The following is a 56,805-nucleotide window of genomic DNA, read 5'->3' as shown; positions in this document are numbered from 1 at the left end:
GGGAATCCGCCGCCGAGGCCCGGCAGCTTCATGCCACCACCCAGACCCGGAAGACCGCCAGGTAGTCCGCCGCCCTTGCCGAGACCGGCGGCCTCCGCCTGCTTCTGCAGGGCTTCGAGCTGCTTGGGGTCCATCTTCGACAGGTCGGGCATGCCGCCCATTCCACCCATGCCACCAAGACCCATCTTTCCGGCAAGGCCGCCCATCATCTGCTTCATCATGCCGCCCTTGCCCTTGCCGCCCATCATTTTCATCATGTCGGCCATGGAGCGGTGCATTTTCAAAAGCTTGTTGATTTCGGCAGCATCGGTGCCGGAACCGGCCGCGATGCGCTTCTTGCGGGAATGTTTCAGGATATCCGGATTGGCGCGCTCGGCCTTGGTCATCGAGGAGATGATGGCGATCTGGCGGCCGAACATCCTGTCGTCGAGACCGGCCGAAGCCATCTTGTCCTTCATGCCGGCCATGCCGGGCATCAGTCCCATGATGCCGCCCATGCCGCCCATCTTCTGCATCTGACGCAGCTGATCGGCGAGGTCGTTCAGGTCGAACTTGCCGGTCTTCATCTTGGCGGCCATGGCCGCCGCCTTTTCGGCATCGATGTTTTCGGCGGCCTTCTCGACCAGCGAGACGATGTCGCCCATGCCGAGAATACGGTCGGCGACACGGCGCGGATGGAACTCTTCGAGCTCCGACATCTTTTCGCCGACGCCGATCAGCTTGATCGGCTTGCCGGTGACGGCGCGCATCGAGAGCGCCGCACCGCCACGACCATCGCCGTCCATGCGGGTCAGAACGAGGCCGGTGATCCCGACACGCTCATCGAAATTGCGGGCGAGATTGACGGCGTCCTGACCGGTCAGCGCATCGGCGACCAGCAGGATTTCATGGGGGTTCGAGCGGCGCTTGATCTCGGCCATCTCGATCATCAGCGGCTCGTCGATATGGGTACGGCCGGCGGTATCGAGAATGACGATGTCATGGCCGCCGAGCTTGGCAGCCTGCACGGCGCGCGCGGCAATATCGGTCGGCGACTGGCCGGCGATGATCGGCAGCGTATCGACGCTGGTCTGGGCGCCGAGTTGGCGAAGCTGCTCCTGCGCTGCCGGACGGCGCGTGTCGAGCGACGCCATCAGGACCTTCTTCTTGTCCCGCGTCTTCAAGCGAAGGGCGATCTTGCCGGTGGTCGTCGTTTTACCCGAGCCCTGCAGACCGACCATCATGATGACGACGGGGGCAGCGGCATTGAGATCGATCGACACACCATCGGCGCCGAGCATCTCGACCAGCTCGTCATGGACGATCTTGACGACCATCTGGCCGGGCTTGATCGACTTCAGCACCTCAGCGCCGACAGCCTTTTCCCGCACCCTGTCGGTGAAGGAGCGAACGACTTCCAGCGCGACGTCGGCTTCCAGAAGCGCACGGCGAACCTCGCGCAGGGCAGCCGAAACATCGGCTTCCGACAGCGCGCCACGGCCGGTCAATCCATTCAGGATTGACCCAAGGCGGTCCTGGAGACTTTCAAACATCGCTTCATCCTTGTCGTTTCAAACATTTTCGTGGTTCGAAACGTTGTGCTTTTCCATGACGAAAACAAGACGCAAAGCCAAAAAGCACCCGAGGGCGCATCGCGCTGTCGGGTGTTGACCTCCGGGATCTCTTTATACCTTTTCGGGTCCCGGTCGGTGGCTACAAGTCTTGTTCTTGTCGCAGATTGCGGGCGGTAAACACGATATGGGGCAGAAAGTCAAGGATATCGGCTTATTTTGCCGGAATAGCGGCCCGGCACCCCTTACAAAGACGGCCGAAACACACCAGATCACCCCCGACAGCTTCCATCGATCGGTTTCCCATGCCCCAGACGCCGCCAGCCCGCAAGCCGCGCAATCCCTATTACACCGGCCCCGTCTCCGATCATTTCGACGGCACGTATTTCTTCAATCCGAATGGCATCGTGCCGGCCGGCTTTCGCGATCTGCTGCGCTGGCAGTTCGGCGGCGGGCGGGTTGCCTGGCCGAAGCGGGCGCCGAGCCCGTTTCCAGCGGCAAAGCCCGATAATCGGGTCGATGGCGACGGGCTACGGGTCACCATGGTCGGCCACGCCTCGTTGCTCATCCAGGTCGCGGGCCTCAACATCCTGACAGACCCCGTCTGGTCGCCGCGCACCAGCCCGTTTTCCTTTGCCGGGCCGAAACGCGTGGTCGGGCCGGGCATCGCCTTCGACGACCTGCCGCCGATCGATATCGTGCTCGTCACCCACAATCATTACGACCACCTCGATCTCGCGACGCTGAAGCGCCTGCACGAGGAACACGGTCCCCATTTCGTCACACCGCTCGGCAACGACACGATCATCCACCGCGCTATCCCCGAAGCCAAGATTTCCGACATGGACTGGGGTGACCAGATCGCCTTCTGGGACGATATCACCATCGATTGCGAACCCTGCCATCACTGGTCGGCGCGCGGCACGCGGGACCGCCGCATGGCGCTCTGGTCCGCCTTCGTCATCACCACGCCCGCCGGCAAGATCTACCATATCGGCGATACCGGCTTTCACGACGGCATCAACTACCGCGCCGCCGGCGAAAAACACGGCGCCTTCCGCCTCGCCTGCCTGCCGATCGGCGCTTATGAGCCGCGCTGGTTCATGAAGGGGCAGCACCAGAACCCGGAGGAAGCGGTCAAGGGCATGCAGCTCTGCAACGCAGCCTACGTCGCCGGCCACCATTTCGCGACGGTGCAATTGACCAACGAGGGGATCGAGGACCCCGTGCGAGCACTGGCGCTGGCACTGGAGCAGGAAGGCGTCGATCCCCATCGTTTCAACGCGCTCAGGGCCGGCGAGGTTTTCGACGTGCCATCAATTTAGCCGGCTACCTACTCTCGCGAGGCAAGGCACGGATCGAGAACCGCATGTTTTCGATCCTGCACCTCCAGCGCGCCCGCCAGCACCACGCGATCGCCGATCTTCATGCCATTGTCGGAATAGGTAACGCACATGACGCGAATGCCCGTGTCCGGACAGACCGCAAGATACCAGAGAACCTTGTCGGTATGGACCAGGGTGAGCGGCCCGGAAATCCAGAGATCGACCCGGTCGCGCGCGGGTTTGAATCCATCCAAAGTCTTGCCAATGGTCTCGCAGGTCGCGATTTCCGGCGGCGTCCCCTCAGGCCCGGCAAGCCCCGGCCGGCCGGGATAAAGGTCGTCCTGCGAAAAGGCCGGGCTGCCGAGCGCGGCCATGGCAACGCCTGCAACAAGGGCGATCGCAGCCCACCGGCGCCCCGCTTTCTCACATCGATCATTCATCAATGATTCTCTTCCCGGAAAACTACTCCGCTCGCGTCTTTAGGAAATCAACGTGGCAAGATTATCCCGCAGTTTCTGACGGTCGGGCATGAATGGCGGCGCATCCTTCTTCCTTCTTCGCCAGGTAGAAGAGCATCCTCACCCCTCCGGAAACTCCCGATACTGCGGCAGACCATCGGTAATCTCATACCATGGCGCCTTCGAGCCGACGAAGATATGCGCCGTCGGCCGGATGGTCGGCGCATCCATCAGCGTCCCCATCGGCACATGCACATAGGCGCCTTCGCGCACCACCGAATGAACCAGCGACCCGCAGGTGGCGCAATGCACATCATGCGCTGCGTCGGGATTACCGTAGATCAACAGGGCATCGTTTCCACCGGCACGCCGGAACCGCTCGCTCCGGATTCCGGCAATCGGCTTGAATGCCGATCCGGTCGTCCGCCGGCAATTCGAGCAATGGCAGTTCATCGCATATTCGAAGGCATCATCGACCTGATATTCCACGGCACCGCACAGGCATTTCCCGGTCAGCAAGCGGTATTCGGGCATTTCAAGTCTCCGGACAATGTCATGGCGAGCCATCAGCATGACCCGTGCCCGGCAGGATCGCAACCTGCTCGGCAACAGCGTTCAGCCAAAAAAATCATCCCCGCTTATCCCCGCCCCGCAAACCCGTGCCATGATCATCCCGTTCCGCCAATGGATACGCTGCCAGGCGTGGCAGTGAGGCGGGGCCGGTGCCGGATGGGGGACAGACGTAAGCCCTTGTCCGGTGGATTGGCAGAAAGCAGACCCTGGTGGTCCCCCGAAAGGGGTGCCGTTCTGGCAGAGAAACCGGAGTTGCCCGTCGACCAACACTGAACGGGGCGCTGGAAGGCGTCATATACAATTACTTAGTCAGCGGCACTTTCCAGCGCCCCGGCCAAGGAGAACAGCTTAACCACGACGGATTTCCGGGCGTGGGTGATGGTGTTGTGGCCTCCCACCTCCGCCTCGATGGGGGAGGTCGCCGCTCGCGGCGGGTGGGGGTGACGACCGCGAACAACAGGACAAATGGCAATATGCCGCAGATCACCCCACCCCGGAGCTTCGCTCCGACCCTCCCCCTCAAGGGGAAGGTGAACCCCACTGGTAATTTCCCCCCGCTTCCGCCATATACAGCCCAACAAACGATGGAATGGACGTCATGAGCAATACGGTCGAATTCGCTGTCATGAACGGGCTTGGCAACAAGATCTTGGTCGTCGACATGCGCGGCCGTGCCGATAAGGTGACGCCGCAGGCCGCGATTGCGCTGAATGCGCATCCCGATACCGCCTTCGACCAGATCATGGCGATCCATGATCCGAAGGCTGCAGGCACCGACGCCTGGATCGATATCCTCAACTGCGACGGCACCAAGGCGCAGGCCTGCGGCAACGGCACGCGCTGCGTCGTGCAGGCACTGGCCGCCGAAACCGGCAGACGAGCTTTCACCTTCCAGACCGTCGCGGGCATCCTGAATGCGCAGGAAAATGCCGATGGCACGATCTCCGTCGACATGGGCAAGCCGGTGTTCGAATGGGACAAGATCCCGCTGTCGGAAGAATTCTACGACACCAGCCGCATCGAGCTGCAGATCGGCCCGATCGATGCGCCGATCCTGCATTCGCCTTCCGTGATGTCGATGGGCAATCCGCATGCGATCTTCTGGGTCGACCGCGACGTCATGTCCTTCGATCTCGAACGCTTCGGCCCGCTGCTGGAAAACCACCCGATGTTTCCCGAGCGCGCCAATATCACGCTGGCGCAGGTCACTTCGCCGACATCGCTGCGCACCCGCACCTGGGAGCGCGGCGCCGGCCTGACGCTGGCCTGCGGTTCCGCCGCCTGCGCTGCCGCCGTTTCAGCCGCCCGCACGGGCCGGACCGGCCGCACCGTGACCATCAATGTCGCCAGCGCCACGCCGCCGGGCATCCTCACCATCGAATGGCGCGAGCGGGACGATCACGTCGTCATGACCGGACCGGCCGAATGGGAATGGTCCGGCAGCGTCGATCCGTCGACCGGCCTTTGGTCGCGCGACCCCGACAGCCAGCAGGCGGGAAGCGCCGCGCTTTGAGCGGCGTCGACGTCATAACCTTCGGCTGTCGCCTCAACACCTATGAATCCGAAGTGATGCGGGCAGAAGCCGAGAAGGCGGGGTTGAACAACGCCATTCTCGTCAACACCTGCGCGGTAACGGCTGAGGCCGTGCGCCAGGCCCGCCAGGCCATTCGCCGCGCCCGACGCGACAATCCGCATGCTCGCATCATCGTCACCGGCTGCGCCGCGCAAACCGAAAAACAGATCTTTGCCGCCATGCCGGAAGTCGATGCCGTGCTCGGCAACGAGGAAAAGCTGAAGAGCGCCTCCTACCGGTCGCTGCCGGATTTCGGTGTTTCGGCGGAAGAAAAGCTGCGCGTCAACGACATCATGAGCATACGCGGCACCGCACCGCAGATGGTCAGGCATATCGACGGCTATGTGCGCGCTTTCATCCAGGTGCAGAACGGCTGCGACCACCGCTGCACCTTTTGCATCATCCCCTATGGCCGGGGGAATTCCCGCTCCGTGCCGATGGGCGCCGTTGTCGACCAGGCGCGAAAGCTCGTGGAAGGCGGTTACCGCGAGATCGTGCTGACCGGCGTCGATGCGACCAGCTATGGCGCCGACCTGCCCGGCACGCCCACCCTCGGACTTCTGGCAAAAACCCTTCTCAAGCAAATCCCCGAAATCCGGCGCCTGCGGCTGTCATCGATCGACAGCATCGAGGCGGACAGCCATCTGATGGACCTGATCGCTGACGAGCCACGCTTCATGCCGCATCTGCACCTGTCGCTGCAGCATGGCGACGACATGATCCTGAAGCGGATGAAACGCCGGCATTCGCGTGCCGATGCCTTGGCCTTCATCGCGGATGTCCGCCGCCTGCGGCCGGAAACGAGCTTCGGTGCCGACATGATCGCCGGCTTTCCGACCGAGACAGAAGCCATGTTCGCCAATGCGATGAGCCTCGCGGAAGAGGCCAATATCGCCCATCTGCATGTCTTTCCCTATTCGCCGCGCGAGGGCACGCCCGCCGCCCGCATGCCGCCGATCGACCGGGCGCTGGTGAAGGAACGCGCCGCCCGTCTGCGCGCCACTGGACTTCGGCTGCACCAGGCCCATCTTGACAGTATGGTCGGCACCCGGCAAAGCCTGCTCGTCGAGAACAACGGTCTGGCGCACACGGAAAATTTCACGCTTGCTGCGGTCCCCGGCCTCACGCCGCGCGATATGATCGAGGCGGTCGTTACCGGCCACAACGGCAAGCATCTCACTCTTCAACTGACGGCTGCCAAAGCGGCCTGAGTTTTACGGATACCCAATGGCGCTCAGCTTTCTGAAAAAGGTCTTCACCTTCGGCAAGGACAAGCCGGTGGAAGATGCGCCCGCCGCGACCCCTGCAGCCGATGCCGTCATGGATCAGGCCGAAGCGACCTTCACCCCAGCTGAAACCCGCGCGATCGAAGCCGAACTCGAGCCGCATTCGCGCAGCGAAGACCTGCCGCTGGCCAACGATCCGGTCCTGCCCGAAGGCATGGACACTGCCGGCGGCCCGTCCGCCGATACCGCCGATACGCTGGAATTCGAGACGGAAACCAAGGCAGAGGAGGACGAGCCCTCGGCCATCCTGCCCGCCGTCGAGGAAATCGGGGATATCGGCCTGGTGCCGCTGTCGCTGCTGGAGGCGGAGGCCGAAGCGTCAGAAGTCGAAACATCCGAAGTCGCTGACGCTGAAATACCCCCCTCTGTCCCGGAGCCTGTCCTCGGGCTTGCCGAAGGCAAGACCCGAGGGGGACATCTCCCCCTCAAGGGGGGAGATCAGTTGAAAGTTGACGAACCTCTCGTCGAAGAGGAATTAACGGCTGAAACTGCGGAGGCAACCGCGGATCTGATCTCCCCCCTTGAGGGGGAGATGCCCGGCAGGGCAGAGGGGGGTGAGCCAGCCACGCTCGCTGAGGCGACTGATCTCGACAAAGGTCATCGACCGACATTTTCTGCCGAAACTGATACCCCCATCGACGAAGTCCCGGCCACACCCGCCCTCCCCAAAGGCTTCGCCACCGGCCGCGCCGTCGCCGAACCCGTACCGGAAGCACCCAAACAGAAGCTCACTTGGTTCCAGCGCCTGCGCCAGGGCCTTGCCCGCACATCCTCGCAACTGACCGGCCAGATCACCGCGCTCTTCACCAAGCGCAAGCTGGACGACGAGACGCTGCAGGATTTGGAAGACCTGCTGATCCAGGCCGATCTCGGCGTCGAGACGGCGCTGCGCGTCACCGATACGCTGGCCTCAGAGCGCTATGGAAAGGACGTGACCGGCGAGGACGTGACCCGCATCATGGCGACCGAGATCACCAAGGTTCTGGCGCCGGTCGCCAAGCCCCTGCAGCTCGATCTGTCCCACAAGCCGCATGTCATCCTTGTCGTCGGTGTCAACGGTACCGGCAAGACGACGACGATCGGCAAGCTTGCGGCAAAACTGTCGGGCGCCGGCCTCAAGGTCATGCTCGCCGCCGGCGACACGTTTCGCGCAGCCGCGATCGAGCAGCTGAAGATCTGGGCCGAGCGGACGAAATCCGACATCGTCTCCTCCAAGCTCGGCGCCGACGCTGCGGGTTTGGCTTATGAGGCCTTCGAGCAGGCGAGGCTGAAGAAGAGCGACGTGCTGATCATCGACACCGCCGGCCGCCTGCAGAACCGCACGGAACTGATGGCGGAACTGGAAAAGATCGTCCGCGTGCTCGGCAAGCTCGATCCCGATGCACCGCACACCGTGCTGCAGACGCTCGACGCGACGACGGGACAAAACGCGCTGAACCAGGTGGAAATTTTCCGCAACGTCGCCGGTGTCAACGGCCTGATCATGACCAAGCTCGACGGCACCGCGCGCGGCGGCATCCTTGTCGCGATCTCGGCCAAGCACAAGCTGCCGGTCTATTTCATCGGCGTCGGCGAGGGCGTCGACGATCTCGAGCCGTTCGAGGCCAAGGACTTCGCCGAGGCCATCGCCGGCATTGCCCATTGACCCCGTAGTTTTGCCGTTTTGCTGATGTTATAGAGGCAAAAGGACTGCCATTGCCTCCGTCATCCTCGCCCTTCTGGCGGGGATCCAGTGCGGCGCGTCCGCGCCGCGGAAGACTCTCTTTGACGCGGCAGACGCCGCGTCGCTGGATTCCTGTGACAAGCACAGGAATGACGGCGTCGTTGGCAACACGACAACATTGGTGCCAGGCACTTTAGGAACGACAGAATGTCATCGATCGAGGCGGTCAAGCCGCGCAAGGAAATCAGCCCGCTACTCAAGATGGCGCTGGAATTCGGGCCACTGGTGGTCTTCTTCTTCGCCAATTCGCGCGGCGAATGGCTGGGCCAGCATTTTCCGGCGCTGACGGAACTCGGCGGACCGATCTTCATCGCCACCGGCCTGTTCATGGCCGCGACGGCGATCGCGCTGACGGCCTCCTGGCTTCTCACCCGCACCCTGCCGATGATGCCGCTGATCTCCGGCATTGTCGTCTTTGTCATGGGCGCGTTCACGCTGTGGCTGCAGAACGACACCTTCATCAAGATCAAGCCGACCATCATCAACTCGCTGTTCGGCGTTATCCTGCTCGGCGGCCTACTGTTCGGCAAGTCGTTGCTCGGCTATGTCTTCCACACGGCCTTCAAGCTGGACGAGGAAGGCTGGCGCAAGCTGACCCTCCGCTGGGGCATCTTCTTCCTGTTCCTGGCGGTGCTCAACGAGATCGTCTGGCGCAATTTCTCGACGGACTTCTGGGTTGCCTTCAAGGTCTGGGGCACGATGCCCGTAACCCTGCTTTTCATCGCAAGCCAGATGCCACTGATCATGAAACATTCGCTGGAACAGGATACGCCGGCGTGACCACGCTGATCCCGGCGGAAAGCCGGTCGCCCCGGGTAACGACCATCCTGCTGATCGCCTGCGCCGCCGTTTTGCTGGCGCAGATCATCGCCGAATACTGGGCCGGCCGCGTTCCGATCTGCACCTGCGGTTATATCAAGCTGTTCGAGCCGGTAGTGAACAGCCCCGGCAATTCCCAGCATCTGGCCGACTGGTACACGCCGTCGCATATCATCCACGGCTTCCTGTTCTATGCTCTTGCGCATTTCGTCCTGCGCGGCAAGCCGCTGGCGGCCAAGCTGCTTTTGGCGCTGGTCATCGAATCTGGCTGGGAAATCCTCGAGAACTCACCCATCATCATCGATCGCTACCGCACAGCAACGATCTCGCTCGACTATTACGGAGACAGCATCCTCAATTCGGTGATGGATACGGTGTTCATGGCGCTCGGCTTCTTCTTCGCCGCCCGCGCGCCGGTCGCGGTCACCATCGTCATCGCTGTATTCTTCGAGCTTTTTACCGGCTGGCTGATCCGCGACAACCTGACACTCAACGTGCTGATGCTGGTCTATCCGCTGGAAGCGGTGAAAACCTGGCAGGGCGGTCTCTGATCAACTGACCCGGACGGTGATGGTATCGACGCCATCCACATGGCCGACCATTTCGTCACCCGTGACGACCGCGCCGACGCCGGCGGGCGTGCCGGAGAAGATCAGGTCTCCGGCCTTCAGTTCGAACAGGCGGGAGAGATAGGCGATCATTTCCGGCACCTTCCAGAGCATCTGGTTGAGATCGCCGCTCTGACGCAGTTCGCCATTGACCTTCAGCCAGATCGCGCCAGCGTCGGGATGCCCGACTTTCGAAACCGGATGCAGGACGCCGCAAGGTGCTGACGCCTCGAACGCCTTGGCAGTCTCCCACGGGCGTCCGGCCTTCTTTGCCTCGGCCTGCAGGTCGCGCCGCGTCATGTCGAGGCCGACGGCATAGCCGAAGACGTGGTCGAGCGCGCTTTCAACGGGAATGTCGATACAGCCCTTGGCAAGCGCCACGATCAGTTCGACCTCGTGATGCACATTCTGGCTCTGGCTCGGATAGGGGAAGCCTTTGCCCGGAGACACCAGCGTATCGGGGTTCTTCTGGAAGAAGAACGGCGGCTCCTTGTTCGGATCATGCCCCATCTCGATGGCATGGTCGGCAAAATTGCGGCCGACGCAATAGATGCGGTGAACCGGAAAGAGCGCGTCCGTCCCCGCGACCGGCATGGCCGGGATCGGCTCGGGCGTGAAGACATAGGTCGTAGCTTGCGTCATCTGGCTCATTCTCGCGTTCTTGTCCGGTCTGCTCCGGGCACCGTTTTCGTCGACCTTACTTCGTGGCCGCCACAGCCTTTTCGATGGCCGGATAAAGCCCATCCTTCAGGCTGCGCGCATCGAACGGGCCCACGCGCTTGTAGACGATGGTGCCGCTGGCATCGACCAGATAGGATTCCGGAATACCGTAGACACCCCAGTCAATCGCCGCCTTGCCGCGTGGATCGACGCCGATAGCGGCGAAGGGATTGCCGAGTTCACCAAGGAAGCGCAGCGCGTTCTCGGTCTTGTCCTTGTAATTGATGCCGACCACCGTCAGGCGCGGATCCTTGGAGAGCTGGAGGATGACCGGGTTTTCCTCCCGGCAGGGCACGCACCAGGAGGCCCAGACATTCACGAGCGTCAGCTTGCCCTTGATGGCGGCATCGGTCAGCGCCGGCATGGCCGCGCCGTTGAAGGTCGCGCCTTCGAGCGCCGGCATGGCAAGCGCCGGCGCTTTGGTGCCGATCAGGGCGGACGGAATTTCGGTGATGTTGCGGCCCGAACCGAGCTGGCTCCAGAAGATCGCGGCAAGCGCGGCAAAGATCACCAGCGGCAGCGCCGCAAGCACAAACCGCATCTTGCCCGGACGGGCCTGCTCGGTCTCGGCCGGCGTTTCCACGCTCATTGTGCTTCTCCGGCCGGCGACGAGCGGCGGCGGATGCCGGCAGCCTCAAGCGCCTGCAATTCCCGGCGGCGCGACCGGCCATCGGCGAAGACCCAGAGGATCAGCGCAAGCACCGTGACCGTGGCGATGCCATAACTGGCGAAAACATAGGCTGCGTGTGTCATCATGGCCTCAAACCTCCCGGCCGACACTGCGGGCTGCCTGCCGGCGCATCGCGGTCACCCGACGTCGCCAGATCTCGTTGCGCATGGCAGCGATATGCAGGGTGAAGAACAGCAGCGTGAAGGCGATCGCCATCACCAAGAGCGGCCGCAGGAATTCAGGATCGATCGTCGGGCCGTCGAGCCGCATGACGCTAGCCGGCTGGTGCAGCGTATTCCACCATTCGACGGAAAACTTGATGATCGGGATATTGACGAAACCGACGAGGATCAACACGGCAGACACCTTGGCCGCCTTGGTCGGCTCATCCATCGCCCGGTTGAGCGCGATCAGCCCGAGATACATCAGGAAAAGCACGAAGACCGAGGTCAGCCGCGCATCCCAGACCCACCATGTGCCCCACATCGGCTTGCCCCAGAGCGAACCGGTGACCAGTGCGAGGAAGGTGAAGGCGGCACCGATGGGCGCTGCGGCCTTGGCCGAGACATCGGCCAGCGGATGGCGCCAGACCAGCGTACCGATCGCCGAGATCGCCATCACCGTGTAGCACATCATCGACAGCCAGGCCGACGGCACATGCACATACATGATGCGCACTGTCTCGCCCTGCTGATAATCGCCCTCGGTGGTGAAGGACAGATAGAGACCGACGGCAAACAGCAACGCGGTCACCCCGGCAAACCAAGGCAGAACACGCCCCGCCAAGGCCAGGAACCGGGTGGGGTTGGCAAGGTCGCTGAACTTGCGGATGGCCAGACTGTTTTCGCTCATGATGGTTCTTTAACGCGCCAGACGCTTCTCTTCAATCAAGACAAGGGTATCACATTTGCGTCAGTCCGACGCGGCCCGGAGCGCCAGGGCCGCGGCAAGCGGGCCAATGACGGCGAAGAACAGGGTGATGGCCACCAGGATCAGGACGGGCGGGAGGAATGGCGCAGGGTCCTGCACGGCGGCATAGGCGGCGCTGACGCCGAATATCAGCACGGGAATGGTGAGCGGCAGGACGAGGATCGACACCAGCAATCCACCGCGCGGCAGCGTCACCGCCACCGCCGCACCCGCCGCACCGATGAAGGTGATGGCCGGTGTGCCGAGCAGCAATGTCAGCGCGGTCGCGCCGATCGCAACCTCGCTCATGTTCATGAACAGCCCGAGCAGCGGCGAGGCGATCACCAGCGGCAGTCCCGTCGCTGTCCAGTGGGCCAGGCATTTGACCAGCACGGTGAGGACCAACGGCGTCTCCTGCATCAGCATCAGGTCCAGCGATCCGTCCTCCCGCTCCGCTTGGAACAGCCGGTCGAGCCCCAGCAACGAGGCGAGCAGCGCGCCGATCCACAGGATTGCCGGCCCGATCCGCGACAGCAGATTGAGATCGGGGCCGACGGCGAAGGGCACGACGGCGACCACTGTCATGAAGAACAGCACGCCGATCAGCGCGCCACCGCCAGCGCGCACGGAGAGTTTGAGGTCTCGGAGGAAGAGGGCGGTCATGATGCGATCCTGCGGGAATTTGACAAAGCCCCCTCCCCACCCCCTCCCCACAAGGGGGAGGGGCTCACCCGAAGTAACGGCTGTGCCAGACAGCAAACTCTGTTCGCCGCGAAAATTTCGGTGATGAAACGAGAGAGGGCGGCATGCGAGCCCCTCCCCCTTGTGTGGAGGGGGTGGGGATGGGTCTTCTTTGATCTCACCACGCAGCCTCCCCTACACCCGCAAATCCCGTCATCCGCAATTCCCGTGCCTCCACGCCAAGCGGCTGGTGCGTTGCCGCCACGACGATGCCGCCGGCGGAGAGATGGCGTTGGACGAGACCGGCGAACAGCCGGTCAGCATTGGCGTCCAAGGCAGCCGTCGGCTCGTCGAGCAGCCAGACGGGACGGAAGGCAACGAGGAGCTTGGCCATGGCCATGCGGCGCTGCTGGCCGGCGGAGAGATAACCGAACGGCAGGTGCGAAATGCCGCCGAGCCCGAGCGCTTCCGTCGCCTCCTCGATGCCGGTTCCGGTGCCGCCCACCGAATCACCCATGAAGCTCTTCCAGAAGGAGAGATTCTCCGTGACGGTCAGTTCGCGCTTCATCGCATTGCGGTGACCGAGATAGTGGCAGGCCTCGCGCGGATGGCCGATTTCCGCAGCGCTTCCCAGGAATCGGACCATGCCGGATTCGGCGGCCAGAAGACCCGCCAGAACACGCAGAAGGGTCGACTTTCCGGACCCGTTCGCACCGGTCACGACAAGCGCCTCGCCCGCGCCAAGAACGAAGGAAATATCGTTGAAAATCAGGTCCTCGCCGCGCTTTGCACTGAGGCCTTCGACGACGAGGCTGATCGGCATTCACATTCCCTTTACGACGTTCGTCGCAATGCAAAAAAATTGTATCAAATTGGGCACGTCCGGTCTGGCACGATCTTCAGAAATTATCTATAACCGCCCCAACACGCCAGCGGTCGGCGTGAATTTCATCCTAGCGCCGAACATGGAATGATATCCACGTACGGACAGCGGAAATGGCCGTACCCGCATCCCATATCGCGCATCCCATGCGCTTCGGGCGTTCGTACGTCAGGTTTTGGCGATCAAACGGAACGGGGTATCCAGTGTCCAAATCCCTTGACAGTTTCAATTGTCGATCGACGCTTTCGGTCAACGGCAAAGACTATGTTTATTTCAGCCTGCCGAAGGCGGAAGCGAACGGCCTTCCTGGCGTTTCGAAGCTGCCCTATTCGATGAAGGTTCTTCTCGAGAACCTGCTGCGCTTCGAAGATGGCCAGTCGGTCACCAAGGAACAGATCCTGTCGGTCGCCGAATGGTTGAACAACAAGGGCCTGGCCGAGGCTGAAATCGCCTATCGCCCCGCCCGCGTCCTGATGCAGGACTTTACCGGCGTTCCTGCCGTCGTCGATCTCGCGGCCATGCGTGACGGCATCAAGGCGCTCGGCGGCGATCCGGAAAAGATCAACCCGCTCGTTCCCGTCGACCTCGTCATCGACCACTCTGTTATCGTCGACGAATTCGGCACTCCGACGGCCTTTGCCCGCAACGTCGAGCTGGAATACCAGCGCAACGGCGAGCGCTACCGCTTCCTGAAGTGGGGCCAGCAGGCGTTCAAGAACTTCCGCGTCGTTCCTCCGGGCACCGGCATCTGTCACCAGGTGAACTTCGAATATCTCGGCCAGACGGTGTGGACCAACGAGGAAGACGGCGAGACCGTCGCCTATCCCGACACCTGCGTCGGCACTGATTCGCATACCACGATGATTAACGGCCTGGGCGTTCTCGGCTGGGGCGTCGGCGGGATCGAAGCGGAAGCCTCGATGCTCGGCCAGCCGGTTTCCATGCTGCTGCCTGAAGTCATCGGCTTCAAGCTGACCGGCAAGCTCAAGGAAGGCGTCACCGCGACCGACCTTGTTCTGACCGTCGTGCAGATGCTGCGCAAGAAGGGCGTCGTTTCGAAATTCGTCGAATTCTTCGGCCCGGGCATGGACAACATGCCGGTTGCCGACCGTGCCACCATCGGCAACATGGGTCCGGAATATGGCGCGACCTGCGGCTTCTTCCCGGTCGATGCCGAAACCGTCAATTACCTCAACATGTCCGGCCGCACCAAGGACCGCATCGCGCTCGTCGAAGCCTATTCGAAGGCTCAAGGCATGTGGCGCGACAATGACGGCGCCGACCTCGTCTTCACCGACACGCTGGAACTCGATCTCAACGATGTAGTGCCGTCGATGGCCGGCCCGAAGCGTCCGGAAGGCCGTATCCCGCTGGAAAACATCGCCTCCGGTTTCGCCGGCTCGATGGACACCGAGTACAAGAAGCCCGGCCAGCTTTCCAACCGTTATGCGGTTGAAGGCACTGACTTCGATCTCGGCCATGGCGACGTGGCAATTGCCGCCATCACGTCCTGCACCAACACGTCGAACCCGAGCGTCCTGATCGCGGCCGGCCTGCTGGCCCGCAACGCCGTTGCCAAGGGCCTGAAGTCCGCGCCTTGGGTCAAGACCTCGCTTGCTCCGGGATCCCAGGTCGTCGGCGAATATCTCGCCAAGTCCGGCCTGCAGACTTCGCTGGATGCGCTCGGCTTCAACCTCGTCGGCTTTGGCTGCACGACCTGCATCGGCAATTCCGGCCCGCTGCCGGCGCCGATCTCCAAGACGATCAACGACAAGGGCCTGATCGTTTCGGGCGTGCTGTCGGGCAACCGCAACTTCGAAGGCCGCATCTCGCCGGACGTGCAGGCCAACTACCTCGCTTCGCCGCCGCTCGTCGTTGCCTACGCACTCGCCGGTACGGTGCAGAAGGACCTGACCACGGAGCCACTCGGCATCGGCAGCGACGGCAACCCGGTCTACCTCAAGGACGTCTGGCCGACCTCTGCCGAAGTGCAGGAGTTCATCCAGAAATACGTCACCCGCGAACTGTTCGAATCGAAATATGCCGACGTCTTCAAGGGCGATGAAAACTGGCAGGCCGTGCAGATCCCGGACGGCGACACCTATGCCTGGGACGACAAGTCGACCTATGTGCAGAACCCGCCTTACTTCGTCGGCATGGGCAAGACCGGCTCGGGCCTGAAGAACATCAAGGGTGCCCGCGTCCTCGGCCTGTTCGGCGACAAGATCACCACCGACCACATTTCCCCGGCCGGTTCGATCAAGGCAGCCTCCCCGGCTGGAGCCTACCTCACCGAAAACGGCGTCGCAGTCGCAGACTTCAACCAGTACGGCACGCGTCGCGGCAACCATGAAGTCATGATGCGCGGCACCTTCGCCAACATCCGCATCCGCAACCACATGCTCGGCCCGAACGGCAAGGAAGGTGGCTACACCATCCACTATCCGTCGAAGGAAGAGATGTCGATCTACGACGCGGCCATGCAGTACAAGGACGAGGGCGTTCCGCTCGTCATCTTCGCCGGTGTCGAATACGGCAACGGTTCGTCGCGTGACTGGGCCGCCAAGGGCACCAACCTGCTCGGCGTCAAGGCCGTGATCGCCCAGTCTTTCGAGCGTATCCATCGCTCGAACCTGGTCGGCATGGGCGTCGTTCCCTTCGTCTTCGAAGAGGGCACGACGTGGGCTTCGCTGAACCTGAAGGGTGACGAAATCGTCGAGATCGACGGTCTCGAAGGCGACATCAAGCCGCGCGAATGGAAGATCGCCAAGATCACCTACGGCGATGGCACCGTGAAGGAAATCAACATCCTTTGCCGCATCGATACGCTGGACGAGGTCATCTACATGAACAATGGCGGCATCCTGCAGACCGTTCTGCGCGACCTCGCCGCCTGATCCATACCGGATTGAAAAGCACGAAGCCGGGACTTGAAAAAGTCCCGGCTTTTGCATGAATGGACCGTTCTTCCGATGCCGCGTTTCTCACTCCAACGTGACTTTCTGTTGAAGTGTGACCGGCGTATGTAGGATCACCAAAAGCAAACAAGCCCGCCGATTGAAATGGAAATTCCGATGTCCGGATCACGCCCCGTTCGCAGCATCCTGCTCGCCCTTGGCTTTGGCCTGGTGGCGCTGCCTGTCGCTGCCGGCGAACAGCGGGGTGTCGTGGAACTGTTCACCAGCCAGGGTTGCTCGTCCTGTCCACCGGCCGACGCGGCGCTGAAATCGCTGATCGACGAGGGCAAGGTCGTGGCGCTCGCTTATCACGTCGATTACTGGAACTATCTCGGCTGGGCGGATACGCTGGCGACAAAAGACAATACCGCGCGCCAATATGCCTATGCCAAGATGCTCGGCCGCAATGGCGTTTACACGCCTCAGGCCGTGCTCAACGGCCGCGACCATATCAATGGCGCAGACCTGAAGGGCATCAACGGCAAACTCGAAGCGATGAACCTCGCCGGCAAGGGTCTTGACGTTCCGGTCGATGCCTCCGTGCGCAAGGACGAGATCGATATCAGGATCGGCGGCGGTGAAGGCAAGGCCAATGTCGTGGTCGTCTATTTCAATCGCCAGCAGCTCGTCGACGTCAAGAAGGGCGAGAACGGCGGCCGCAAGATTTCCTACTGGCATGCGGTTCGCGACATCCAGACGATCGGCATGTGGGACGGCAAGCCCGCGAGCTTCGTGCTGCCGGCCTCTGTCCTGAATGAAGGTGAAAACGGCGGCTGCGCCGTCCTGCTGCAGAAGATGAAGGACGACGAAACCCCAGGGCCGATCCTGGGAGCGACCACCGTGATGGCGAGCGCCGCCGCCAACTGACACACGGTTTCTGGTTCGGCCCGGCAGCATCGAGGGGCTGGGGCTGAGGGTTCGAAGATGCCGGACCGAACCGGCCATGTTCAGCGACAACGGGGCGTTGCCGCTTTCATGGCATAGGGAGTGACCGCGCCAGAACAGGCGCATTGGCCAGACACTCCCGCTGCGACCCTCGTTGAACGATGATGGCGTTCGACGAGTAGCACAGGCCGACGAGAGGGATGATGCCCCAAGGTCGGCGGCCGGGAGTGTCGATTCGAATTGGGGCACGGTTTGGGCTGAAATGCGGCAGGCGGAAAAAAGTCGGCCAGCCGCCTGTCTGGTTGCGGCTTGCATTTCGATAAAGGTCAGGCACACTGTAACGGTCCTGTCACAAAACCAAGGCCGGAGTACAGATGACCGATCAGCCGGATTTGCCGCGAGGCGAGGCCCGTTCCGAGAGGCAACAGACGTCCAATGTGGTTGTCCACCTGCAAGACTATCGCAGCAGCAGCGGCAACCAGGAGCAACTCCCCGTCACCTTCCACCGCAGGGAACTCGACCTGATCCTCAGGGTCTACGGCCGCATGGTCGGCGAAGGGGAATGGCGCGACTACGCCATGGATCACCTGCGGGAAAAGGCCGTGTTTTCGGTGTTCAAACGCTCCGGCGAAATGCCGCTGTTCCGCATCGAAAAGAACCCGAAGCTGGCGGCCAAACAGGGCGCCTACAGCGTCATCAACACCCATGGCACGATCCTGAAGCGCGGGCACGACCTGCAGCAGGTGCTGAAAGTGTTCGACAAGATGCTGAAGCTCATCGACACCTGAGCTTACGCTTCACTTGCGATAGAGCATATCCGGATAGACATCCGGCTGCGGATCGGTCGTCGTACCCTCGCCCAGCGCGAGCTGCATGATGATCGTATCGAGCCAGCGGCCGTGCTTGAAGCCGGTGCCCTTCATCAAGCCACCGTGTTCGAAACCGGCCGCCCGATGCACCGCGACAGACGCCGGATGCGCACCGCCGATGACGGCCACCATCTGGCGAAAGCCGAGCGCCGTGCAGCGGCGGATAAGTTCGGCCAGCAAAGCCTTGCCGACCCCCTGCCCCCGTGCTTCCGGCGCCAGGTAGATCGAATCCTCAACGATGAACCGATAGGCCGTGCGGGTGCGGAAGGCCGAGGCATAGGCGTAGCCAAGCAGCGTCCCTTCGTGATCGACGGCGGCGATATAAGGGTAACCGTTGCCAATAATGGTCGAGAAGCGTTCCGCCATCTCCGCATCGCCGGGCGGCGTCATCTCGTAGGAGGCAACGCCGTTCAAGACGGAATCCTGATAGATCACGGTGATGGCCGGGATGTCGGAAAGGGTTGCGTCACGGAGAGTGATGGACATGGCAGACATCGCAAGAGGAAACAATCAGCATCACTGTTTTGCACTGACAAAGCGTGCGAGCAAGACGTGAAAAGTGCTCGCGACGGTGTTACTACATGCACGGCAACATAACCGCCCCTTTGGACAATGCCATCTCAACAAGGTTCGTGATGAATTTCGCCTTCGAAATAGCTGCTGTCTCAGAACGCAGCAAAGGCTATCGCGTTATCACAGAGACAAGCGGAAAATTGAAGGTCGTGTTCGGGCCGGATCATTTTTTTCGCTTTAACGAAATTCTCCTCGTGGAGTTCGCTCTCTACTGTTTCATATGGCACCGCGAATATGAGAGTGAACCAAATACTGCCTTCTCCTATGCGTCAATGGACGAAGAAGAAGAGCCCTTGCTGGCATTCATTTTGCAGCCCAACGGCATGCGGACGGCGCAATCGTGCTGGTCGGAATTCAGCGTTCCTGATATTTCGAACGACGCGCTTTCAAAAGCTGTGCTGGAAATTTTGTCAGCTTTTCAAACTTTTACAAAATCCGCTTTTGCACGAGACCTTGAAAGCCTTGCCTCCGAACTCTGGCGTTAAACGCAATCAGTCATTCGAAAAGACGCGCAACAAAAAAGGCGGCCGAAGCCGCCTTTTCCGATTCTGTCCGTTCCGGATTATTCCTTGTTTCCGAGGAAACGCAGCATGAACAGGAACAGGTTGATGAAGTCGAGGTAGAGCGTCAGGGCGCCCATGATGGCCATGCGGCCAACAGCTTCGCTACCAGCGGCTTCCGAGTACATTTCCTTGATCTTCTGAGTGTCATAGGCGGTCAGGCCTGCGAAGATCAGAACACCGATCACCGAGATCGCAAATTCCAGGGCAGACGAGCCGAGGAAGATGTTGACGATCGAGGCGATGATCAGGCCGAACAGACCCATCATCAGGAACGAGCCCATGCCCGACAGGTCACGCTTGGTGGTGTAGCCGAAGAGCGAGAGAGCGCCGAACGAAGCCGCCGTGATGAAGAACGTCTGCGTGATGCTCTGGCCGGTATAGACCAGGAAGATCGACGACAGCGACAGGCCCATCAGGCCGGCATAGACCCAGAAGGTCGTCTGCGCGGCGGAAACGCTCATCGAGTTGATGCGGAAGCTCAGGAAGAAGACCATGGCCAGCGGGGCAAGCATGATCACCCACTTCAGCGGGCTCACGTAGATCGCCTGACCGAAGGCGGTCAACTGGCCATCCGCGAAAGCGAACTGGAAAGCGGCGAATGCGGCAATACCCGTGATCGCCAGACCGAGAGCCATCAGGTTGTACACCCGAAGCATATAGGTGCGCAGACCCTCGTCGATGACGGCACCCGCCTGCGCGCCTACGGGCGACATCCGGGTTTGGTAGTTTCTAGGATCAGACATTTTTTCCTCTTAATAAGCCCCGGTTGCGTTTACGGTGTCGGGCGGCAAGGGCGCATCCTCTTGAAGGTGCCAGCCACTTGACCCAGGCGCCGCTGCGGGGCTCCAGCATGCCTGAAGAGAATATGATGTTGAAATATGACTTACACAAGACCGCGACGCCGCTGAATCGCATGAAAACCCGCCGTAGCGGGGTTTCAGGGGTTAGCGTTAACGGTTAACTGCCGCCTCACAGTTCCCGCAGCACGGGTGCGGCCTTCTGCCCGAGCACCCTCCACGTGCCGGCCAGACCGAAGCCGACGGTGACGACAAGGGCGACAGCCATCGTGCCGAGCGCCACGTCCGGCAAGAAGGACGAGGGCAAGGTCATGATCCTGTTCACCACGAACCAGGCCGCGACCCCGCCGGCAAACAGGGCGAAGATCGCCGTCGATGCCCCGAGAATGGCATATTCGTAGCAGAAGGCGCGGATCAGGGTGGCGCGGGTGGCGCCCAATGTTTTCAGCACCACCGCATCATGGGTTCGCGCCCGGTTGCCGGCGGCAAGCGCGCCGGCCAGCACCAACACCGAGGCAATGAGCGCCACGGCGGCGGCGGCGCGGATGGCCGTCGCGAGTTGGCCGACCAGCACGTTGATGATATCGAGCGCATCCTTGACGCGGACGCTGGTGATGGTCGGATAGGCATTGGTCACAGCCTTCAAGGCGGCCGCCTCCTGCTCCGCCGTCGCCTTGGGATCGATGACGGTGGCAAGCCAGGCATGCGGCGCACCGGCAAAGGTGTTCGGCGAAAAGACCATGACGAAATTGATCGACAGCGATTCCCACTCGACCTTGCGGAAATTGGAGATCCGCGCGGTGACGTTGCGGCCGAGCACGTTGACCGTAACGGTATCGCCGATCTTCAGGCCGAGTTCGCCGGCCTCTTCCGCCGAGAACGAAACCAGCGGTTCGCCGGCATAGTCGGGCGCCCACCACTCGCCTTCCGTCAGCGAGGAGTTTTCCGGCCGGTTCTTGGCATAGGTGATGCCGCGATCGCCGCGCAACACCCATTGGCCAGCCGGCGGAACATTCATCTTCGTCACATCCTGCCCGTTGAAGGCGAGGATACGGCCACGCAGCATCGGCACTTCGATGACCTTGCCATCCGGCAGGTTCTTGTTCAGCAGAGCCCGAAAGCCTTCGACTTCAGTACCCTGGATATCGACGAAGAAGAAGTTCGGCGCACGCTCGGGCAGGTTGCCGGTGAGTTCGCGCCGGAGATTGCCGTCGATCAGGGCGAGCGTCACCAGAAGGGCGAGACCGAGACCCAGCGACAGAACGACGGACGGCGTCAGCGCGCCGGGACGATGAATGTTGCCGATGGCAAGCCGCAGTGCCGGCGAATTGACCCGCGGCGCGCGGCGCGCCAGCATCGCGACGAGAATGGCGACGCCACGTAGCACGACGAAGGAAAACGCGATGGCACCGAGGAAGGTGAGCGAGATCGTCCGGTCATAGGCCGTCAGGATGGCAAGCCCGGCAAGTGCTGCAAGGCAAAGCGTGGCGGCCACGAGGTACGGCCAGGACGGCAGGCGGGCGCGCTCGAAACCCTGCTCGCGGAACAGCGCCGTTGCCGGAACCTCGCGGGCACGGCCGAGCGGCAGGATAGCGAAAGCCAGAGCCGTCAGCAGGCCGAACAGGGCGGCAAGCCCCAGGGCGCCGGGATAGATCTGGAACGCGGTGGAGACTGGGAGAACGCCGGACAGGAACTGCGCGGCGATGAACGGAATGAGCGCACCGAGAACCAGCCCGATGGCGATGCCGATCAACGCGATCAGCAGGATCTGCATGAGGTAGATCGTCGTCACCATCGAAGCCGGCGCGCCGACGCATTTGAACGTGGCGATGACGCCGCGCTTGGAATCGAGATAGGAGCGCACCGCATTGGCGACACCGACACCGCCGACGATCAGCGCGGTCAGGCCGACAAGTGTGAGAAATTGCGAGAAGCGGGTGATGTTGGCCGTCAGCGCCGGGGCGGCATTCTGGCTGGTGCGGATCGACCAGCCGGCCTGGGGAAACTTTTCCTCCGCCTGCCGGCGCAGCGCCGGAACGCTGGTGGGGTCGGCCACCTTCACCTTGTAGACATGCTCGACGAGGCTGCCGGTCTGGACGAGGCCGGATGCGGTCAACGCCTCTTCTGACACCAGAAGACGTGGCGCAAAGCCGAAACCTTCGGACAGGGCATCCGGCTCCCGCTTGATTATGCCGGCCACGCGAATACGCGCCTTGCCGAGCAGGATTTCATCGCCGGCCTTGATGCCGAGACGTTCCAGCAACAGTAGTGCTGCCAGCGCGTTGTAGACGTCTCCGTCCTTGGCGATCATATCGGCGAGCGGCGCTGCCGGTTCGCTTTCCAGCGTGCCATAGAGCGGGTAGACGCCATCGACGGCCTTGAGTTCCACCAGCGCCTGGTTGGAGCCATCCGGCAGACGCGCCATCGAGCGCAGGCCGGAGGAAACGGCGACCGTTCCCATGCTCTCGACGAAGGCCTTTTCCTCATCGGTCGCGACGCGATTGTTGAGTTCGAAGCGGATATCAGCCGCCAGCAGTTCGCGGCCCTGGCTGGCGATCGAACCGGTGATCGACTGCGACAGCGAATTGACCCCGGCGATCGCCGCCGTGCCGAGCGCCACGCAGGCAAGGAAAATATAGAAACCTTTCAGCCCGCCGCGCATTTCGCGCAGCGCCAGACGAAGGGCGAGATTGAGGCGAAGACCGCGAGCGGCGGCGACGCTCATGCGGAAACCGCCTGCGAACGCGGAGAGGACTGGGTCTCGCCCGCTGAGACAATCTCGCCGGAACGCACCCGAACCTGCCGCGAGCAGCGGGCGGCGAGCGACGCATCATGCGTCACCAGGATGAGCGTCATGTCGCGCTCGGCCTGCTTGGAGAAGATCAGGTCCGCGACCTGCCGGCCGGTTTCCGCATCGAGATTGCCGGTTGGCTCGTCGGCAATCAGGAGCTTCGGCGAGGGCGCAAGCGCACGGGCGATGGCAACGCGCTGCTGCTCACCGCCGGACAACTGGCCCGGATAGTGCGACAGCCGCTCGCCGAGACCCACGGAAACGAGTTCCTTGCGGGCGATCTCGAAGGCATTGGGAACATTGGCCAGTTCGAGCGGTACGGCGACGTTTTCAAGCGCCGTCATGTTGGGAATGAGATGGAAGGATTGAAAGACGATGCCGATATTGCGGCCACGAAATTCGGCAACGCGATCCTCGCTCAGACCATGCAGAGGCGTGCCGTCGATGACGATTTCACCGCTATCCAGCCGCTCGAGGCCAGCGAGCACCATGAGAAGCGTCGACTTGCCGGAGCCCGATGGCCCCACGATCCCGACCGATTCTCCGGCACCGATGGTCAGATCCATTCCCTTCAGCACATGAACGGAAGCGGCGGCCTGGCCGAGAGTCAGATCCGCATTTTTCAGGTCGATCATGGTTTTTGCCAAAGGAAATTACCCTATATGTAAAATATCGAAATGGCCGGACAGGCTGACTTTTACCGATTTAAGGGCGCGGATATGCGATTAAAAGGTTTCCATACATTTTTGTTGGCGATCACGACAATTGTGATGACGGCAACCGCAGGTGCCTGCGCGACGCTGAACATTGTCGGCTTCGGCGACAGCCTGATGGCCGGTTACCAGTTGCCACCGGAAGACGCTTTTCCCGCTCGTCTCGAAAAAGCCCTGCGTGAAAAGGGCCATGACGTGATGATCAGCAATGCCGGCGTTTCCGGAGACACGACCTCGGGCGGCCTGGCGCGCATAGACTGGTCGGTACCGGATGGCACCAAGGGTGTCATTCTGGAACTCGGCGCCAATGACGCCTTGCGGGGGATCGCACCGGAGGAAAGCCGCAAGAACCTGGTGGCGATGATCGAAAAGCTCAAGTCACGCGGCATCGCCGTGCTTCTGGTCGGGATCATGGCGCCGCCGAACATGGGCGATGAGTATGCCGGTCGCTTCAACCCGATCTATCCGGAATTGGCCAAGACCTATGGCCTCGAGCTCTACCCTTTCTTCCTCGACGGAGTGGTCGGGGCAGCAGGTACCCAGCTGGAAGACGCCATGCATCCGAACGGCACCGGCGTCGGCGTGATGGTCGACCGGTTCCTGCCTGTTGCCGAACGGTTCATCGGCTCGCTTTCGACGGGAGGTTAACTGTCCGAGAAAAAATCGCTTGTTCAGAGACTGTTAATGGCATTGGATAAATATTGCAGGTGCGAAATTGTAATTGCGTGCAGACGCCGGTCATGATTCGCTGAGGCATCTGCCAAGAGATTCGGGGAGCTCGACATGCCGAGACTTTTCACCGCCCTCGAGATACCGCGTAATGCCGCGATGAGCCTTTCATTGTTGCGTGGTGGTCTACCCGGTGCCCGCTGGATCGATGTGGAGAATTACCACATCACTCTCCGCTTCATCGGCGATGTCGACAACCGGACCGCAGACGAGATCGTCGATCAGCTCGACCGGATCGAACGGCCGGAATTCCAGCTGCAACTCACCGGCACCGGCGCCTTCGGATCGAAGAAGCCCCATTCCGTCTGGGCCGGGGTCAGCAACCCGCCGGAGCTCTATGCTCTTCAGGCCGAAATCGAACGGATCTGCCAGCGGCTGCGTCTTCCGGCCGATCCGCGCAAGTTTACTCCGCATGTGACACTTGCCCGGCTGCGGTCCTCGCGTGTCGAGGATGTGGTGCGCTATCTCTCGGGGCGCGGCGGCTTCTACACCAATCCCTTCACGGTCTCGCGCTTCGTGCTCCTGTCGTCACGCGATTCCGTCGGCGGCGGCCCCTATGTCACCGAAGAGGTCTTCCCGCTCTACGAAAGCCGCTCCAGCCTGCCGATGAGCGACGAGCACCCCTCCGACAGCAGGTGGTAGACGGTTTCAAAGCCCTCCGGCCCCTCGTAATAGGGATCGGGAATATCCCGGTCCTGCCCGAGCGTGAAGTCGAGAAACAAATGCGCCTTGCCGGCTGATCCGGCTGGCGCGAGAGCCTTGAGATTGGCGAGATTGCTACTATCCATGGCGAGAATCAGGTCGAAATCCTCGAAATCGTTGGCATGAACCTTGCGGCCGCGCTGGCCGGCAATGTCGATACCGTGACGTCTTGCGACCGCTATGGAGCGCCGGTCGGGCGGATCGCCGATATGCCAGCTGCCGGTTCCGGCGGAATCGACCTCGATCGGACGATCTTGCGCCTGATATCGAAGTATCCCTTCCGCAAGCGGCGAGCGGCAGATATTGCCGAGACAGACGAACAGAATTCTGACAGGTTTCATGCTATCCAGATGGTTCAGACAAGAACCCTGAACCTATCCGCCGCTGCCGCGTTGTGAAACCGCAATCTCGGCACCGGCCAAAATAGCGAGGGAACACCATGAAACAGGAAAAACTGAGCCCGGAAACGATTGGCGAAAACCTTCACAAGATGGAGGGCTGGGTCCTGGCCGACGATGGCCTGTCGATCTGGAAGGCCTTCCGCTTCAAGACATTCGTCGATGCCTTCGGTTTCATGACGGAATGCGCGCTCTCGGCGGAAAAGCTCAATCATCACCCGGAATGGTTCAACGTCTACAACAAGGTGGATGTGACGCTCACCACCCATGATTCCAAGGGCCTGACCGAACTGGACTTCAAGCTGGCGGCAAAGATGGACCATGCGGCGGCAGGGCGCATGCCCGATCATCTGAAATAGCACTGTTTGAAATACGGCGACCGCTCCCCATATGATTTTGCATGAGAGACGGGACAAACAAGATGGATGACGTCAAGGTCGGCGAAATTCTGCTGCCCGGCGAGGAGAGCGAGCAGGAGGCGAAGGCCCGCAAGGTGCAGCGCCGCTTCTGGCCAACACTGAAGCGCGCCATGCGCCAGGTGCCGTTCAGCCGCGACCTCGTCGCTGCCTATTACTGCGCCATGGACCCGACGACGCCGATGCGCACACGCGGCATCCTGCTCGGCGCACTCGCCTATTTCGTCCTGCCACTGGATTTCATTCCAGACGTGCTGGCCATGGTTGGCTTTTCCGACGATATCGCCGTGCTGACGGCGGCCTTTGCTGCGATCAGCGGCCAGATCAAGGAAGACCATTACGTCAAGGCCGATGCGGCGCTGCAGGGCGAAGCCCCGGAAAGCACGGGCTAACCAGCGCTTTCCACTCCGTTCTTTTCCAGCAGCGTCTTCAGCTTGCCGAAGGCGAGGCGGATGCGCGACTTGACCGTGCCGAGCGGCAATCCTGTGGCCGCCGAAATCTCTGAATGCGACTGGCCGAAAAAGAAGGCCATGCGGATCAGGGTGACCTGCTCCGCCGGCAGCGTCGACAGGGCCGCGCGGACAATCTGCTCGCGATCCTCGTTTTCCAGCACATCATCAGGCGCTGGCGGGGCGGTCGGGAGAAGCAGTGGTTCGTTGGCGTCGAGTTCGTCATTACGCCGCCTGCGTGACGCGTCGATGCGGCGATTGCGGGCAATGCGGAACAACCAAGTGGAGAGCGAGGATTTTTCCGGGCTGTAGAGATGGGCCTTCTGCCACAGGATGACCATGACCTCCTGGACCAATTCCTCGGCCTCGGTCGCACCGGCATTCTGGCGCATGAGAAAGGATTTCAGCCGGGGAGCAAAGAAATCGAAGAGTTCAGCGAAAGCTGCCTTGTCACGATTCTTTGCGACGGCCGCGGCGAGGTCTGCGAAATGCTGTCTCGCATCAACATCCATTCCGCTCTTGATGGCCTCCCAGTCCAATTTCACGCTATTTCACAACAGGTACAGCGCTCTTGTCAAAGGTCAAACTCTTGCCTGATTCTTTGTGACATAAACGAATATCGAGCACGTTTTGATGAATTGGGCAAATGCTCATCAATCGAGCAGTTCGACAAGGCATACCAGCGGTTTCTTGCGGGACCACTTAGGGGTTTTCGTTCAGTTTCGAATTCGAACAGGTTCACCTTCAGGTTCTTGCTCGCAAGTCTGAAACCAGGGCAGTGTTTGCGTCGTAATGTGTTCCGTATTAAAGCGGTGCTCAGTCAAATTCAGGAATGTTGACGGTTTGGTAACCTGAATTAAGTCAAAATGAATCAAATCGTGACCATGCGTTGCCCGGCACATGCCGCGGGCTTTGGCGCTCAAGAAACCGGCAGGACAAGATGCAGTTAAGAAAATTCACCATCGCAATCGCACTCATGCTCGCAACTGCCGGTGTCGCTTCGGCGCAATCTCCGACCCGCATCCAGCAGTTCAACGCCTGGGGTGCCTATTCCTACCAGGCAGGCGCCGGCAAGGTCTGCTACGTCCTCTCGGTACCGAAGGAAAAGAGCCCGGCCAATGTCGATCACGGCGACATCTTCTTCCTCGTGTCGCAGCGCCCGGGCCAGAACATCTCCTATGAACCGCAGGCGATGATGGGCTATGCGCTGCAGGAAAACTCCAAGGTGACCGTCACCATCGACGCCAAGGATTTCGTCATGTTCACCAAGGGCAATTCCGCCTGGGTGGAAAATGCTGCCGAAGAGCCGGCTCTCGTCGCCGCGATGAAGAACGGCAAGGCAATGTCGGTCGCCGCCAAGTCGCGCAAGGGCACGCCGACGGCCTATTCCTACTCGCTGTCGGGCATTTCGGCAGCGCTGAAGCAGATCGAGAACTGCAAGTAAGCTCTCTCGGCTTCATTGATGATTTCGAAAGGCCGGCTCGTCCGGCCTTTTGGCGTTAACGCTTTGTCTTTTTGCAAGCCTGCCCTGACCCGCCGGAGGGTGACGCAGGGCAAAAACCATGCTAAAGGCCGCGACAACGATGACCGCGTGGATTGTTCGATGATCCCCTTGCGCGGCAAACGAACTCTGATCTCAGCATTTTACGCATCGTCGGCAGGCACAGGCGCTTGAACGGAACCGTGCGTATCTCGAATATGGGAATGGCGAGAATGGCCGCGACTGAAGCACTCAATCTGGACCGCCCGGTCAAGGCGCCCGTCCGCCCCGGCATGGCCGCTGAAAAGCCGTCGCTGATCGGCCTGTCGCGCGAGGACATGGGCAAGGCGCTGGCCGAGATCGGCGTGCCGCCCAAGCAGGTCAAGATGCGGGTGAGCCAGCTCTGGCACTGGCTCTACGTGCGCGGCGTATCCGATTTCGACCACATGACCAATGTGTCGAAAGACATGCGCGAACTGATGAAGGTGCATTTCACCATCGCGCGGCCGGAAATCGTCGATGAGCAGATCTCCACCGACGGCACACGCAAGTGGCTCCTGCGCTTTCCGGCGCGCGGCGCCGGCCGTCCCGTCGAGATCGAGACCGTCTATATTCCCGAGGAAGGACGCGGCACACTGTGCATCTCCAGCCAGGTCGGCTGCACGCTCACCTGTTCCTTCTGTCATACCGGCACGCAGAAGCTGGTGCGCAACCTGACGGCCGAAGAAATTCTGTCGCAGCTGCTGCTCGCCCGCGACCGGCTGGGCGATTTCCCGGACCGCGACACGCCGGCCGGCGCCATCGTGCCCGCCGATGGGCGCAAGGTCTCCAACATCGTCATGATGGGCATGGGCGAACCGCTCTACAATTTCGACAACGTCAAGACGGCGCTCTTGATCGCCACGGATGGCGACGGCCTTTCGCTGTCGCGTCGCCGGGTCACGCTATCGACCTCCGGCATCGTTCCGGAAATCCTGCGCACCGGCGAGGAAATCGGCGTCATGCTGGCGATCTCGCTGCATGCAGTCCGCGACGACCTGCGCGACATGCTGGTGCCGATCAACAAGAAATACCCGCTGAAGGAATTGCTCGACGCCTGCCGCAAATATCCCGGCCTCTCCAACGCCCGCCGCATCACCTTCGAATATGTGATGCTCGAAGGCGTCAACGACACGCTGGAAGACGCCAAGGAACTGGTGCGCCTCCTGAAGGGCATTCCGGCCAAGATCAACCTGATCCCGTTCAATCCCTGGCCCGGCACGAACTACCAGTGTTCCTCCTGGGAACACATCGAGAAGTTCGCCGATTTCATCAATGCGGCCGGCTATGCCTCGCCGATCCGCACGCCGCGCGGCCGCGACATCCTCGCCGCCTGCGGCCAGCTGAAGTCGGAATCCGAGCGCATGCGCAAGGTCGACCGCATGGCCTTCGAAGCGATGATGATCGCCAATCACGGCGAGGATTGATCAGCATTTTTGATGGATTGCCGACTGCAATTCGATTGATTTAATGGTTCCGCCTTCCTAAGACTGCCCAAAAATCAGTCTTTGGAGGACACCATGCGTTCCATTCTGCTCGCTTTGGCGGCAACCGTTGCTCTTTCCATGCCCGCGCGGGCAGATGACGTTACCGTCGCTGTGACCGCGATCGTCGAACATCCGGCGCTCGATGCCGTGCGTGACGGTGTCAAGGAAGCGCTGGCCGCCGCCGGCTACAAGGAAGGCGAGAACCTGACCTTCCTCTACGAATCGGCGCAGGGCAACCCGGCGACCGCAGCGCAGATCGCCCGCCAGTTCGCTGGCGAAGCGCCGAGCGTGATCGTTCCGATCTCCACCCCCTCTGCGCAGGCTGTCGTTTCCTCGACGCGCGATATCCCGGTGGTCTTCACCGCCGTGTCCGATCCGCTCGGCGCGCAGCTGGTCAAGGACATGGACAAGCCGGGCGGCAACGTCACCGGCCTTTCCGACCTGTCTCCGGTTGCCGAGCATGTCGCGCTGATCAAGGAAATCCTGCCGAACGTGAAGTCGATCGGCTATCTCTACAATTCCGGTGAAGCCAATTCGGTCTCGCTGCTCGCTGTTCTCAAGGCCGAAGCAGAAAAGGCCGGTCTGACCGTTGTCGAATCCGCCGCCACCAAGTCGGCTGAAGTCCAAGGGGCTGCCCGCGCCCTCGTCGGCCGCGCCGACGTCATCTACATTCCGACCGACAACACGATCATTTCGGCGCTGGAAGGCGCTGTCGCCGTTGCCGAGGAGGCCAAGCTGCCGCTCTTCACTGCCGACACCGATTCCGTCGCACGCGGCGCCGTTGCCGCTCTCGGCTTCAACTATCACGATGTCGGCAAGCAGACGGGCGACGTGGTCGTGCGCATCCTGAAGGGCGAAAACCCCGGCGACATCGCCGTGAAGGTCGCCGCCGGCACCGACCTCGTCATCAACAAGGGCGCCGCCACCAAGATGGGCGTCACCTTCCCGGAAAGCGTCCTCGGCCGCGCAACGCGGGTGATTGAGTAAGGTTTTAAACCCCTCCCCACAAGGGGGAGGGACTAGACTGCCGCACTGTCCCACGTCTCAGCGACACCTCGAGCACGGTGACAATTTTGTGTGGCGGTGCGGCTGGGTTAAGCCCCTCCCCCTTGTGGGGAGGGGTTGGGGAGGGGACTTTCGATATATACATCCAACAAGCGCCCCGGTCGAAGATGGGGGCGCTTTCGTGTTATCTGGTAACAGCGTCCTGCGGGGCGGTGACTGAATGAAAGGATCACGGCGGTGAGCCAAATTGCCTTCTGGGGAGCGGTGGAACTGGGGCTCGTCTATGCCTTCGTGGCCATCGGCGTGTTCCTCGCCTTCCGCGTGCTCGACTTCCCTGACCTCACGGTCGATGGCTCGTTTCCGCTGGGCGCCGCCGTCGCTGCCGTGCTGATCATTGCCGGCGTCAATCCGTGGCTTGCCTCTGGCGTTGCGATGGTTGCAGGAGCTGCCGCCGGTATCGTCACGGCGATCCTCAATGTCCGCTTCCGCATCCTCAATCTTCTCGCCTCGATCCTGACGATGATCGCGTTGTTTTCCGTGAACCTGCGCGTCATGGGCAAGCCGAACGTGGCGCTGATCAATGCCGACACGATGCTGTCGCCCTTCTATGGCCTGGGCCTGCGTGACTTCTATGTCCGGCCGCTGTTCGTCGGCATCCTCGCGATCATCGCCGTCATCGCCGTCTGGCGTTTCTTGGAGAGCGATGCCGGCCTTGCCATGCGCGCGACCGGCGCCAATGCGCGGATGGCCCGGGCGCAGGGTGTCGATACCAACCGCCAGATCTATCTCGGCATGGCGATCTCGAACGCGCTCGTGGCGCTTGGCGGCGCGCTGTTTGCCCAGACCAACGGCTTTGCCGATGTGACGTCTGGCGTCGGGACCATCGTCGTCGGCCTGGCCGCCGTGATCATCGGCGAAACGCTGCTCGGCAGCCGCGGCATCCTGATCGCGCTGATCGGCTGCGTGCTCGGCTCGATCCTCTACCGCATCGCCATCCAGCTGGCGCTCTCGACCGACATGCTCGGCCTGCAGGCCTCCGACCTCAACCTGGTCACCGCCGTGCTGGTCACGGTTGCCCTCGTTCTTCCCCGCCTGCGCCGCGGAGGTGCCGCATGATCAAGCTCGACAACATCCAGGTCATCTTCGGCAAGGGAACGCCGCTGCAGAAGCAGGCGCTGAACGGCATCAACCTGACCATCGAGGAAGGCACGTTCGTGACCGTCATCGGCTCCAACGGCGCCGGCAAATCCACCGTGCTCGGCGTTCTCGCCGGCGATGTCATCCCAACGGCCGGCACCGTCACGATCGGCAGCACCGACGTCACCCGCAAGGGCACCGCTGCCCGAGCCGGCCTCGTTGCCCGCGTGTTTCAGGACCCGCTGGCCGGAAGCTGCGGCGCCCTGTCGATCGAGGAAAATCTGGCGCTCGCCGCCCGTCGCGGCGAAAGCCGTGGCCTGACGCCCGCGCTTGGCCCCAAACGCCGCGAGCATTTTCGCGAACGCATCGCCGAACTCAATCTCGGCCTTGAAAACCGCATGAAGGACCGCATGGACCTTTTGTCCGGCGGGCAGCGGCAGGCGGTATCACTGGTCATGGCGACACTCGCCGGCTCCGAAGTCCTGCTGCTGGACGAGCATACGGCGGCACTCGACCCCGGCATGGCCGAGTTCATCATGAACCTGACGCAGAAGATCGTTTTCGACCGCAAGCTGACGGCGCTGATGGTCACCCATTCGATGCGCCAGGCGCTGGATTTCGGCCACCGCACCATCATGCTGCATGCCGGTGAAGTGGTGCTCGATGTCTCCGGAGACAGCCGCAAGACGCTGCAGGTCGAAGACCTCATCGCCATGTTCCGCCGCATTCGCGGCCAGACGCTGGATGATGACGCGCTGCTGATCGGGTAACCGTCGATAATTCGCCTCAATCGGCATCGAGCATAGGGGCCGATCGGGGGGCTGAGATGATTTCACGGCGCATGCTGATGCTGGGCGGATTATGTGCAGGCACCGCGGGGCTTTTGCTGCCGCTGCGCCGTCCGCAGGCCGGGACCACTGCACCTGTCGAGGAATGGGCCGCCAAGCTCGTGACGGCAGCGCGGTCGCAGATTGGCGTCACGCTCGTCTATGATCCCTCCTATACGAAGATCGCCTTTCCGTGTGGCGACGTGCCGCGCGTCAAGGGTGTCTGCACCGATGTGATCGTGCGGGCCTATCGCGACGGACTGAACCTCGACCTGCAGGCGCTGATCAACGCCGACATGCGCCGCGCCTTCAGCGCCTATCCGAAAAACTGGGGTCTGAAAGCGACAGACAGCAATATCGACCACCGCCGCGTGCCGAATCTCAAGACCTTCTTCAAACGCCAGAACGCCGAACAGCCTGTTGGGACCGACGGGCTCGCCTATCTGCCCGGCGACGTCGTCACGCAGATGTTGCCCGGCAACAAGCCGCATATCGCCATCGTCGGCGATGTCTTGGCTGACGACGGAACGCGGCCGCTCTTGATCCACAATATCGGCTGGGGCGCGAAAATGGAGGATATCCTCTTCGCCTTCCCGGTCACCGGACATTACCGCTATCGCGGCGCGGCCAGGTAACGCTGAAACGGTCAGCGCGCGTGCGTGAACAGGATCTTGACCGCAAAGATCGAGAAGACGCCGGCGAAGGTATAGTCGATCGCCCGCATCACGCTCTTCCGGCGCTGCAGCCAGCCCGACAGCCAGTCGGCCGTCAGTATAACCAGCATGTTGACCGGCATGGCCGCGACGATGAAGAAAAAGCCGAGGAACAGCAGCTTCTGCGTGACGGCCGGATCGTTGGCGGTGACGAATTGCGGCAGGAAGGTCATGAAGAAGATGATGACCTTCGGATTGAGCAGGTTGACCCAGAGCCCGGTCGAGATATTGGAAAGCGCGGAAGCGCCGGTGTCGTCGACCTTCTTCACCGTCAGCGTCGAGCCGTAGCGGATCGCCTGCACCGCCAGCCAGAACAGATAGGCCGCACCGCCGGTCTTGAGGATCATGAAGGCCGTGGGCGAGGCGGTGATCAGAGCCGAAATGCCGAAGGCGACCAGCAGCGTATGAACCACGCAGCCGAGGCTGGTGCCGACAACGATGAAGAAGGCGGCCGCCTTGCCCTGCGAAAGCGCCCGGCTGATCGACAAGGTCATGTCCGGCCCCGGCGTCGCCGCCAGAAGCAGGGTCGCCGCGGTAAAGGCAAGAAGGGTCGGCAGGCTGGGCAGGAAATCCATCGGGGGCTCTCAAGGTTTGGAATTCTTGTCTCGATATCACAGCCCGTGCTAGATTGCAGCCTTGGTGACAGCGGGAATTTCCATGGCAAAAAGCGCGCAGATTACCTTGAATGATGAACTCGGCGATTTTGTCGATCGACAGGTTCGCGACGGCAATTATGCCTCGGCAAATGATGTTGTGGAGGCTGGCCTGCGCCTGTTGCGCGAGGACGATGCAAAGCTTGAGGTGCTGAAAGCGGCGCTGATCGAGGGCGAGGAATCGGGCGAGCCAATCGAATTCGATTTCGACAGCTTCCTTCAGCATATGCGCGCGAAACATGCCCCCACGTAAGGGCTACACGCTCCGGCCCGCCGCCCGGCGGGACATGGAGAACATCTGGCTCTACAGTTTTGAGACATGGTCGCTGCAGAAGGCAGATGATTACCTGCGTCAACTCCAGAATGCATTTTCAGCTCTCGCCAATGGCACGAAGATGGGCCGCGACCTGCGGGCCGTTCGGTCCGGCTATTTCTCCAGCACCTGCAATTCGCACTGCATATTCTATCGAAAGACGGCAGCCGGAATCGTCATCGTTCGCATTCTGCATCAGCGAATGGATCCAACACGGCACCTTTGAAACCGCCAGAGCGCCATTTCCCGGCGCGACAAGGCTTGCACGCCCCGGTAATCTCGCTAAAAGTGCCGCAGAATTTTCCTTGGGCGCGATACCGCGCCTTTCGCGACAAGACGGGCAGATTAACATGGCAAAGCAAGTGAAAAAGGTCGTTCTCGCCTATTCCGGCGGTCTCGACACGTCCATCATCCTCAAGTGGCTGCAGACCGAACTCGGTGCTGAAGTCGTGACCTTTACGGCCGATCTCGGCCAGGGCGAGGAACTGGAGCCGGCCCGCAAGAAGGCGGAAATGCTGGGCATCAAGGAAATCTATATCAAGGACGTCCGTGAGGAGTTCGTGAAGGATTTCGTTTTCCCAATGTTCCGCGCCAATGCCGTCTATGAAGGCGTCTACCTGCTCGGCACCTCGATTGCCCGTCCGCTGATCTCCAAGCACCTGATCGAGATCGCCCGCGAAACCGGCGCCGACGCCATCGCCCACGGCGCGACCGGCAAGGGCAACGACCAGGTTCGCTTCGAACTCTCGGCCTATGCGCTGAACCCGGACATCAAGATCATCGCGCCTTGGCGCGACTGGTCGTTCAAGAGCCGTACCGACCTCCTGAACTTCGCGGAAGAGCATCAGATTCCCGTCGCCAAGGACAAGAAGGGCGAGGCACCGTTCTCGGTCGATGCCAATCTCCTGCACTCGTCTTCCGAGGGCAAGGTTCTGGAAGATCCGTCGGTCGAAGCGCCTGAATATGTCCATATGCGCACGATCTCGCCGGAAGCGGCCCCGGACAAGGCAACCATCGTCAAGGTCGGCTTCCGCAAGGGCGATGCCGTCTCGATCGACGGCAAGGAAATGAGCCCGGCATCGATCCTGACCGCACTCAATGCCCTCGGCCGCGACAACGGCATCGGCCGCCTCGATCTCGTCGAAAACCGTTTCGTCGGCATGAAGTCGCGCGGCGTCTACGAAACGCCCGGCGGCACCATCCTGCTCGCCGCCCACCGCGCCATCGAATCCATCACGCTCGACCGTGGTGCAGCTCATCTCAAGGACGAGATCATGCCGCGCTACGCCGAGCTGATCTATTACGGCTTCTGGTTCTCGCCGGAGCGCGAAATGCTGCAGGCCCTGATCGACAAGAGCCAGGAGCATGTCGAAGGCGAAGTGACGCTGAAGCTTTACAAGGGCAATGTCATGACCATCGGCCGCGAGTCACCCAAGTCGCTCTACTCCGACAAGCTCGTCACCTTCGAGGATGACCAGGGCGCCTACGACCAGAAGGACGCCGCCGGCTTCATCAAGCTCAACGCGCTGCGCCTGCGCACGCTGGCTGCGCGCAATCGCGACAAGTAAACCGTTTCCTGCTGACAATAGCCCGCCATTCGTAAGGATGGCGGGCTTTTTTCTTTTGGTATCGAAGATCGTTTGGAAGACTGGGCGGCAAATCCAACCTCCCTCATGCTCGCCCTTGTGGCGGGCATGAGGGAAAGTGGAGGGCTACGCTCCGTCTTCGGAATCAGGCCTTCCTACTCGCCCGCACCATCCAGCGCCGCCCGCCGCGTCAGAGCGGCAAACCGCATGTAGCTCGCCACCGACAGGAACAGCATTGCCGGGATGACCAGGCCGAAGGCGGTGAAGGGCGTGCCGAGCAGCGCTGCCGCCAGGCCGCCGAGGAAACCGCCCATCATCTGGATGAAGCCCACCATGGCCGAGGCCGAGCCGGCGATATGGGGAAAGGACTGCAGCGCCGCCGTCGTCATGTGAGGCGTCAGGAAGGCTATACCGAAGCCGGAAAACGCCACGGGCAGCATCACCGAAAGATAGCTTGGTGCAATGAACTGCACCGATAAGGCAATCAGCAGTCCGCCAGCGCCACAGCAAGCAAGACCGACCCGCACGGAGCCTTCTCCCCCGAGCCTCGCTACAGTCAGCCGCAAACAGACTGAGCCAGCGAAATAGCGCCGGTCTGCATCAGCATACCCATCCCGAAGGCGGTCGGCGTCATACCGACACGATCGATCAGAATGAAGGCAAGCATGGTCGACTGAGCGTAGAGACTGCCGACCGATCCGCCGAGAACAAAGGCGGCGGTAAGGAATCGCGGATCTTGGGCGAGCTCGCGATAAGCCGAGAGAAGCAAACCCGGCCGTACCCTCATTCGATCGGGTATGGTGGTCTCGCGCATAAAGACGAGAACGGCGAAGATGGCGAGAAGCCCGAAGCCGATCAGCAGGAAGAAGATTGCCTGCCAGCCCAAGGCGACGAGCGCCAGCCCACCCAAGGTCGGCGCCATGGCCGGGCCGATCGCCAGCATGATGCCGATCAGGTTCATGATACGCGAAGCCTCAGCACCGACGAACTGGTCGCGAACCATCGCCCGCGCGACCGTCATACCCACCGACGCGCCGACACCCTGGATCAGCCGGCCGGCCAGCAGCCACTCGACGGAGGGTGCAAAGGCGCAGACCAGGCTGCCGAGCAGGTTGATCCCGACGAAGGCCAGCGTGGCATTCTTTCGTCCGAAGGCATCGGACATCGGCCCGGCGATCAGTTGCGCGACCGAGAAACCGCCGAAATAGACCGACAGCGTCAACTTGATCATTGATTCCGTCGTTCCGAAGGCCTGTACCAGCTCCGGCATGGCCGGCGTGTAGATCGACATGGAGATCGGCCCCAGCGTCGCCAGCAGCGCACCAAGCATGCTGGTGCGGCGTTCACTCATGCGGAGGCTCATTCGGCAGTCTTTCGGCTGGCGCCGCGATCGATTTGATGCAGGTTGTCGCGCAGGCCCATGAGGCTTTGCCGCAGCGCCTCGCGCGCATCGGCATCCAGCCCTTCGGTGACTTCTTCCATCAGGGCACGGACATTGTCGCGGATGTTAAGGAGCAGTGGATCGGCTTTTTCGGTGACAACGACATTCTTGGCCCGGCGATCGCAGGGATCGGCGACACGCTCGACGAGGCCAAGCCCTTCGAGCCGGTCGAGATAGGTCGAGAGCGTCATTGGCTCGATGCCCATGCGGATGGCGATATCCGCCTGCTTGATGCCTTCAGTTGCTCCGACCTGGATCAAGGCGCGCGCCTCCCCCGGCGTCACACCCAGTGCTGCCGCCGTGATTCGCCGGTCGAAGGCCCCGCGCAAGAGGCGCGAGACATCCGTGAGCAGCATGCCGATCGTATCGGTTTCAAGTCTGACAGCCATGGGGACACATCGGCGGGATTGATCGTAAGTTTTACTTATCATCTACCGGATAGGCCAGCAAGTTTTCCGCCAGAACGACAGTTAAAGCTAATAAATTGATCACGAAAATATCACGCCGATGCACGCGCAATGACAACGCTGTGCATCGCGGACGCGTGAATGGACCGTGTTGGTGCGGCCGGCGCACATTCCGGGCCAGGAGCAATTACGCTCCTCAATTCACTGGGAGAGAAAACATGTTCAAGACAATTCTGGCCGCTACCGCTCTGGTTTCCATTCTGTCGGCTCCGGCCTTCGCCGCCGGCATGACCGCCTGCGACGACGCCTCCATCATGAAGACCGAGGAGATGGCCAAGGGCATGACCGATCCGATGAAGAAGGACGCGATGATGATGGCCATGCAGGAAGTCGACAGCGCCAAGATGGCGATGAAAGACGGCAAGATGGACGACTGCTCCATGCATCTCGACAATGCCATGAAGGCGACGGAAGCGAAGTAGGCTTCGCATCTTATGCGGCGGGGCCTCACCGGTCCTGCCGCATCTTGACGGAATCATCGCCGCAGGGTCGAATGGCTGATCGTCGCGAGGAGATTCCATGACGCAGACCCTGCTTTTCGGCGCCTTCATGGCTGCCCTTCTCTACGTTCTCATTCCGGGTCCCGCCTTCCTTGCCCTGCTTGGCATTGGTGCCGGACAGGGCCGCAAGGCGGGCGCGCTGTTCATGGGCGGGCACCTGGCCGGCGACCTCCTGTGGTCGGCGCTGGCGCTTGTCGCGATCGTCGGCGCCAAGACCATCGGCAGCACGGTGTTCGACGTTCTCGGCCTGCTCTGCGGCTTCTATCTCGCCTGGATCGGCTGGTCGGCGCTGCGCGCCAAGCCGCGCGGTGAAAACCAGCCGCTGATAACCGTCGAGCGGCCGTATCGTCGCGGCCTGATCTTCGGGCTGACCAATCCCAAAGGCTATCCCGTGGCGCTCGCCACCTTCACCGCCCTGCTGGCCGGCTCCTCCAACGCGCTCGATTTCGATGCTTTGCCGGCGCTTCTCGGCGTTTCCTTCCTCGGCTTCCTCGTTGCCGATGTCATCCTGATCGGCATCATCGGCGCTTCCGTGGTGCGGCGCTTCTACCGCCGTCATGAACTGGCGATCGTGCGTCTGTCGGGTCTCCTGTTCATGGGCTTTGCGGTTCAGGCGATCTGGCATGCGGCACCGGGCCTTTTCGGTTTCCGGAAGCCTTGATCGAAAAGGCGATCAGGCCCATCTGCCCATCTTGATATGTCCACAATCGCTGCCGACAACATCGGCAGCATCCGCCGTTTCGGCGGCCAGAGACGATATGCGAAAGGATTTCCCCATGACTTCGAGCCCCGCGCTGAACCCCGCCGTCACCGACTGGAACGGCCCGGACGGCCTGCCACGCTTCGAGGCGGTGAATGACGGCGACTTCGCTGCATCGTTCGAAGCCGCGCTTGCGGAACACGAACAGGAAATCGACGCGATCGCCGGCAATTCGGATGCCCCGACCTTCGATAACACCATTGTCGCGCTGGAAATCGCCGGCGATGCGCTGTCGCGGGTGTCGTCGCTGTTCTGGAACCGGGCGGGTGCGCACACCAACGATACGATCCAGGCGCTGGAGCGGGATATCTCGCCCAAGATGTCGCGGCACTATTCGAAGATCGGCATGAATGCTGCCCTGTTCGCCCGGATCGATACGCTCTGGGAAGGCCGCGAAAAGCTCGGCCTGACGCTGGAGCAGACACGCGTGCTGGAGCGCCACTGGAAGGGTTTCGTCAAATCCGGCGCCAAGCTGCCGAAGGCGGAACAGGAGAAGCTGGCCGGCATCAACGAGAAGCTGGCCGGCCTCAGCACGCGATTCGGCCAGAATGTGCTCGCTGACGAAAAAGGCTGGTCGCTGATCCTGTCCGACGCGCAGGAACTCGTAGGGCTTCCGGACTTCCTCAAGGACGCCATGGCCTCGGCTGCGCGCGAACGCGGAGAGGACGGCAAATATGCCGTGACCTTGTCGCGCTCGATCATTGAGCCGTTCCTCACCTTCTCGGAACGGCGCGACCTGCGCGAACAGGCGTTCAAGGCCTGGGTCGCCCGTGGCGAGAACGCCGGCGAAACCGACAATCGCGGCGTCATCCGCGAGACGCTGGCCCTGCGCAGCGAGATGGCCGGCCTGCTCGGTTATGGCAACTTTGCAGAACTGAAGCTCGACAACACGATGGCGAAGACGCCGGCGGCGGTGAACGAGCTTCTGCACGCCGTCTGGAAAAAGGCGGTGAAGCGCGCCCGCGAGGAAGAGACCGATATTGCCAAACTCATTGCCGATGACGGCAAGAACCATGACGTCATGCCGTGGGACTGGCGCTTCTACGCCGAGCGCATCCGCGCGCAGAGGTTCAATTTCTCAGAAGCCGAGTTGAAGCCCTATCTGCAGCTCGAAAAGATCATCGAAGCCTGCTTCGACGTCGCCCACCGGCTTTTCGGCCTCAAGGCGGTCGAGAAGAAGGGCATCGTTGCCTATCATCCGGACGTGCGGGTCTACGAGATCCGAGATGCCGGCGACACGCTCGTCGCCCTGTTCATGGGTGACTATTTCGCCCGCAGTTCGAAGCGGTCCGGCGCCTGGATGAGCGCCTTCCAGTCGCAGCACAAGCTGCCGCTCAAGAACGGCCGCAAGGGCGAACTGCCGATCATCTACAATGTCTGCAACTTCGCCAAGCCGGCCGAGGGCAAGCCGGCGCTCCTGTCGCTGGACGATGCCCGCACGCTGTTCCACGAATTCGGCCACGCCCTGCACGGCATGCTCTCGGATGTCACCTATCCGTCGGTCTCCGGCACGTCCGTGTCGCGCGATTTCGTCGAACTGCCCTCGCAGCTCTATGAGCACTGGCTGACGGTTCCGGCGATCCTCAAGCAATATGCTGTGCATTTCCAGACCGGCGAGCCGATGCCGCAGGCCCTGCTCGACAAGGTGCTGGCCGCGCGCACCTTCAATGCCGGCTTCAACACAGTGGAGTTCACCTCCTCGGCGATCGTCGACATGGAGTTCCACACCCGCGGCGCGGTCGAAGATCCGATGGCGGTGCAGGCGGAGGTGCTGGCCGAACTCGACATCCCGAAATCGCTGGTGATGCGCCATGCATCGCCGCATTTCCAGCACATCTTCGCTGGCGGTTATTCGGCCGGTTACTATTCCTACATGTGGTCGGAAGTGCTGGATGCCGACGCGTTTGCCGCCTTCGAGGAAACCGGTGACGCCTTCAACACCGAAATGGCGAAGAAGCTCAGGGACAACATCTATTCCGTCGGCGGCGCCATCGACCCGGAAGACGCCTACAAGGCCTTCCGCGGCAAGCTGCCGAGCCCGGATGCGATGCTGGCCAAGAAGGGCCTAGCGATGATGGAGGAACTGGCTGGTTCGGACGCCTGAGGACGATTAATCCTCGTCGCGCAACCTGTCGCTGATGCTGGTGAGATCCTCGTGCAGCCGCACGGGGATGTCCATCCGATCATGCAGGATGGCCATGATACCGATCTTGCCGCTTGGAAGCTCCCGGAAGAACAGGAAGTGGCGCTCGTAGCGGCTGAAGAACGCTTCTGTCCTCAAGTCGGTGGGGATGACGAGATCGCGGGGCAATTTGCGCCAAAGACTTCTCGTTTCCGACAATTTCTGCAAATGGGTGTGCAGGCCGGTCATATAGGTGACGGCCTGCGCCTTGCCCCATTGCTCCACCGTATCTGCCCAGATGCGGTCCTGCGCCGCGTCCGCCGGCGGATAGAACAGGTATCCGCTCATCCTATCGGCTTGTATTGCGGCGTATGACGTCTTCCGCCGAGACCGCGACATAGTCGGTCTCTTCAGCCCTCAAAGCCGGTTCCAGTTTTCTCTGCAGCCAGTCCCAGGCTTCCGTGCGGCCCTGCAGGTCGCGGCGGATCAGGGCGCGGATGTACTCACTGGCATTTTCATAGATGCCATCCTCGCCGATCTGCTGCTGGACATGCGCCTGCAAAGGACCTGTAACCCGCACATGGATGCTTTCGGAAGCCATGACCATTCTCCGTTAAACACGATCAGACTGCTTGGCGTGTACGATATTGTCAATAAACATCACAGTCGCCCCAACAGTCACCAATCGGTCACCAAACCGTTGGAATAGATTCACGCAACTGTAAACGAACTGACACCGGCTTCGCCAAAGGTCCGGCTCGGGATTCACCTGATTCCCCGAGATTGGACCGGAGGCGGATTTGGCCACATTTCAGGATACAGTGACGCGCCGTTCGTTCCTGCTTTCGGCAGGTGCTGCCGGCTTTGCGGCGACATCCGTGCTGGCAACACCTTTCTATGCGCGCAATTTCGGAAGGCCGGTCTTTACCCATGGCATCCAGTCCGGCGATGTCGATACCAAATCTGGAATGATCTGGACGCGGGCAGACCGCCCGTCGCGCATAGCGGTCGAATATTCGACGACCGAAAGCTTTTCCGCACCCGTCCGACTGCCGTCCGTCGATGCGCTTCCCGGCAGCGATTTCGCGGTGAAGGTGTTGCTCGACGAACTTCTGCCGGATCAGGACATTTTCTACCGCTTCACCGCGACCGATCTCTATGACAGCAACAGCGTGTCCGAGCCGATCACCGGGAGGTTCCGCACCGGACCGCTGCGCCGCCGCTCCGTCCGCTTCGTCTGGTCGGGCGATACTGCAGGGCAAGGCTGGGGCATCGACGATGTCGGCATGAAGACCTATTCGACCATGCAGTTGCACGAGCCGGATTTCTTCATCCATTCCGGCGACACGATCTATGCCGACAATCCGATTCCCGACGAGATCACGCTGAGGGATGGAACGATCTGGAAGAACAGGATCGTCACGCCGGAAAAGCGCGAGGTGGCGCGCACGCTCGACGAATATCGCGGCCAGTGGAAATACAATCTGCTCGACGACCATGTGCGCGCCATGAACGCCGTCTGCCCGACCTTCTACCAGTGGGACGATCATGAGGTGTTGAACAACTGGTCGGCCTCGACGGACTTGAGGGACGATCCGCGTTATCCCGACAAGGACGTCTCGGTCTATGCCGACCGCGCCATGCGGGCCTTCCAGGAAATGACGCCGATTCGCACCATCGCCGCACAACCAGGCCGCATCTTCCGCAAAATCCCCTATGGCCGGTTGCTGGACGTGTTCTTCGTCGATTTGCGCTCCTACCGTGACGCGAACCAGGGCGGTGGGGACGAACTGTTCGGCTGGCGGCAGGCGGACTGGCTGAAGCGGGAGCTTGCCGCATCCAAGGCCACCTGGAAGGTGATCGCCTGCGACATGCCGATCGGCCTCGTCGTCTGGGACGATTTCAGCCATCGCCGGGGATCGGACGCGATTGCCAATGGCGATAACGGAGCGCCAACCGGACGTGAAACGGAATTCGCCGACATTCTCCGTTTCATCCGGGACAATGCCATTCAGAACATCATCTGGCTGACCGCCGACGTGCATTATACCGCCGCCCACCATTACGATCCGGCCCGCGCCGCCTTCAAGGACTTCCTGCCCTTCTGGGAATTCGTCTCCGGCCCGCTGCATTCCGGCACCTACGGCCCGAAGGAACTGGACATGACGTTCGGCCCGGATGTGCGGTTCATCAAGGCATCCGGCACCGGCATCGACCAGAACCTGCCGCCCTCCGCCGGCCTGCAATTCTTCGGTCTGGTCGATATCAATGGCCAGACGGAGCAGATGACGGTGCGGCTGATGGACAGGGAAGACCGCGAACTCTGGCAGATCACGCTTGATCCCGCCGGAAATTCGGTCTGAAACCGCCCATGGATTTACCGTCTCTCAAGACTTTCCGGCTTGCCCCCTTTCGCAAATGCAAAAAAACCTGTAAGAGCCCGGCCATTGAAGATGCGGCGTGCCTCAGATACGCCCCGAAACCTCCGAGTATTCACACATGAAAATGCGCAACATCGCGATCATCGCACACGTTGACCATGGGAAAACCACGCTCGTCGACGAACTTCTGAAGCAGTCGGGTTCTTTCCGCGACAACCAGCGCACGACCGAGCGCATGATGGACTCGAACGATCTCGAAAAAGAGCGTGGCATCACCATTCTGGCGAAGGCCACCTCGATCGAGTGGAAGGGCGTCCGCATCAACATCGTCGACACCCCCGGCCACGCCGACTTCGGCGGCGAAGTCGAGCGCATCCTGTCGATGGTGGACGGCGCGATCGTTCTGGTCGACTCGTCGGAAGGCCCGATGCCGCAGACCAAGTTCGTCGTTTCCAAGGCGCTGAAGGTCGGCCTTCGCCCGATCGTCGCGATCAACAAGATCGACCGCCCCGACGGCCGCCACGAGGAAGTCATCAACGAAGTCTTCGACCTCTTCGCCAATCTTGACGCCACCGACGAGCAGCTCGACTTCCCGATCCTCTATGGTTCGGGCCGTAACGGCTGGATGAACGTCAATCCGGAAGGTCCTAAGGAAGATGGCCTGGCGCCGCTTCTCGACCTCGTCCTGAAGCACGTTCCGGAGCCGAGTGTCGGCGACGAAGACGGCGCGTTCCGCATGATCGGCACGATCCTGGAAGCCAACCCCTTCCTCGGCCGCATCATCACCGGCCGCATCCATTCCGGTTCGATCAAGCCGAACCAGTCCGTCAAGGTTCTTGGCCAGGACGGCAAGCTGATCGAAACCGGTCGTATTTCGAAGATTCTGGCGTTCCGTGGCATCGAGCGTACGCCGATCGACGAAGCGCATGCAGGCGATATCGTCGCCATCGCCGGCCTGTCGAAGGGCACGGTCGCCGACACGTTCTGCGATCCCTCGGTTAGCGAAGCGCTGCACGCCCAGCCGATCGACCCGCCGACCGTCACCATGTCCTTCATCGTCAACGACAGCCCGCTGGCGGGCACCGAAGGCGATAAGGTCACGTCGCGCGTTATCCGCGACCGCCTGTTCAAGGAAGCCGAAGGCAACGTCGCGCTGAAGATCGAAGAAGCCGAAGGCAAGGATTCGTTCTACGTGTCCGGCCGCGGCGAATTGCAGCTGGCCGTTCTGATCGAGACCATGCGCCGCGAAGGCTTCGAGCTTGCCGTCTCGCGTCCGCGCGTCGTGATGCACAAGGACGAAGCCACCGGCCAGATGCTGGAGCCGATCGAAGAAGTCGTCATCGACGTCGACGAGGAGCATTCCGGTGTCGTCGTCCAGAAGATGTCCGAGCGCAAGGCCGAGATGACGGAACTGCGTCCGTCCGGCGGCAACCGCGTTCGTCTGAAGTTCCTGGCTCCGACCCGCGGCCTGATCGGCTACCAGTCGGAACTTTTGACCGACACGCGCGGCACGGCGATCATGAACCGCCTGTTCAACGACTACCAGCCCTACAAGGGCGACATCGGTGGCCGCGTTCAGGGCGTTCTGCTCTCCAACGATGCCGGCGAATCGGTTGCCTACGCCATGTTCAACCTGGAAGATCGCGGCCCGATGATCATCGAAGCCGGTGAGAAGGTCTATGCCGGCATGATCATCGGCATCCACACGCGTGACAACGACCTCGAAGTCAACGTTCTGAAGGGCAAGAAGCTCACCAACATGCGCGCTTCCGGCAAGGACGAAGCTGTCAAGCTGACCCCGCCGATCCGCATGACGCTCGACCGCGCGCTGTCCTGGATCCAGGACGACGAACTGGTCGAAGTGACGCCGAAGAACATTCGCCTGCGCAAGATGTATCTCGACTCGAACGACCGCAAGCGGTTCGAAAAGTCGCGCGGCGCTGCATAAGCAGCGGGCTTTGCAATGAATGTGAAAGGGCGCAGCGGCCTCGGTCGCTGCGCCCTTTTCGTTTGCCGGGTCAGGATTTCAGCACGCCGCTCTTCTGCGCCGTCCAGGTAGCGATATAGTCCATCAGGGCGTTGTTCAGGCAATCGGATGGGGTCAGGCCCAGTTCCGTCAGGTGCGCCCGGATGGCCGACATATCGGCCGGGTTCGTGCCGGATTCGATGATCGAGGAGACGAAGGCGGCGAAGCCGGGCGGCGACCAGCCATCCTCTTCGAAACGCTCCGGATGAATGAAGTCCAACCCCTGGAACGGATGCTCCCGCTCCACCGGACCGTACATGTGCACGCCGCAGCCCTTGCAGGCATGCCGCTGGATGAGGGCCGCCTTGTCGACCACATAGAGCTTGTCGCCATTTTCCAGCACGGTGATCTTGTCGTGGGGGGCAACGGCGACGACCGAAAACGTCGCTCCGGCCGGTTTCCCGCATTTCGTGCAGCCACAGGCATGATTATGTGCCACATCGCCTTCGACCTTGACCCTTACGGGACGATCGGCGCATTCACAGACGAGCGTGCCGCCGGTAAAGCTGCCGGAGCCTTTGGGTATACCCCGGTCAAGCAACGGATGTAGAGAAACAGTTCCTGCCATTATCTCCTCCCAATGCCGGTTATCGCATCGTCTCCCCGTGCCGGCAGATCGCGGCAAGACGCCTCGGCGGGTAGCATAGCACGATGGCAGGAGAATCCTTATGGGGGTCGCGGATCGGCCGTAGCTTTAACAGGCGCCACTCCGTGACGCCCGCCTCAGTTGCAGGACCTCTATAGGCCCAGCCATATGCTCCGGCGCAGGTGTTCAGTCCCGCAGCGAGCCTGGTCAAACTCGGGGCCGGTGAACTATCCAAGAGTCACACAACTTGTGTCTGACGCTCATCTCATACGATGAAGAAATCCTGGTGGGTCAGCGCGAGGTTCGGATCGAGGGTTGCAACGAGAACGCTGCCACCGGCCGCCTTGCCGTTGCTGTCGTAGTATAGCTCGCCGGTGTCGGTCTCATAGATCAGCCGATGGCTATCGGTTGTCGCAAGGCCGGTGCTGTTGCGGACAAAGGCAGACGACGATAGGGGGCCGGCAGCACCGATCTTGGTAAAGACGCTGTTTTCCAGCCGGATCGTATCATCTGCCACAGAGAAATCGGAGATGAAGTCTACGTTGGTGGATGCACTGAGTGGCGCATTGAGCAGGAAGATGTCTTTGCCCGAACCGCCCGTCAGTGTGTCGTTGCCCGTGCCGCCGATCAGAACGTCGTCGCCGCTGCCGCCCGAGAGGACATCGTTGCCAGCAGCCCCATTCAGCGTGTTGTCGCCGGTATTGCCGGTGAGGCTGTTGTTCAGGAGGTTGCCTGTGCCATTGATATCCGCGCCACCCTGCAAGATCAGGCGCTCGATGTCGGCATAATTCGTCAGCGAACGGGTGATTGTCGAATAGATCGTGTCGATGCCGCCAGTGTCGGTGACCGTGTCGGCACTCGCACCGAGAATGTATCGATCGTTTCCAAGACCGCCGGCGAGCGCATCCTGTCCGCCACCGCCGTCAAGTGTGTTGTCACCACTGTTGCCCGTGATCGTGTTGGCCAACGCGTTGCCGGTACCGTTGATGTTTGCGGTGCCCTGAAGCGTCAGCCGTTCGATGAAGCCGTAATCCATGAGTGTGCGGCTGATCGTGGAGCGGATCGTGTCTGTTCCACCGGCATCGATCACCGTGTCATTACCGTTGCCGAGAACGAAGACATCGTTGCCGAGACCGCCATCGAGCGTATCCGTACGTGTGTCGGCGCCACCATCGAGAATGTCGTTACCCTCAAAGCCACGCAGTGTATTGGCGCCGCTGTTGCCGGTCAGGGTGTTGTTAAGCGAATTGCCGTTGCCGTTGATCGCGACCCCGCCGATGAGATTGAGATTTTCCTGATAGGCCCCGAGTGTCCGGGAGATCGACGAAACGACGGTGTCGATACCGCCATTGACGGGATCGGAGGATTCAATCACGACGTCAGAGGTATTATCGACGAAATAGGTGTCGTTGCCGCTGCCACCGGTCATCCGGTCAGCGCCGGTTTCGCCGTAGAGCAGGTCATCACCGGCCGCACCGGTCAGCGTATCGTTACCGGCGCCGCCTCTCAGCTGGTTGTTGCCAGTATTGCCGACGATGACATTGTCAATGCCATTACCGGTGCCGTCGATATTGCCGGTGCCTGTCAGCGACAGGTTCTCGACATGGCTTTTCAACGTGAAGCTGACACTCGAGAAGACCTTGTCGACGCCGCCATTGGCTGCATTATCGACCTCCGTCACCTGATCGGTAACGTTATCGACGTAGTAGGTATCGTCGCCGGTGCCGCCGCTCATCTTGTCCACACCGGTGCCGCCGATCAGTGTGTCCCGACCGTCGCCGCCACTCAGCGTATCGTTGCCGGCACCAGCATCCAGCACGTCGTCGCCACCATTGCCCGTCAGCGTATTGGACCCGACATTCCCGGTGATGACATTGGCGATGTCGTTGCCGGTCCCACTGAGATAGGCCGTGCCGGTCAGGATCAGGTTTTCCACATTGGAGCCGAGTGCGTGATTGACGGAACTGCGGACCGTATCGACACCGCCGGCGCTGCCGGACTGCTCGATCGCCCTATCGCGCGTACTGTCAATGATGTAGGTGTCGTTGCCATCACCGCCGAACATCTGGTCGCCATTCAGCGTATCATTACCGCCAAGCCCGAAAAGCTTCGTTCCGAAGCCAGCATTCAGAGTGTCATTGGCTGTCGTGCCTGATATCTCGAACGTCGAAAGACTGCCGTCGGCATCGACGCGCTGCGTGAAGATTTCGCCATTCGAGCTACCCGACCCCTTCCATTTCACGACATACCCGCCGTCGTCCAGGGCCACGATCGGCGTAACTACCGATGAGAGAGACACATTGCCATCAGCCGTGTTGATGCGGAGTTCTCCACCGATAGCCACGCCGTTGGCATCGAACCGCCGTGCCAGGATGTTGTTCCCGCCGGTCGCCGGCGATTGCCAGATGACGACGAAACCACCATCACTCAGGACCGCGACCGATGGCGACTGTTGCGGGCGGCTCGTGGTGATGTTGACGACGAACTCGGCACCAACCTTAGCGCCAGCGGCATTATAACGCTGCATGAGAATGTCCCCGGCCAGGCCGAACTCGTCCGGGTCCTGAAGCACGGATGTCACAACGAAACCGCCGCTATCGAATGCTGCGATGCTCGAGCCAGATCCGATTGGCCCCAAAGGCGTCCCATCGGCGGTGAAGGCCTGAAAACGGCCGAAGTATTCGGTATATTCGCTCTCGCTGCCCGGGTTGTGTACGATCAGAGACTTCACCCCCACAACGTATCCACCGCCGCTCAACTGCGTTACGGATGAAACTGAGCCTTCCTCGTCGGGCAATAGCTCAAATGTCGCTTCGTCACTGACGGTGGCGAAATTTGCATCATACTGTTGAAGATAGAAGGTGTTGGTGTCTCCCCGGACAGTCACAAATCCGCCACCGGCCAAGGCGTAGAAAGACGTCGCGCCTGTGATATCGACTTCTTCGGCGACGGCGCCACCCAACTGGTCATAGCGCTGGACGAATGTTCTCTGCAGAACGCCACCGTCATATTCGCTGCCAACGACGAAAACATTGCCAGCCTCGTTCAGGACGACTGACGCTGTATCCGACGGAAACGTAACCTCGTCACCGACCTCCACGCCGGCGGCGTCAAACTGCTGGGCGCTGAAAGCGAGTCCGCCGGGAACCGTGGTTCGCGTCACCAGAACATAACCGCCGTCGCCCAGCATGAAAGCCGATGTGTTCACATCGTCTGCGATCTTCACTTGGCCCGTCGGGATATCGGTATCCGGCCCTAACGCGATATCGCGATCGTCGAAGCGGGCGATATCCACTCCCGTCAGGATATGGGTGCCGGTGTTGCCATCGGTTGCGTCGATATCGATCGCCCGAAGCCGACCATTGACCGTCTCGAAACGGTAGCCTTCAGCCTTTCCTTGCAGCACCAAAACAGCCATAATTCCATCCTTCCTAGATGATGATATCGGCTCTATACGACGGCCATTGATAGCTCGTACTATTCGAGAGATTTAGCTCTTTGTCCAGATTAGAAACGCGATCGATGAACGACCAATAATTGTCGGAATAAAGATTACGTGTCTGACGATTACATTTGACGAGCCTAATATATATATTGATCGTGACTTTTTACAGTCAAATTGGCGGTCATAAATGTGATTTAAACTTGAAACAGGGAATTCAACAGTCGGCACTTTCGCTACCCCTCACGAAGAGTCGCATCGAGGTCGGCCTCTCTCCATTTCGGCAGGAGGCTTGTCGCCTCAACATCGATCAATCTGATTTGGCGCCGAAACGCCGAAGCGGCGTTCACTGCACCACCGTAACAGGGCCGGCGATGGCAAAAGTGCCGTTCGTGAACTTTGCTTATCCTGAAAGCCTTCCGTTCACCTCCTTGGCAGCATGCAAACGAACAAAAAAAGCCCCGTCATCGCTGACAGGGCTTTTTGAATGTAAGAACCGAAAACGGTGCTTACGCAGCTTCTTCCTGTGCATCGTCCTCTTCGACGGCCTTGCCGCGCTTCGGACCCTTGTTCAGGTTGGCCTCGACGAGACGGACAGCCTCCGTTTCCGACATCTTGTTCACGGCTGCGATTTCGCGCGCCATGCGGTCAAGGGCAGCTTCGTAAAGCTGGCGCTCGGAATAGGACTGTTCCGGCTGGTTTTCAGCGCGGTAGAGGTCGCGTACGACTTCGGCGATCGAGATCAGGTCACCGGAATTGATCTTGGCATCATATTCCTGCGCACGGCGCGACCACATGGTCCGCTTTACACGTGCCCTGCCCTGGACGACCTTCAATGCACGCTCGACGAAATCGGTTTCGGACAGCTTGCGCATGCCGATGGAGACGGCCTTGGCAACCGGCACCTTCAGGCGCATCTTGTCCTTTTCGAAATCGATCACAAACAGTTCGAGCGACATGCCCGCAACCACCTGCTCTTCGATTGCAACGATTTGTCCAACGCCATGGGCCGGGTAAACGATCGATTCACCGGTCTTGAATCCATGGCGTGTTGAAGATTTTTTCTGCTGGGTCGTCATTCGTTTCAAAAACTCCCTGTTACGCTCCCGGCGGTTCGCCGGGGCCGGGTCAGTCAGGCCCGGAATGGACGGGGACACCGTCGGGTGACTCCATACTGATCCGTTCCAACGGTCATCAAATCGATCTTCTGCGAGGCGATCACACACATGCAACAGACGTTGCGTATTTGGGGTCAGCCGCGCCGTGGGACTCTTTTGCTTTCGTGATGGTTTTTCGAGCACGCGCAGTGCTGCGATGTGGATCAGTATTCAGACCCTATCATAAAAAACTGCGGAAATCAATAATTTGCTTTACAACGCAGAAGAACCCCAACCAGTCCGTCACGGACATGGTTAAGCCACGATTCCCCTAATTTCGCCACTTTTCGCAGCCCGGTTGACCAACACGTAACCGGTTGCTTTCGAACCCATTATGTCAGTCGCCCTGACCTGGCTTCGGCGAAAAATACTTCTCGTACTTGCCTTCGACGCCGTCCATTTCCTTGGCTTCCGGCATCTCGTCACGCTTGACGGTGAGATTGGGCCATTGCGTGGCGAATTCGGCATTGACTTTCAGCCACATGTCCAGACCCGGCTCGGTATCCGGCTTGATGGCCCCCGCCGGACATTCCGGCTCGCAGACGCCGCAGTCGATGCACTCGTCGGGATGGATAACCAGAAAGTTCTCACCCTCATAGAAGCAGTCCACCGGGCACACTTCCACGCAATCGGTATATTTGCAGCGTATGCAATTGTCGGTCACGACATACGTCATGAGGTACTCCAGCGATTTCTCACATTTGATGGCAGACAGCAACCAAGAGTGAAGCCCGCTTGCCCGCATCCGTTGAGGATTATCAGCCCGCCGACACCTCTCGCGGCGCACGAGGGCTGCTTGTTGACCCCGTCAGGTAAAGGCTTTGACCCGCCTTTGCAAGAATAATCCATGCGTCAAATCACCAGCCAGGGAGACAGTTTTCTAATCGTCCTGCCAGTCAGCCTGAAGCCTGTCTACCTCGCGCCGTTCTTTCTTGGTGGGGCGGCCGCTGCCGCGCTCGCGGGTGGCCTGTTCGAAGAGGGTCGGCTTTTCTCCCGGCACCACGGCAGGGGTCAGGTCTTCATAGAGAAGGCGGGCTTCCTCGTAAGGTCCACGCCGATTGCCGGGCGCCAGAACCCGAACGGTCGTGTCGCGCCGGTCGGACGAGAAGACAACGACGTCGCCGGTTTTCAGCGCGTGAGACGGCTGGGTAATACGGGTATTATTCACTTTGACATCGCCCCCCTCGATCGCCTTCTGGGCGATCGAGCGGGATTTTGTCAGCCGCGTGAAGAACAGCCATTTGTCGAGACGCTGGCGGGAAGCCGGCAGGGACTGGGGCTGTTTTTCGGCCATGGCACTATTTCTTCATCTGCTCCTTGAGAGCCGCGAGCTTGGCGAAGGGCGAATCCGGATCCAGCGGCTTTTCCTTGCGCGGCGGACGGGCTTCGAACTTGGCAGCCTGCGGCTTTCCGCCGCGGTCGTTGCGATCCGGGCGGTCCTGACGGTCACCCTTTTCATGGCGATGACCGCCCTGCGGCTTTCCGCCATCTCGCCCACCGTCACGGCCGCCATCACGACGGTTGCGATCCGGCCGACCGCCGCCCTTGCGGTTATCATCGCCGCGTGCCTCGCGGCGGCCCTCGCCGTCACGGCGCTGATCGCCACCCTCGCGGCGGGCCTCGCCCTGCTGTGCGCGATTGTTGCCGCCACGGCGCTCGCCCTGCGGACGCCCGCCAGAACGCTGGTTGTCGTTACGACCACCCGGACGCCAAAGGAGAACGGGCTTGGCTTCGACGGCCTCTGTCGGAACAGCGTCGGCAGTTGGTGCAGCGTCAGCTGCTGACGCTACAGCCTCGACAGTGACTGTCTCGGAATTTGCCGAAGCAGTCTCTTCGGCCTGCGCCGGAGCCTGTTCGGAACCTTGCGTTTCTTCGCCGGCCGCATCGGCATCATCATGGTCAGCCGTTTCCGCCGGTGCGTCCGTCGCGACTGCGGCCGGAGCGGCTGCGCCTGCCTGCGACGCCAAGAACGCGGCAGCGTCCTCGGCCTTCACGGCGTCGGCGCGATAGCCGAGACCCTTGAGGATCTCTTCCATATCGTCCGGCGTCGCACCGAGGATCGACAGCATCGCCGTCGTCGCGGTGAAGCGGCGGCCGTCATAGGCGCCGTCCGGACGATTTGTCGTGCCCGGCTTCCATTGCAGCAGCGGACGGATGAGGTCGGCCAGGCGCTCGAGGATATCGATGCGCACGGCGCGCTTGCCGAGGAAACGGAAGCCGGCCAGCTTGTAGAAGGTCCGCTCATAGGACGGATCGGTGACAACCGATGTACGACCTGCGGCCAGGACCGGGATCAGATCGCCGTAACCGGGCTTGTCGAGACCGTCGTTCTTCAAGGCCCAGAGCAGGGTGATGAGTTCGGCCGGCGCCGGCTTCAGGAGCGCCGGCATGAAGATGTGATAGGCGCCGAAGCGGATGCCATGACGGCGAATCGAGGCGCGCGCCTCCTGGTCCAGCGACTTGACGTCATCGGCGACATCACGACGGAACATCACGCCCAGATTTTCGACCAACTGGAAGGCCAGGCCCTTGGCCAGACCTTCGAGATCTTCCGCACGGGAGAGATCGTCGAGCGGCTTCAAGACCGTCGAGATGTGGTGATTAACGAAGCGCTCGATGCGGGCGAGCACATGCTCGCGGGCATTGCCCTGCAGTTGATCGTCAGCGAGCAGAAGGACACGCGGACGCATGACATGATCGCTGGCGGCAAGACGTGCCACGGGATCGCCGAGCCAACGCACGAGACCATCCGAAGCCAGAGCGAGATCGGCATTGCCGGCGGCATGCAGCCGCGCAGCACGCGCTTCGAACTCGAGCGCCAGCGCCTTCTGCGCAGCGCCCTGCGCCGCACGCGCGTCAAGACCGTCGGTCACTGTCGCCAACGTGAAACGGAAGCCCGCCAATTGTCCCACATGATGACCTTCAACGAAGACATCGCCATTTACACTGATTTCAGCTTCCAACATCGCATTCTCTCTCAGGCGCTTCATGAGCACAGATGTCCTGCGATCAACAAAGCGTTTCGTCAACCTTTCATGTAACGCGTCAGACAATCGATCTTCGATTTCCCGCGTCTTTTCTTGCCAGTGTGTCGGATCGGCAAGCCATCCCGGACGGTTGGACACATAGGTCCATGTCCTGATTTGGGCAATTCTGGCGGACAATGTGTCGATTTCACCATCCGTAAGATCCGCACGACGAACTTGTTCGGCCATGAAATCTTCGTTCACTGTGCCACGGCGAACAAGATCGGCATAGATGGTCGAAATGAGATCGGCATGCTGCGCCGGCGTTATACGCCGATAGTCGGGAAGAGCACAGGCCTCCCAGAGTTTTTCTACACGCTCCGGTGTCGTCGCGACACTGGTGATTTCCGGATAGCGCGAAAGATAATCCAGCGCCTGCTGATCCACCGCCGGCAATGCGCGCGTCAGTCCGTGAACCGTCGGCGCCGCGTCGAGGCTTTTCTTCAACGCGGCAATGGACGCAAAGTTCAGCGCCTTGGAGCGCCATTGCAGGACACGAACCGGATCGAACTGGTGCGATTCGATTCGGTGGACCAGTTCGTTGTCGAAGGGTTCGACCCGCGAGGTCACCCCGAAGGTGCCATCACGCAGGTGGCGGCCGGCGCGGCCGGCGATCTGCGCCAGTTCGCCAGGATTCAGGTTGCGGAACTGGTAGCCGTCATATTTGCGGTCCTGGGCAAAGGCGACATGATCGACATCGAGGTTCAAGCCCATGCCGATCGCATCCGTCGCCACCAGATATTCGACATCACCGGCCTGATAGAGCGCGACCTGGGCATTGCGGGTGCGCGGTGAAAGCGCCCCCAGCACGACCGCGGCACCGCCCCTCTGACGGCGTATCAACTCGGCGATCGCATAGACCTCCTCGGCCGAGAAGGCGACGATGGCGGAACGTTGCGGCAGGCGGGTGATCTTCTTGGAGCCGGCATAGAGCAACTGCGACAGGCGCGGCCGCTCGACGACGGTGATGCCTGGCAAAAGCTGTTCGAGAATCGGCCGCATGGTCGAAGCGCCGAGAAGCAGCGTCTCCTCCCGCCCGCGCAGATGCATCAACCGATCGGTGAAGATATGACCGCGCTCAAGATCGCCAGCGAGTTGCACCTCGTCGATCGCGACGAAGGCGGCCTTGGTCTCGCGCGGCATCGCCTCGACGGTGCAGACGGAAAACCGCGCCATATGCGGAGTGATCTTTTCCTCGCCGGTGATCAGCGCGACATTGTGAGCGCCGACCTTCTCGACCAGCCGCGTATAGACCTCGCGGGCGAGCAGTCGCAGCGGCAGGCCGATCACGCCGGATTCGTGCGCGACCATGCGCTCGATCGCATAATGCGTCTTGCCGGTATTGGTGGGGCCGAGGACCGCGATCACGCCGCGGCCGCTCAAGATCATGGGTTGGTCAGGCACTGTCTCGATCCTGCGCACTTTCAGTCTGCGAAGGCCTTCACGGCGGGTAACCGCTTCAACCGGCAGAGCACACATGCCCATGCAGAGGCACAAAGGCAAGGGCAGACGGCAAGGAAACGCTAGAAATGGAATCCACGGGGCCGGATTTTCAGGTGCACCGGCCCGAATCGGAACAGCCATGGAACGAATCAGCGACGAATCGCTGACTCCATCGGATTCAGGATTTGTTCACGGCTAGATATTGATTTCCGAAGCCGGATTCGAACAACATCGTGAATCGTGTTTCCTATGAAAAACGCCGGTTTCGAAGCAATCGGCATCCAGCGAGATTCAGAATCCAATTATTTGAAAATTCTGGAAAATTTAACCCGGCGACTTAGCTGCTTTCGTTCGCAAGCTCAAAAACGTGACATCGAAGCGACTCACAAGAAATCGACAGGTATCACGCCGCCATTCCCCAGCTTCACCAGATATGGTCCGCACGAGGCAGCCTTTCACATCCGGCAGTCAGTCCGTCTTTCGCCAGATTCCTATTACGATTTAAGAGGCTTCAATACGTCCGTGCATCTCCGGAAAACACAGACTGAAAAATGCGTTCTGAGGCCCCGACGTTAACCTCTCAACCAAAGCAGGAACGAACAGGCGACGAATCGCCGACATAAGCCGTTTCCCGTTTTGTTCACCGCGAGATATTGTGTAAAAACAATTTGTTAACCATAGGAAACAGTGGATAAACCTCCCACTCCATAACTTCTACGCCAGCGATATTAACCTCTGCGGAAATGCAAAACGGCGCCCGCGAGGGCGCCGCTACGAAACGCTGACGGATGCAAATCAGACGAAGAACTGGCCGCCATTGGCCGAGATCGTCGAACCGGTGATGAAGCCGGCATCATCCGATGCAAGGAAAACCACGATGCGGGCGATTTCGTCGGGTTCGCCAAGCCGGCCAACCGGGATTTGCGGAATGATGCGCTCGTTGAGGACCTTTTCCGGGATCGCCCGAACCATTTCCGTCCCGATATAGCCGGGGCAGATCGCGTTGACCGTGATGCCCTTCGCTGCACCTTCTTGGGCCAGCGCCTTGGTAAAGCCGAGATCGCCGGCCTTCGACGCGGAATAGTTAGCCTGGCCCATCTGGCCCTTCTGACCGTTGATCGAGGAAATGTTGATCACGCGGCCGAAATTGCGGTCGCGCATGCCGCCCCAGATCGGATGCGTCATGTTGAACAGGCCGGTAAGGTTGGTGTCGATAACCTCGTTCCAGTGTTCCGGCGTCATCTTGTGGAACATGGCATCGCGGGTAATACCCGCATTGTTGACGAGAATTTCGATCGGGCCAAGGTCCGCCTCGACCTTGCCGATTCCCTTTGTGCATTCCTTGTAGTCGGACACGTCCCATTTGTAGGTCGGAATACCGGTGACGTCGGTGAAGGCCTTTGCCTTCTCGTCATTGCCGGCATAGGTCGCAGCGACCTTATAACCGGCGGTCTTCAACGCGATGGATATGGCCGCGCCGATACCGCGCGATCCGCCCGTGACCAATGCTACCCTGCTCATAGGACTCACTCCCCTGTTGTATGGTTCTTGTCTTGATGCCGCCGTCCAGGGACTCGGCACGATTCTTCCGGCT

Annotated in this window: 54 protein-coding genes and 1 pseudogene (1 of these 55 only partly in view); 28 read left to right on the top strand and 27 right to left on the bottom strand. The window is 61.0% G+C overall.

The genetic code is table 11. From position 1 onward, the window contains the following. A protein-coding gene (gene ffh / locus ASG68_RS24885; protein WP_062586457.1) for a signal recognition particle protein crosses the window boundary here: on the bottom strand, positions 1-1,532 show its 5' portion. It extends 31 nt beyond the left edge of the window; 1,532 of the gene's 1,563 nt are visible here — the first part of the coding sequence; it begins with the start codon at positions 1,530-1,532; its stop codon lies beyond the left edge, outside the window. A 323-nt stretch (positions 1,533-1,855) separates the two neighbouring features. On the opposite strand from ffh, the gene ASG68_RS24880 reads away from it, so the two are divergent. Further along, positions 1,856-2,875, top strand: a complete 1,020-nt coding sequence (locus ASG68_RS24880; RefSeq protein ID WP_062586455.1) for an MBL fold metallo-hydrolase — start codon at positions 1,856-1,858, stop codon at positions 2,873-2,875. An 8-nt stretch (positions 2,876-2,883) separates the two neighbouring features. Here the strand turns inward: ASG68_RS24880 and ASG68_RS24875 are convergent, their stop codons facing one another. Then, positions 2,884-3,315, bottom strand: coding sequence for a hypothetical protein (locus tag ASG68_RS24875; protein ID WP_062586453.1), 432 nt, complete (start codon positions 3,313-3,315; stop codon positions 2,884-2,886). Between the two features lie 138 nt (positions 3,316-3,453). Next, positions 3,454-3,867, bottom strand: a complete 414-nt coding sequence (locus tag ASG68_RS24870; protein WP_062586451.1) for a GFA family protein — start codon at positions 3,865-3,867, stop codon at positions 3,454-3,456. 637 nt (positions 3,868-4,504) lie between these two features. Here ASG68_RS24870 and dapF point away from each other — a divergent pair. The 5 genes from dapF (at position 4,505) to ASG68_RS24845 (ending at position 9,858) form a co-directional block, all read left to right on the top strand. After that, positions 4,505-5,419: a diaminopimelate epimerase gene (gene dapF / locus ASG68_RS24865; RefSeq protein WP_062586449.1), complete on the top strand. Its 915-nt coding sequence runs from the start codon at positions 4,505-4,507 to the stop codon at positions 5,417-5,419. Further along, a complete protein-coding gene (mtaB, locus tag ASG68_RS24860) occupies positions 5,416-6,690 on the top strand; it encodes a tRNA (N(6)-L-threonylcarbamoyladenosine(37)-C(2))-methylthiotransferase MtaB (RefSeq protein ID WP_062586446.1) in 1,275 nt (424 codons plus the stop codon). Before dapF ends, mtaB begins: the two co-directional genes overlap by 4 nt. Before the next feature lie 16 nt (positions 6,691-6,706). Next, positions 6,707-8,410: a signal recognition particle-docking protein FtsY gene (gene ftsY, locus ASG68_RS24855; protein WP_062586444.1), complete on the top strand. Its 1,704-nt coding sequence runs from the start codon at positions 6,707-6,709 to the stop codon at positions 8,408-8,410. Between the two features lie 225 nt (positions 8,411-8,635). Next, positions 8,636-9,268 (top strand): septation protein A, encoded by a 633-nt coding sequence (locus tag ASG68_RS24850; protein ID WP_062586442.1) that lies wholly within the window; start codon positions 8,636-8,638, stop codon positions 9,266-9,268. Next, entirely contained in the window at positions 9,265-9,858 is a 594-nt protein-coding gene (locus ASG68_RS24845; RefSeq protein ID WP_062586440.1) for a DUF2585 domain-containing protein, read from the top strand. Before ASG68_RS24850 ends, ASG68_RS24845 begins: the two co-directional genes overlap by 4 nt. Here the strand turns inward: ASG68_RS24845 and ASG68_RS24840 are convergent, their stop codons facing one another. From ASG68_RS24840 to ccmA, 6 genes are all read right to left on the bottom strand, one after another. Beyond that, positions 9,859-10,557, bottom strand: coding sequence for a fumarylacetoacetate hydrolase family protein (locus ASG68_RS24840; protein ID WP_156373607.1), 699 nt, complete (start codon positions 10,555-10,557; stop codon positions 9,859-9,861). Between the two features lie 55 nt (positions 10,558-10,612). After that, complete coding sequence (locus ASG68_RS24835; RefSeq protein ID WP_062586436.1) at positions 10,613-11,224, bottom strand: DsbE family thiol:disulfide interchange protein; 612 nt, start codon at positions 11,222-11,224, stop codon at positions 10,613-10,615. Beyond that, positions 11,221-11,391, bottom strand: a complete 171-nt coding sequence (gene ccmD / locus ASG68_RS24830; protein WP_200943189.1) for a heme exporter protein CcmD — start codon at positions 11,389-11,391, stop codon at positions 11,221-11,223. Before ccmD ends, ASG68_RS24835 begins: the two co-directional genes overlap by 4 nt. 4 nt (positions 11,392-11,395) lie before the next feature. Further along, positions 11,396-12,157, bottom strand: a complete 762-nt coding sequence (locus ASG68_RS24825) for a heme ABC transporter permease (protein ID WP_062586433.1) — start codon at positions 12,155-12,157, stop codon at positions 11,396-11,398. A 60-nt stretch (positions 12,158-12,217) separates the two neighbouring features. Then, positions 12,218-12,877, bottom strand: a complete 660-nt coding sequence (ccmB, locus tag ASG68_RS24820; protein ID WP_062586431.1) for a heme exporter protein CcmB — start codon at positions 12,875-12,877, stop codon at positions 12,218-12,220. Between the two features lie 196 nt (positions 12,878-13,073). Further along, entirely contained in the window at positions 13,074-13,712 is a 639-nt protein-coding gene (gene ccmA / locus ASG68_RS24815) for a heme ABC exporter ATP-binding protein CcmA (protein WP_062586556.1), read from the bottom strand. A gap of 269 nt (positions 13,713-13,981) precedes the next feature. Between ccmA and acnA the strand changes: the two genes are divergently transcribed. From acnA to ASG68_RS24800, 3 genes are all read left to right on the top strand, one after another. Next, positions 13,982-16,675, top strand: coding sequence for an aconitate hydratase AcnA (acnA, locus tag ASG68_RS24810; RefSeq protein WP_062601737.1), 2,694 nt, complete (start codon positions 13,982-13,984; stop codon positions 16,673-16,675). Positions 16,676-16,852: 177 nt separating this feature from the next. Further along, positions 16,853-17,602: a DUF1223 domain-containing protein gene (locus ASG68_RS24805; RefSeq protein ID WP_062586427.1), complete on the top strand. Its 750-nt coding sequence runs from the start codon at positions 16,853-16,855 to the stop codon at positions 17,600-17,602. A gap of 392 nt (positions 17,603-17,994) precedes the next feature. Further along, a complete protein-coding gene (locus ASG68_RS24800; RefSeq protein WP_062586425.1) occupies positions 17,995-18,408 on the top strand; it encodes a DUF2794 domain-containing protein in 414 nt (137 codons plus the stop codon). A 9-nt stretch (positions 18,409-18,417) separates the two neighbouring features. On the opposite strand, the gene ASG68_RS24795 is transcribed toward ASG68_RS24800, so the two are convergent. Beyond that, positions 18,418-18,975 (bottom strand): GNAT family N-acetyltransferase, encoded by a 558-nt coding sequence (locus tag ASG68_RS24795; RefSeq protein ID WP_062586549.1) that lies wholly within the window; start codon positions 18,973-18,975, stop codon positions 18,418-18,420. A 95-nt stretch (positions 18,976-19,070) separates the two neighbouring features. On the opposite strand from ASG68_RS24795, the gene ASG68_RS24790 reads away from it, so the two are divergent. Beyond that, complete coding sequence (locus ASG68_RS24790) at positions 19,071-19,547, top strand: hypothetical protein (protein ID WP_062586422.1); 477 nt, start codon at positions 19,071-19,073, stop codon at positions 19,545-19,547. Between the two features lie 77 nt (positions 19,548-19,624). Here the strand turns inward: ASG68_RS24790 and ASG68_RS24785 are convergent, their stop codons facing one another. From ASG68_RS24785 to ASG68_RS24775, 3 genes are all read right to left on the bottom strand, one after another. Continuing rightward, complete coding sequence (locus ASG68_RS24785; RefSeq protein WP_062586420.1) at positions 19,625-20,368, bottom strand: Bax inhibitor-1/YccA family protein; 744 nt, start codon at positions 20,366-20,368, stop codon at positions 19,625-19,627. Positions 20,369-20,594: 226 nt separating this feature from the next. Next, on the bottom strand, positions 20,595-23,147 hold the full coding sequence (locus ASG68_RS24780) for an ABC transporter permease (protein ID WP_062586418.1): 2,553 nt from the start codon (positions 23,145-23,147) through the stop codon (positions 20,595-20,597). Next, positions 23,144-23,860: an ABC transporter ATP-binding protein gene (locus ASG68_RS24775; protein WP_062586416.1), complete on the bottom strand. Its 717-nt coding sequence runs from the start codon at positions 23,858-23,860 to the stop codon at positions 23,144-23,146. The genes ASG68_RS24780 and ASG68_RS24775 overlap by 4 nt, the downstream gene beginning before the upstream one ends. Before the next feature lie 72 nt (positions 23,861-23,932). Here ASG68_RS24775 and ASG68_RS24770 point away from each other — a divergent pair, with 72 nt between their 5' ends. Both ASG68_RS24770 and thpR read left to right on the top strand, forming a co-directional pair. Further along, on the top strand, positions 23,933-24,574 hold the full coding sequence (locus ASG68_RS24770) for an arylesterase (protein WP_062586547.1): 642 nt from the start codon (positions 23,933-23,935) through the stop codon (positions 24,572-24,574). A gap of 135 nt (positions 24,575-24,709) precedes the next feature. Continuing rightward, positions 24,710-25,297, top strand: coding sequence for an RNA 2',3'-cyclic phosphodiesterase (gene thpR, locus ASG68_RS24765; protein ID WP_062586414.1), 588 nt, complete (start codon positions 24,710-24,712; stop codon positions 25,295-25,297). Here the strand turns inward: thpR and ASG68_RS24760 are convergent. Further along, positions 25,237-25,698, bottom strand: coding sequence for a low molecular weight protein-tyrosine-phosphatase (locus tag ASG68_RS24760; protein ID WP_062586412.1), 462 nt, complete (start codon positions 25,696-25,698; stop codon positions 25,237-25,239). The genes thpR and ASG68_RS24760 overlap by 61 nt on opposite strands. 98 nt (positions 25,699-25,796) lie before the next feature. Between ASG68_RS24760 and ASG68_RS24755 the strand changes: the two genes are divergently transcribed. Continuing rightward, positions 25,797-26,114 carry a 4a-hydroxytetrahydrobiopterin dehydratase gene (locus tag ASG68_RS24755; RefSeq protein WP_062586410.1) on the top strand — a complete coding sequence of 106 codons (318 nt, stop codon included), beginning with the start codon at positions 25,797-25,799 and terminating at the stop codon, positions 26,112-26,114. A gap of 62 nt (positions 26,115-26,176) precedes the next feature. Beyond that, on the top strand, positions 26,177-26,563 hold the full coding sequence (locus ASG68_RS24750) for a YkvA family protein (RefSeq protein ID WP_062586408.1): 387 nt from the start codon (positions 26,177-26,179) through the stop codon (positions 26,561-26,563). Here the strand turns inward: ASG68_RS24750 and ASG68_RS24745 are convergent. Continuing rightward, the gene (locus ASG68_RS24745) at positions 26,560-27,132 is read right to left on the bottom strand and encodes a sigma-70 family RNA polymerase sigma factor (RefSeq protein ID WP_062586545.1); all 573 of its coding nucleotides are present in this window, start codon (positions 27,130-27,132) and stop codon (positions 26,560-26,562) included. The genes ASG68_RS24750 and ASG68_RS24745 overlap by 4 nt on opposite strands. A 428-nt stretch (positions 27,133-27,560) precedes the next feature. On the opposite strand from ASG68_RS24745, the gene ASG68_RS24740 reads away from it, so the two are divergent. The 6 genes from ASG68_RS24740 to ASG68_RS24715 all read left to right on the top strand — a co-directional run bounded on the left by ASG68_RS24740 (position 27,561) and on the right by ASG68_RS24715 (position 33,230). Next, complete coding sequence (locus ASG68_RS24740; protein ID WP_062586405.1) at positions 27,561-28,064, top strand: invasion associated locus B family protein; 504 nt, start codon at positions 27,561-27,563, stop codon at positions 28,062-28,064. 269 nt (positions 28,065-28,333) lie between these two features. After that, the gene (rlmN, locus tag ASG68_RS24735; RefSeq protein ID WP_062586403.1) at positions 28,334-29,566 is read left to right on the top strand and encodes a 23S rRNA (adenine(2503)-C(2))-methyltransferase RlmN; all 1,233 of its coding nucleotides are present in this window, start codon (positions 28,334-28,336) and stop codon (positions 29,564-29,566) included. A gap of 93 nt (positions 29,567-29,659) precedes the next feature. Further along, positions 29,660-30,613 carry an ABC transporter substrate-binding protein gene (locus tag ASG68_RS24730; protein WP_062586400.1) on the top strand — a complete coding sequence of 318 codons (954 nt, stop codon included), beginning with the start codon at positions 29,660-29,662 and terminating at the stop codon, positions 30,611-30,613. 255 nt (positions 30,614-30,868) lie between these two features. Then, on the top strand, positions 30,869-31,747 hold the full coding sequence (locus ASG68_RS24725) for an ABC transporter permease (RefSeq protein WP_062586397.1): 879 nt from the start codon (positions 30,869-30,871) through the stop codon (positions 31,745-31,747). Further along, positions 31,744-32,538, top strand: a complete 795-nt coding sequence (locus ASG68_RS24720) for an ABC transporter ATP-binding protein (protein WP_062586394.1) — start codon at positions 31,744-31,746, stop codon at positions 32,536-32,538. Before ASG68_RS24725 ends, ASG68_RS24720 begins: the two co-directional genes overlap by 4 nt. A 56-nt stretch (positions 32,539-32,594) precedes the next feature. After that, complete coding sequence (locus ASG68_RS24715; protein WP_062586392.1) at positions 32,595-33,230, top strand: DUF1287 domain-containing protein; 636 nt, start codon at positions 32,595-32,597, stop codon at positions 33,228-33,230. Between the two features lie 11 nt (positions 33,231-33,241). Here the strand turns inward: ASG68_RS24715 and ASG68_RS24710 are convergent, their stop codons facing one another. Continuing rightward, the gene (locus ASG68_RS24710) at positions 33,242-33,883 is read right to left on the bottom strand and encodes a LysE family translocator (protein ID WP_062586389.1); all 642 of its coding nucleotides are present in this window, start codon (positions 33,881-33,883) and stop codon (positions 33,242-33,244) included. An 82-nt stretch (positions 33,884-33,965) separates the two neighbouring features. Here ASG68_RS24710 and ASG68_RS24705 point away from each other — a divergent pair, with 82 nt between their 5' ends. The 3 genes from ASG68_RS24705 (at position 33,966) to ASG68_RS24695 (ending at position 35,842) form a co-directional block, all read left to right on the top strand. Then, positions 33,966-34,214 carry a type II toxin-antitoxin system ParD family antitoxin gene (locus tag ASG68_RS24705; protein WP_062586387.1) on the top strand — a complete coding sequence of 83 codons (249 nt, stop codon included), beginning with the start codon at positions 33,966-33,968 and terminating at the stop codon, positions 34,212-34,214. Next, the gene (locus ASG68_RS24700; protein WP_062586385.1) at positions 34,201-34,500 is read left to right on the top strand and encodes a type II toxin-antitoxin system RelE/ParE family toxin; all 300 of its coding nucleotides are present in this window, start codon (positions 34,201-34,203) and stop codon (positions 34,498-34,500) included. The genes ASG68_RS24705 and ASG68_RS24700 overlap by 14 nt, the downstream gene beginning before the upstream one ends. Positions 34,501-34,624: 124 nt before the next feature. Continuing rightward, positions 34,625-35,842, top strand: a complete 1,218-nt coding sequence (locus tag ASG68_RS24695) for an argininosuccinate synthase (RefSeq protein WP_062586383.1) — start codon at positions 34,625-34,627, stop codon at positions 35,840-35,842. A 173-nt stretch (positions 35,843-36,015) separates the two neighbouring features. Here the strand turns inward: ASG68_RS24695 and ASG68_RS24690 are convergent. Together ASG68_RS24690 and ASG68_RS24685 are read right to left on the bottom strand one after the other, a co-directional pair. Then, positions 36,016-37,211, bottom strand: a pseudogene (locus ASG68_RS24690) (multidrug effflux MFS transporter). Between the two features lie 8 nt (positions 37,212-37,219). Then, complete coding sequence (locus ASG68_RS24685) at positions 37,220-37,690, bottom strand: MarR family winged helix-turn-helix transcriptional regulator (protein ID WP_062586381.1); 471 nt, start codon at positions 37,688-37,690, stop codon at positions 37,220-37,222. Positions 37,691-37,926: 236 nt separating this feature from the next. Between ASG68_RS24685 and ASG68_RS24680 the strand changes: the two genes are divergently transcribed. The 3 genes from ASG68_RS24680 (at position 37,927) to ASG68_RS24670 (ending at position 41,132) form a co-directional block, all read left to right on the top strand. After that, complete coding sequence (locus ASG68_RS24680) at positions 37,927-38,190, top strand: hypothetical protein (protein WP_062586378.1); 264 nt, start codon at positions 37,927-37,929, stop codon at positions 38,188-38,190. A gap of 97 nt (positions 38,191-38,287) precedes the next feature. Beyond that, the gene (locus ASG68_RS24675) at positions 38,288-38,929 is read left to right on the top strand and encodes a LysE family translocator (protein WP_062586375.1); all 642 of its coding nucleotides are present in this window, start codon (positions 38,288-38,290) and stop codon (positions 38,927-38,929) included. A gap of 115 nt (positions 38,930-39,044) precedes the next feature. Continuing rightward, entirely contained in the window at positions 39,045-41,132 is a 2,088-nt protein-coding gene (locus ASG68_RS24670) for a M3 family metallopeptidase (RefSeq protein WP_062586373.1), read from the top strand. A gap of 6 nt (positions 41,133-41,138) precedes the next feature. Here the strand turns inward: ASG68_RS24670 and ASG68_RS24665 are convergent, their stop codons facing one another. After that, positions 41,139-41,498: a type II toxin-antitoxin system RelE/ParE family toxin gene (locus ASG68_RS24665; RefSeq protein WP_062586371.1), complete on the bottom strand. Its 360-nt coding sequence runs from the start codon at positions 41,496-41,498 to the stop codon at positions 41,139-41,141. Between the two features lies 1 nt (position 41,499). Further along, a complete protein-coding gene (locus ASG68_RS24660) occupies positions 41,500-41,751 on the bottom strand; it encodes a type II toxin-antitoxin system ParD family antitoxin (protein WP_062586369.1) in 252 nt (83 codons plus the stop codon). 199 nt (positions 41,752-41,950) lie between these two features. Between ASG68_RS24660 and ASG68_RS24655 the strand changes: the two genes are divergently transcribed. Both ASG68_RS24655 and typA read left to right on the top strand, forming a co-directional pair. Further along, positions 41,951-43,513, top strand: a complete 1,563-nt coding sequence (locus ASG68_RS24655; protein ID WP_062586366.1) for an alkaline phosphatase D family protein — start codon at positions 41,951-41,953, stop codon at positions 43,511-43,513. A 136-nt stretch (positions 43,514-43,649) separates the two neighbouring features. Then, positions 43,650-45,479 carry a translational GTPase TypA gene (gene typA, locus ASG68_RS24650; protein ID WP_062586364.1) on the top strand — a complete coding sequence of 610 codons (1,830 nt, stop codon included), beginning with the start codon at positions 43,650-43,652 and terminating at the stop codon, positions 45,477-45,479. Between the two features lie 70 nt (positions 45,480-45,549). Here typA and gfa read toward each other — a convergent pair whose 3' ends face one another. From gfa to ASG68_RS24615, 7 genes are all read right to left on the bottom strand, one after another. Next, on the bottom strand, positions 45,550-46,125 hold the full coding sequence (gfa, locus tag ASG68_RS24645) for an S-(hydroxymethyl)glutathione synthase (protein WP_062586361.1): 576 nt from the start codon (positions 46,123-46,125) through the stop codon (positions 45,550-45,552). A 283-nt stretch (positions 46,126-46,408) separates the two neighbouring features. Next, a complete protein-coding gene (locus tag ASG68_RS31625; RefSeq protein WP_062586359.1) occupies positions 46,409-49,561 on the bottom strand; it encodes a beta strand repeat-containing protein in 3,153 nt (1,050 codons plus the stop codon). A 533-nt stretch (positions 49,562-50,094) separates the two neighbouring features. After that, entirely contained in the window at positions 50,095-50,664 is a 570-nt protein-coding gene (locus tag ASG68_RS24635; RefSeq protein ID WP_062586357.1) for a CarD family transcriptional regulator, read from the bottom strand. Positions 50,665-51,079: 415 nt separating this feature from the next. Next, a complete protein-coding gene (fdxA, locus tag ASG68_RS24630; RefSeq protein WP_062586354.1) occupies positions 51,080-51,418 on the bottom strand; it encodes a ferredoxin FdxA in 339 nt (112 codons plus the stop codon). A 204-nt stretch (positions 51,419-51,622) separates the two neighbouring features. Next, positions 51,623-52,036 carry an RNA-binding S4 domain-containing protein gene (locus tag ASG68_RS24625; protein WP_062586351.1) on the bottom strand — a complete coding sequence of 138 codons (414 nt, stop codon included), beginning with the start codon at positions 52,034-52,036 and terminating at the stop codon, positions 51,623-51,625. 4 nt (positions 52,037-52,040) lie between these two features. Beyond that, positions 52,041-55,157 carry a helicase-related protein gene (locus tag ASG68_RS24620; RefSeq protein ID WP_062586348.1) on the bottom strand — a complete coding sequence of 1,039 codons (3,117 nt, stop codon included), beginning with the start codon at positions 55,155-55,157 and terminating at the stop codon, positions 52,041-52,043. 849 nt (positions 55,158-56,006) lie between these two features. Next, on the bottom strand, positions 56,007-56,732 hold the full coding sequence (locus ASG68_RS24615; RefSeq protein WP_062586346.1) for a beta-ketoacyl-ACP reductase: 726 nt from the start codon (positions 56,730-56,732) through the stop codon (positions 56,007-56,009). Positions 56,733-56,805: the final 73 nt, after the last annotated feature.

The sequence above is a fragment of the Rhizobium sp. Leaf453 genome (assembly GCF_001425605.1).
Classification (GTDB): Bacteria; Pseudomonadota; Alphaproteobacteria; order Rhizobiales; family Rhizobiaceae; genus Pararhizobium.
Note: the sequence above shows the minus strand (reverse complement) of the source record. Positions and strands in the feature narration are given on the sequence as shown.

Bases quoted from the DNA above. Each gene is read 5' to 3' on its own strand.
- ASG68_RS24880 (WP_062586455.1), top strand. From the start codon at position 1,856: ATGCCCCAGACGCCGCCAGCCCGCAAGCCGCGCAATCCCTATTACACC.
- ASG68_RS24875 (WP_062586453.1), bottom strand. From the start codon at position 3,315: ATGAATGATCGATGTGAGAAAGCGGGGCGCCGGTGGGCTGCGATCGCC.
- ASG68_RS24870 (WP_062586451.1), bottom strand. From the start codon at position 3,867: ATGCCCGAATACCGCTTGCTGACCGGGAAATGCCTGTGCGGTGCCGTG.
- dapF (WP_062586449.1), top strand. From the start codon at position 4,505: ATGAGCAATACGGTCGAATTCGCTGTCATGAACGGGCTTGGCAACAAG.
- ftsY (WP_062586444.1), top strand. From the start codon at position 6,707: ATGGCGCTCAGCTTTCTGAAAAAGGTCTTCACCTTCGGCAAGGACAAG.
- ASG68_RS24850 (WP_062586442.1), top strand. From the start codon at position 8,636: ATGTCATCGATCGAGGCGGTCAAGCCGCGCAAGGAAATCAGCCCGCTA.
- ASG68_RS24840 (WP_156373607.1), bottom strand. From the start codon at position 10,557: ATGACGCAAGCTACGACCTATGTCTTCACGCCCGAGCCGATCCCGGCC.
- ASG68_RS24835 (WP_062586436.1), bottom strand. From the start codon at position 11,224: ATGAGCGTGGAAACGCCGGCCGAGACCGAGCAGGCCCGTCCGGGCAAG.
- ccmD (WP_200943189.1), bottom strand. From the start codon at position 11,391: ATGATGACACACGCAGCCTATGTTTTCGCCAGTTATGGCATCGCCACG.
- ASG68_RS24825 (WP_062586433.1), bottom strand. From the start codon at position 12,157: ATGAGCGAAAACAGTCTGGCCATCCGCAAGTTCAGCGACCTTGCCAAC.
- ccmB (WP_062586431.1), bottom strand. From the start codon at position 12,877: ATGACCGCCCTCTTCCTCCGAGACCTCAAACTCTCCGTGCGCGCTGGC.
- ASG68_RS24805 (WP_062586427.1), top strand. From the start codon at position 16,853: ATGTCCGGATCACGCCCCGTTCGCAGCATCCTGCTCGCCCTTGGCTTT.
- ASG68_RS24800 (WP_062586425.1), top strand. From the start codon at position 17,995: ATGACCGATCAGCCGGATTTGCCGCGAGGCGAGGCCCGTTCCGAGAGG.
- ASG68_RS24795 (WP_062586549.1), bottom strand. From the start codon at position 18,975: ATGTCCATCACTCTCCGTGACGCAACCCTTTCCGACATCCCGGCCATC.
- ASG68_RS24790 (WP_062586422.1), top strand. From the start codon at position 19,071: ATGCACGGCAACATAACCGCCCCTTTGGACAATGCCATCTCAACAAGG.
- ASG68_RS24785 (WP_062586420.1), bottom strand. From the start codon at position 20,368: ATGTCTGATCCTAGAAACTACCAAACCCGGATGTCGCCCGTAGGCGCG.
- ASG68_RS24780 (WP_062586418.1), bottom strand. From the start codon at position 23,147: ATGAGCGTCGCCGCCGCTCGCGGTCTTCGCCTCAATCTCGCCCTTCGT.
- ASG68_RS24770 (WP_062586547.1), top strand. From the start codon at position 23,933: ATGCGATTAAAAGGTTTCCATACATTTTTGTTGGCGATCACGACAATT.
- thpR (WP_062586414.1), top strand. From the start codon at position 24,710: ATGCCGAGACTTTTCACCGCCCTCGAGATACCGCGTAATGCCGCGATG.
- ASG68_RS24760 (WP_062586412.1), bottom strand. From the start codon at position 25,698: ATGAAACCTGTCAGAATTCTGTTCGTCTGTCTCGGCAATATCTGCCGC.
- ASG68_RS24755 (WP_062586410.1), top strand. From the start codon at position 25,797: ATGAAACAGGAAAAACTGAGCCCGGAAACGATTGGCGAAAACCTTCAC.
- ASG68_RS24750 (WP_062586408.1), top strand. From the start codon at position 26,177: ATGGATGACGTCAAGGTCGGCGAAATTCTGCTGCCCGGCGAGGAGAGC.
- ASG68_RS24745 (WP_062586545.1), bottom strand. From the start codon at position 27,132: ATGGATGTTGATGCGAGACAGCATTTCGCAGACCTCGCCGCGGCCGTC.
- ASG68_RS24740 (WP_062586405.1), top strand. From the start codon at position 27,561: ATGCAGTTAAGAAAATTCACCATCGCAATCGCACTCATGCTCGCAACT.
- rlmN (WP_062586403.1), top strand. From the start codon at position 28,334: ATGGCCGCGACTGAAGCACTCAATCTGGACCGCCCGGTCAAGGCGCCC.
- ASG68_RS24730 (WP_062586400.1), top strand. From the start codon at position 29,660: ATGCGTTCCATTCTGCTCGCTTTGGCGGCAACCGTTGCTCTTTCCATG.
- ASG68_RS24720 (WP_062586394.1), top strand. From the start codon at position 31,744: ATGATCAAGCTCGACAACATCCAGGTCATCTTCGGCAAGGGAACGCCG.
- ASG68_RS24715 (WP_062586392.1), top strand. From the start codon at position 32,595: ATGATTTCACGGCGCATGCTGATGCTGGGCGGATTATGTGCAGGCACC.
- ASG68_RS24710 (WP_062586389.1), bottom strand. From the start codon at position 33,883: ATGGATTTCCTGCCCAGCCTGCCGACCCTTCTTGCCTTTACCGCGGCG.
- ASG68_RS24705 (WP_062586387.1), top strand. From the start codon at position 33,966: ATGGCAAAAAGCGCGCAGATTACCTTGAATGATGAACTCGGCGATTTT.
- ASG68_RS24700 (WP_062586385.1), top strand. From the start codon at position 34,201: ATGCCCCCACGTAAGGGCTACACGCTCCGGCCCGCCGCCCGGCGGGAC.
- ASG68_RS24695 (WP_062586383.1), top strand. From the start codon at position 34,625: ATGGCAAAGCAAGTGAAAAAGGTCGTTCTCGCCTATTCCGGCGGTCTC.
- ASG68_RS24685 (WP_062586381.1), bottom strand. From the start codon at position 37,690: ATGGCTGTCAGACTTGAAACCGATACGATCGGCATGCTGCTCACGGAT.
- ASG68_RS24680 (WP_062586378.1), top strand. From the start codon at position 37,927: ATGTTCAAGACAATTCTGGCCGCTACCGCTCTGGTTTCCATTCTGTCG.
- ASG68_RS24675 (WP_062586375.1), top strand. From the start codon at position 38,288: ATGACGCAGACCCTGCTTTTCGGCGCCTTCATGGCTGCCCTTCTCTAC.
- ASG68_RS24670 (WP_062586373.1), top strand. From the start codon at position 39,045: ATGACTTCGAGCCCCGCGCTGAACCCCGCCGTCACCGACTGGAACGGC.
- ASG68_RS24665 (WP_062586371.1), bottom strand. From the start codon at position 41,498: ATGAGCGGATACCTGTTCTATCCGCCGGCGGACGCGGCGCAGGACCGC.
- ASG68_RS24660 (WP_062586369.1), bottom strand. From the start codon at position 41,751: ATGGCTTCCGAAAGCATCCATGTGCGGGTTACAGGTCCTTTGCAGGCG.
- typA (WP_062586364.1), top strand. From the start codon at position 43,650: ATGAAAATGCGCAACATCGCGATCATCGCACACGTTGACCATGGGAAA.
- gfa (WP_062586361.1), bottom strand. From the start codon at position 46,125: ATGGCAGGAACTGTTTCTCTACATCCGTTGCTTGACCGGGGTATACCC.
- ASG68_RS31625 (WP_062586359.1), bottom strand. From the start codon at position 49,561: ATGGCTGTTTTGGTGCTGCAAGGAAAGGCTGAAGGCTACCGTTTCGAG.
- ASG68_RS24635 (WP_062586357.1), bottom strand. From the start codon at position 50,664: ATGACGACCCAGCAGAAAAAATCTTCAACACGCCATGGATTCAAGACC.
- fdxA (WP_062586354.1), bottom strand. From the start codon at position 51,418: ATGACGTATGTCGTGACCGACAATTGCATACGCTGCAAATATACCGAT.
- ASG68_RS24625 (WP_062586351.1), bottom strand. From the start codon at position 52,036: ATGGCCGAAAAACAGCCCCAGTCCCTGCCGGCTTCCCGCCAGCGTCTC.
- ASG68_RS24620 (WP_062586348.1), bottom strand. From the start codon at position 55,157: ATGATCTTGAGCGGCCGCGGCGTGATCGCGGTCCTCGGCCCCACCAAT.
- ASG68_RS24615 (WP_062586346.1), bottom strand. From the start codon at position 56,732: ATGAGCAGGGTAGCATTGGTCACGGGCGGATCGCGCGGTATCGGCGCG.